The sequence below is a fragment of the Lysinibacillus sp. GW821-FHT14F06 genome (genome assembly GCF_058803665.1).
Genome location: NZ_JBXAPF010000044.1, coordinates 1 through 42,510 on the forward strand (window position 1 = coordinate 1; position 42,510 = coordinate 42,510).

Annotated in this window: 31 protein-coding genes, 1 pseudogene and 2 riboswitches; of the genes and pseudogenes, 23 read left to right on the plus strand and 9 right to left on the minus strand. The window is 36.7% G+C overall.

The features are described from left to right. The first annotated feature begins 246 nt into the window (after positions 1-246). The 3 genes from desA to AC1RNS_RS24115 all read left to right on the plus strand — a co-directional run bounded on the left by desA (position 247) and on the right by AC1RNS_RS24115 (position 3,202). Positions 247-1,278 carry a Delta(5) desaturase DesA gene (desA, locus tag AC1RNS_RS24105; RefSeq protein ID WP_492996361.1) on the plus strand — a complete coding sequence of 344 codons (1,032 nt, stop codon included), beginning with the start codon at positions 247-249 and terminating at the stop codon, positions 1,276-1,278. 147 nt (positions 1,279-1,425) lie between these two features. After that, a complete protein-coding gene (locus AC1RNS_RS24110) occupies positions 1,426-2,574 on the plus strand; it encodes a sensor histidine kinase (RefSeq protein ID WP_492996363.1) in 1,149 nt (382 codons plus the stop codon). A 16-nt stretch (positions 2,575-2,590) separates the two neighbouring features. Then, positions 2,591-3,202, plus strand: coding sequence for a response regulator (locus AC1RNS_RS24115; RefSeq protein ID WP_492996364.1), 612 nt, complete (start codon positions 2,591-2,593; stop codon positions 3,200-3,202). A gap of 50 nt (positions 3,203-3,252) precedes the next feature. Here the strand turns inward: AC1RNS_RS24115 and AC1RNS_RS24120 are convergent, their stop codons facing one another. The 3 genes from AC1RNS_RS24120 to AC1RNS_RS24130 all read right to left on the minus strand — a co-directional run bounded on the left by AC1RNS_RS24120 (position 3,253) and on the right by AC1RNS_RS24130 (position 5,781). After that, entirely contained in the window at positions 3,253-4,227 is a 975-nt protein-coding gene (locus AC1RNS_RS24120; protein ID WP_492996365.1) for a proline dehydrogenase family protein, read from the minus strand. 73 nt (positions 4,228-4,300) lie between these two features. After that, the gene (locus AC1RNS_RS24125; RefSeq protein ID WP_492996366.1) at positions 4,301-5,053 is read right to left on the minus strand and encodes an ABC transporter permease; all 753 of its coding nucleotides are present in this window, start codon (positions 5,051-5,053) and stop codon (positions 4,301-4,303) included. Further along, the gene (locus tag AC1RNS_RS24130; RefSeq protein ID WP_492996367.1) at positions 5,050-5,781 is read right to left on the minus strand and encodes an ABC transporter ATP-binding protein; all 732 of its coding nucleotides are present in this window, start codon (positions 5,779-5,781) and stop codon (positions 5,050-5,052) included. The genes AC1RNS_RS24125 and AC1RNS_RS24130 overlap by 4 nt, the downstream gene beginning before the upstream one ends. A 123-nt stretch (positions 5,782-5,904) precedes the next feature. Here AC1RNS_RS24130 and AC1RNS_RS24135 point away from each other — a divergent pair, with 123 nt between their 5' ends. Then, entirely contained in the window at positions 5,905-6,426 is a 522-nt protein-coding gene (locus tag AC1RNS_RS24135; RefSeq protein ID WP_492996369.1) for a methylated-DNA--[protein]-cysteine S-methyltransferase, read from the plus strand. Between the two features lie 192 nt (positions 6,427-6,618). Here the strand turns inward: AC1RNS_RS24135 and AC1RNS_RS24140 are convergent, their stop codons facing one another. Both AC1RNS_RS24140 and AC1RNS_RS24145 read right to left on the minus strand, forming a co-directional pair. After that, positions 6,619-7,914: an ammonium transporter gene (locus AC1RNS_RS24140; protein WP_492996370.1), complete on the minus strand. Its 1,296-nt coding sequence runs from the start codon at positions 7,912-7,914 to the stop codon at positions 6,619-6,621. A 13-nt stretch (positions 7,915-7,927) separates the two neighbouring features. Beyond that, positions 7,928-8,269 (minus strand): P-II family nitrogen regulator, encoded by a 342-nt coding sequence (locus tag AC1RNS_RS24145; RefSeq protein WP_492996371.1) that lies wholly within the window; start codon positions 8,267-8,269, stop codon positions 7,928-7,930. Between the two features lie 312 nt (positions 8,270-8,581). Here AC1RNS_RS24145 and AC1RNS_RS24150 point away from each other — a divergent pair, with 312 nt between their 5' ends. The 12 genes from AC1RNS_RS24150 to guaA all read left to right on the plus strand — a co-directional run bounded on the left by AC1RNS_RS24150 (position 8,582) and on the right by guaA (position 21,823). Further along, positions 8,582-10,042 carry a nicotinate phosphoribosyltransferase gene (locus AC1RNS_RS24150; RefSeq protein WP_492996372.1) on the plus strand — a complete coding sequence of 487 codons (1,461 nt, stop codon included), beginning with the start codon at positions 8,582-8,584 and terminating at the stop codon, positions 10,040-10,042. Positions 10,043-10,060: 18 nt separating this feature from the next. Beyond that, entirely contained in the window at positions 10,061-10,885 is an 825-nt protein-coding gene (gene nadE / locus AC1RNS_RS24155; protein ID WP_492996373.1) for an NAD(+) synthase, read from the plus strand. 150 nt (positions 10,886-11,035) lie between these two features. Continuing rightward, complete coding sequence (locus tag AC1RNS_RS24160) at positions 11,036-11,356, plus strand: NAD synthetase (protein ID WP_492996374.1); 321 nt, start codon at positions 11,036-11,038, stop codon at positions 11,354-11,356. 218 nt (positions 11,357-11,574) lie between these two features. Further along, complete coding sequence (locus AC1RNS_RS24165) at positions 11,575-12,219, plus strand: nitrous oxide reductase accessory protein NosL (protein WP_492996375.1); 645 nt, start codon at positions 11,575-11,577, stop codon at positions 12,217-12,219. Between the two features lie 61 nt (positions 12,220-12,280). Then, complete coding sequence (locus tag AC1RNS_RS24170; protein WP_492996376.1) at positions 12,281-13,552, plus strand: right-handed parallel beta-helix repeat-containing protein; 1,272 nt, start codon at positions 12,281-12,283, stop codon at positions 13,550-13,552. After that, positions 13,549-14,001, plus strand: a complete 453-nt coding sequence (locus AC1RNS_RS24175; protein ID WP_492996378.1) for a nitrous oxide reductase accessory protein NosL — start codon at positions 13,549-13,551, stop codon at positions 13,999-14,001. Before AC1RNS_RS24170 ends, AC1RNS_RS24175 begins: the two co-directional genes overlap by 4 nt. After that, positions 14,001-14,810, plus strand: a complete 810-nt coding sequence (locus AC1RNS_RS24180; protein WP_492996402.1) for an ABC transporter permease — start codon at positions 14,001-14,003, stop codon at positions 14,808-14,810. The genes AC1RNS_RS24175 and AC1RNS_RS24180 overlap by 1 nt, the downstream gene beginning before the upstream one ends. Beyond that, on the plus strand, positions 14,807-15,487 hold the full coding sequence (locus tag AC1RNS_RS24185) for an ABC transporter ATP-binding protein (RefSeq protein ID WP_492996380.1): 681 nt from the start codon (positions 14,807-14,809) through the stop codon (positions 15,485-15,487). Before AC1RNS_RS24180 ends, AC1RNS_RS24185 begins: the two co-directional genes overlap by 4 nt. A 193-nt stretch (positions 15,488-15,680) precedes the next feature. After that, positions 15,681-16,625: an AAA family ATPase gene (locus AC1RNS_RS24190; RefSeq protein WP_492996381.1), complete on the plus strand. Its 945-nt coding sequence runs from the start codon at positions 15,681-15,683 to the stop codon at positions 16,623-16,625. Next, on the plus strand, positions 16,622-17,803 hold the full coding sequence (locus AC1RNS_RS24195; RefSeq protein ID WP_492996383.1) for a DUF58 domain-containing protein: 1,182 nt from the start codon (positions 16,622-16,624) through the stop codon (positions 17,801-17,803). The genes AC1RNS_RS24190 and AC1RNS_RS24195 overlap by 4 nt, the downstream gene beginning before the upstream one ends. Next, the gene (locus AC1RNS_RS24200) at positions 17,800-19,980 is read left to right on the plus strand and encodes a transglutaminase TgpA family protein (protein WP_492996384.1); all 2,181 of its coding nucleotides are present in this window, start codon (positions 17,800-17,802) and stop codon (positions 19,978-19,980) included. Before AC1RNS_RS24195 ends, AC1RNS_RS24200 begins: the two co-directional genes overlap by 4 nt. Positions 19,981-20,015: 35 nt before the next feature. Continuing rightward, positions 20,016-20,117: riboswitch (purine riboswitch) on the plus strand. A gap of 152 nt (positions 20,118-20,269) precedes the next feature. After that, positions 20,270-21,823, plus strand: coding sequence for a glutamine-hydrolyzing GMP synthase (gene guaA / locus AC1RNS_RS24205; RefSeq protein ID WP_492996385.1), 1,554 nt, complete (start codon positions 20,270-20,272; stop codon positions 21,821-21,823). Between the two features lie 97 nt (positions 21,824-21,920). Here the strand turns inward: guaA and AC1RNS_RS24210 are convergent. Beyond that, positions 21,921-22,188, minus strand: a pseudogene (locus AC1RNS_RS24210) (site-specific integrase); the annotation flags it as partial. Positions 22,189-22,401: 213 nt separating this feature from the next. Between AC1RNS_RS24210 and AC1RNS_RS24215 the strand changes: the two are divergent. Then, a complete protein-coding gene (locus tag AC1RNS_RS24215; protein ID WP_492996387.1) occupies positions 22,402-22,770 on the plus strand; it encodes a BlaI/MecI/CopY family transcriptional regulator in 369 nt (122 codons plus the stop codon). A gap of 1 nt (position 22,771) precedes the next feature. Then, on the plus strand, positions 22,772-24,310 hold the full coding sequence (locus AC1RNS_RS24220) for a M56 family metallopeptidase (RefSeq protein ID WP_492996389.1): 1,539 nt from the start codon (positions 22,772-22,774) through the stop codon (positions 24,308-24,310). A 567-nt stretch (positions 24,311-24,877) separates the two neighbouring features. Here AC1RNS_RS24220 and AC1RNS_RS24225 read toward each other — a convergent pair. From AC1RNS_RS24225 to AC1RNS_RS24235, 3 genes are read right to left on the minus strand one after another with little or no spacing between them, the layout of a single operon-like run. Next, positions 24,878-25,420: a DUF7010 family protein gene (locus tag AC1RNS_RS24225; protein WP_492996390.1), complete on the minus strand. Its 543-nt coding sequence runs from the start codon at positions 25,418-25,420 to the stop codon at positions 24,878-24,880. Between the two features lie 16 nt (positions 25,421-25,436). Beyond that, positions 25,437-25,853, minus strand: a complete 417-nt coding sequence (locus tag AC1RNS_RS24230; RefSeq protein WP_492996391.1) for a hypothetical protein — start codon at positions 25,851-25,853, stop codon at positions 25,437-25,439. Then, positions 25,850-26,290, minus strand: coding sequence for a LytTR family DNA-binding domain-containing protein (locus tag AC1RNS_RS24235; RefSeq protein WP_492996393.1), 441 nt, complete (start codon positions 26,288-26,290; stop codon positions 25,850-25,852). Before AC1RNS_RS24235 ends, AC1RNS_RS24230 begins: the two co-directional genes overlap by 4 nt. A gap of 292 nt (positions 26,291-26,582) precedes the next feature. On the opposite strand from AC1RNS_RS24235, the gene AC1RNS_RS24240 reads away from it, so the two are divergent. From AC1RNS_RS24240 to AC1RNS_RS24260, 5 genes are all read left to right on the plus strand, one after another. Next, entirely contained in the window at positions 26,583-27,668 is a 1,086-nt protein-coding gene (locus AC1RNS_RS24240) for an SH3 domain-containing protein (protein ID WP_492996394.1), read from the plus strand. Positions 27,669-28,601: 933 nt separating this feature from the next. Next, entirely contained in the window at positions 28,602-35,465 is a 6,864-nt protein-coding gene (locus tag AC1RNS_RS24245) for a DUF7601 domain-containing protein (RefSeq protein WP_492996395.1), read from the plus strand. Between the two features lie 22 nt (positions 35,466-35,487). Further along, complete coding sequence (gene srtB, locus AC1RNS_RS24250; RefSeq protein ID WP_492996397.1) at positions 35,488-36,255, plus strand: class B sortase; 768 nt, start codon at positions 35,488-35,490, stop codon at positions 36,253-36,255. Between the two features lie 252 nt (positions 36,256-36,507). Next, a riboswitch (purine riboswitch) is annotated at positions 36,508-36,609 on the plus strand. Between the two features lie 129 nt (positions 36,610-36,738). After that, positions 36,739-38,064, plus strand: coding sequence for an NCS2 family permease (locus tag AC1RNS_RS24255; protein ID WP_492996398.1), 1,326 nt, complete (start codon positions 36,739-36,741; stop codon positions 38,062-38,064). Between the two features lie 301 nt (positions 38,065-38,365). Beyond that, positions 38,366-41,974, plus strand: coding sequence for an S-layer homology domain-containing protein (locus AC1RNS_RS24260; RefSeq protein WP_492996400.1), 3,609 nt, complete (start codon positions 38,366-38,368; stop codon positions 41,972-41,974). Positions 41,975-42,510 lie beyond the last annotated feature (536 nt).

Below are 42,510 nucleotides of genomic sequence, written 5' to 3' on the forward strand. Positions count from 1 at the left end.
GTGAAGCGGCTCATCGGACGCCCCCAGGAAAGCACTCAGTCGGAACGGAGATCAACCCCTCGTTTTGAAAAAGGGCTATACTTTTTAAATTGTCACCTTGATTTCATTGACATAATAGTATTTCAACAACATGTAAAAGGATATGACAAATGTCATATCCTTTTTATGATGTTTGCGTCTGTTGCTAGTTTATGTTCATGTTTTATGATGAGGTCATAAGAAAAAAGGAAAAGAGGGAGTAAAACAATGGCAACAGATAAAGAAAAAACAAAAAAACTGCGCCAAGATGTAGCGCCATTTGCGAAATCAGATACAGCTAAAAGTATTTTTCAAATTATCAATACGATTGTACCGTTAATCGCACTATGGATTGCCGGATATATGGTAGTAGATATTTCACCGTGGTTAACAGCTGGATTAAGTGTTATCTCTGCTGGGTTTGTCGTAAGGGCATTTATAATTTTCCACGACTGTACACACGGTTCATTTTTCAAAAGTAAAAAGGCAAACGACGGTGTTGGTTTTTTAACTGGAGTGTTAACATCATTCCCATATGAAAAATGGAAACGTGAGCATACAATTCACCACGCAACTAGTTCGAACTTAGACAAGCGTGGGATCGGCGATATTGATATGATGACAGTGGAGGAATATTTACAGGCTTCTAAAGGTCAACGATTGTGGTACCGTTTTTATCGTAATCCATTTGTTATGTTTGGATTAGGTCCATTATATATGGTATTAGTATTAAACCGTTTTAATCGTAAGGATGCAAAACAGAAGGAACGTCTAAATACTCATGTAACAAATGTTGTGATTGCAGGACTTTGTGCAACTTTAATCTACACGATGGGTTGGCAAGCATTTTTACTAGTACAGGGTGTAACATTATTCATTGCTGGATCTCTAGGAATTTGGTTATTCTATATTCAACATACGTATGAAGATTCTTATTTTGAACATGATTCGGAATGGGATTACGTAAAGGCTGCTGTTGAAGGAAGCTCGTATTACAAATTGCCAAAGCTATTACAATGGGTTACAGGGAATATTGGTTTCCACCATGTCCACCATTTAGCTCCGCGTGTACCGAACTATAATCTTGAAAAAGCGCATAATGAAACACCACCATTGCATACTGCAACAACGATTACATTGCGTACAAGCTTAGAATCATTGCGCTATAAATTATATGATGAAGATCAAGGAAAGTTTATATCGTTTAAAGACGTTAATGAAATCATTAAGCGAAAAGCAAAAGGCAGTATCGCTGCTTAGTAGAAATTTTAGCCATCTCTTCTGAAGGGATGGCTGTTTTACTTAAATAGTGCTATCAATATCATGACAAGCTTAGGAAAGCCATGTACAGGCATAAAATTAATTTTCTTGTTATAATAAGGGAAAAGTAGGAAAGAGCGTGAGATTATGTTGAGGAAATGGCATAGTATTATTCCGAATAGTCCAATGCTCAGTATATATTTATGGATTATTTTTTGTTTCCTACCGTTTTTCTTTATTTTTAGAAAATCTTCTTATTTAGAAATATCAATAGGGATTACTTTTTTAATGCTATATTTTATTTTCTATCGATTTTCTATGAATTCGAAAAATGGCCTTGTTTATATGTGGATTAGCTTTGAAATGGTCATTAATATCGTGATGACAATACTGTATGGCTATGTGTATTTATCAATATTCACAGCTTTCTTCATTGGTAATCTTCGTAGACCAGTTGGCTTCTATATTATGTATGGGTTACATATTGGCTTTACAGTTATTTCTACAGGTGCTGGTTTCTTTGTGGAGCTGCACTTATTTTTATCACAACTGCCGTTTGTTGTGTTAACGATTTTAGCGGTTGTACTTCTTCCGCTAACGATTTATTCAAAAAATAAACGTGAAAATTTAGAAGGTCAGCTAGAAACGGCCAATGAGCGAATTGCTGAGTTAATTGTTTTTGAGGAACGACAACGTATTGCCCGGGATTTACATGATACACTGGGTCAAAAATTATCCATGATTGGCTTGAAAAGTGACCTGGCTTCAAGACTAATTGAACGAGATCCGCAACAGGCTTTAATAGAGATTAAAGACATTCGTCAAACAGCTAGTATTGCATTGAAAGAGGTCCGTGAATTAGTTTCTGATATGAGAACAACAAAATTTGAGGATGAGCTTATGCGCATTTCTCAAATTTTGAGGGCTGCCGAAATGGAATTTATTTTTGATGGAGATAAAGAGACATTACAAGTGCCGCCACTTGTAGAAAATGTTTTATCCATGTGTTTAAAAGAGGCAGTAAATAATGTTATCAAGCACAGCGGCGCTACCAAATGTGAAATTGCATTTCATCAAAACTTTAAAGAGGTGTATTTGGTAGTTCGTGATAATGGACAAGGAATTACGAAAAAGCAAGCATGGAAGACAGGTAATGGATTAAACGGAATGCGTGAACGTTTAGAATTTATAAACGGCTCCTTTAAGATTGAAAGTGAGGAGGGCACCACATTAACGGTGTCGATTCCAGTGGCAATTACGCATCAGAAGGTCAAGGAAAACCTGAAGAACATATAGAAAAGAGGCTTGTGACATGATCCGAATTGTAATTGCTGAAGATCAGGGTATGCTATTAGGCGCACTTCGCTCTTTACTTAGTATGGAGGATGATATGGAGGTCGTCGGCTTAGCCAAAAATGGGGAGGAAGCATTGGCACTTGTAGCTGAACATCAACCTGATATTTGTATTATGGATATTGAGATGCCAGTGAAAACTGGACTTGACGCTGCAGAAGAAATGCATAGCTCTGGATTTGATTGTAAAGTAATTATATTAACAACATTTGCAAGACCAGGTTATTTTGAGCGTGCTAGAAAGGCTAGTGTCCGAGGGTATCTGCTAAAGGATAGCCCTATAGAGGAATTGGTCAATACCATCCGTATCATTATGGATGGTAAAAGAATTTACGCACCTGAACTAGTCGATTTTGTCTATGAGGACGATAGTGAAAATCCTTTAACTGAGCGTGAAAGTCAGGTATTGACACTTGTTGCAGAGGGCAAGACTACCAAAGAGATTGCTGCCGAATTATTTTTATCAGCAGGAACTGTCCGCAATTATATATCAACTATTTTAGAAAAATTAAATGTTGGCAATCGAATTGAAGCGATCGCACGCTTTAAGGAAAAAGGTTGGAATAAATAACTCCAGTAAAAAACCTTATCGTCTCTTAAAACGATAAGGTTTTTCTATGCTTATTTTTTACGTTTTGTTAAACGTCCAAGAACGAATGCACCTGCTGCTACCGCAAGAACTGTATTCGTTTTTTTCGTAAATACTTGTTTTGTCACAAGATTGAGGTTTTGAGGACGCTCAGCTAAACGGCGCATAAAGTAGCCGTACCAATCTTCGCCAAATGGTACATATACACAGAAGTTATAGCCTTCTTTAGCAAGTTCTTTTTGCATGTCTGTACGGAAACCATAAAGCATCTGGAATTCAAATTTATCTAGTGGAATATTATGGTCAGCTACAAAGCGTTTTACATGTGCAATTACATTATGGTCATGTGTTGCAATGGATGTAAATTTACCATGAAGTAAATGATATTCGATTAACTCAATGAAATTTAAATCAATATCTAATTTATCTTGGAAGGCAACCTCAACAGGCTCCTTATAAGCACCTTTTACGATACGTAAACGATAGTCCTTGAATTTCTCAATATCGTCTTTTGCACGGTAGAAGTATGATTGAATAACAGTACCCACATTATTAAATGTTTTAGAAAGCTCCTCAACCATATCAAATGATGTCTGTAAACGATCATAGTTTTCCATGTCAAAGTTAACGAATATATCATAAGCTGCTGCTTTTTCTACAATTTCGTATAAATTATCGTAGCAAAAATCAACATCGATATCTAATCCTAATTGTGATGGTTTTAACGAAATGTGGGCATCAACACTATTTTCATGAATAGCTTCAATAACAGCGAGGATTTGTTCCTTTGCCTTCGTTGCTTCTTCTTCAGTTGAAACAAATTCTCCTAAATTATCCACTGTGCAAGAGATATTATGTGCGTTCAGCTCTTTGATGCTTGCAATTGTTTCCTCAATATTTGTACCAGCTACTACACTTTGTGCTCCTAATTTAAGGCCATATTTTTTTGCAGCACTATTTAATAGTTGGTTTTCAGATAAATGGATGAAAAAATCGCGTAATACCATGGTCATTCTCCTCACTGCTTTTCTTTTTAGTATAACATAATTTATAAAAGTTATATCAATTTCAACATAATCGTTATTTCATTTCAAGTATTTGCATGCGTTCGTTAAAAAGAGCAGGATAGCATAAAAAGCCTATCATTATGCTTGATAGTGTTGCTGTTGTGAGGAGGGCAAAAATGATTAAGAGTTGAAATTGTACTGCTTGTATAGGATCTGCACCACCGATAATTTGACCACTCATCATACCTGGCAGTTGAACAAGTCCGATGGTTTTTTGACTCTCGATTGTAGGAATCATACTTGCCTTAACAGCATTCATTAGCTGACGATGAATAGCCTGTTTAGGTGTGCCACCAAGTGATAAAATTAATTCTATTTCATCATGATGACTGGTGATCTCAGCAGTAAAACGATTTAAAAAGAGGATGGACAACACCATTGAATTACCAATTAGCATGCCGCTAATGGGAATAATAAATTGTGCAGTTGCTGGAACAATATGAAAGCCAAGTAAAACGCCTTGTGTGACAGTTTCGATGACAATTAAAGTCAGAGCAATTTTCCACGTAATACCTTGAATCCCTTTTCCTTTTTTGCGGGCATTTAATGTTGCCGCTACAATCATTAATGCAACCATAAGGAAAATATAAAGATAGCTTTGGGCATCAAAGACAAATTTTAAAATAAAGCCTACTGCAAGTAGCTGAACAATAGAGCGTATCGTAGCAATGATTGTATCTTTTTCAAGTCCAAGCTTTAATGTTTTTGATAGCAACAGAGGGATTAAAACAAAAATTAATGTCAGAGATAGTGTTGTAAACGTCATACATTCGCCCCCTGTACAAACTCTGCTACACGTGGATTTACAGGGGCTTTCAGTAGGGAGCTTTTTCCTGTTTCAATAAGCTCACCATCCATCATAACCCATGTGAAGTGCCCAATTGTTAGTGCCTGCTGTAAATTATGTGTAATCCAAATCATTGTGACATTGTATTTTTTGTTAATGGTGGCAATGAGTGACTCAATGTCCTGGACAGATTGACGGTCCAATGCAGAGGTGATTTCGTCTAATAATAAAATGGAGGACTGATTAATAAGCGTTCTCGCAATAGAGACTTTTTGTCGTTGTCCACCTGATAACCCATTTGTAGAGCGCTGTAGAAAGCTTTGATCCAGTCCGACATCTTGTAAATATTGAATGGCTTCTTCTTTTTTAAGCTTTTTTCCTTGTAATGAACGAGGAAGTGCGAGATTTTCAAACACAGTCCCGTTAATCATAGGTGCTGCCTGAAGGGCAATGCCGACATGTTTTCTTAAAGCAGTTGGCTCGTATGTAGAAATAGGTTGATTATCAATTAATATTTGACCATCTGTAGGTGATAATAAGCCATTACATAATTTTAGTAGAGTTGTTTTGCCAGCACCGGATGGACCGACCAAAGTGGTGATTTTTCCTTTAGGGAATGACCCAGTAATCGATTTTAAGATAGTCTTGTCATTTGCAGAAAAGCTGATCTGTTGAAGGTGAATAGAAGGCTCGTATAACATATCCATACAGTTGAAACTCCTTTATACTAATAGGTACAATAACTGTATCATGAAATGAATGTAGGCTACAGCTATTTAACATTGTATAGTCTGTAGGTAATAATTATGAAATGTAAGGGGAATAGGGGAATGGACGTATTATATGTAGATACATTAACATATGCACAAGGCAATATGTATATCGTTGCCTCGGATGAAGGGCTTGTATATATTGGAACACCAAATGCACCATTTGAGGAGGTTGAAGTATGGGCCAAAAAGCCATTTAAAGGCTACCGTTTTGAAGAGAATAAAGCAAAATTACAGCCGTATGTTAAGCAATTCACGGATTATTTTAATAAAGAGCTTACAGAATTTGATTTGCCGATACATGTCAAAGGAACCCCGTTTCAGCTAGCTGTATGGGATGCGCTAATGGAGCTACCATACGGTGCAACGGCTTCATACTCAGATATCGCACACCGCATCGGTAATCCAAAGGCGGTAAGAGCAGTAGGCGGTGCAATAGGAGCTAATCCAATATTAGCAATTATTCCATGTCATCGTGTGATTGGAAAAAATGGTAAGCTAACAGGTTTTCGTAGTGGATTGGCAATGAAGGAGTTTTTACTTGAAATAGAGAGAGGCTTGAAGAACAAACAAGTGCTTTGATAATACAGGATTTACTCCAACAAAGTCTTATGATTAAGTGCATGAATAAACGCCCTGACCATAGAAATGAGCGAAATATCCAAAGGAATAATCAGTAAGTCTCCATAGGATTGTTAATTCTAGGGAAAAATCTGCATGCCACTTATAGGATGTCATGCAGATTTTTGTAATATCAACAAAGCTTTATCGACACTAGACATGTTCTTCTTGAACATTAGTTTGTGCTTTACCGAAATGTGTTAAACGATGTGCGAATGTTTCACCTTTAACGGCAGAGCCTTTGAAAATATCCTGGTATTCATAGGCTGGTGTACCATGTTCAATGACATCCAGACCAGCGATTTCTTCCTCAGCAGTAACACGTAATGGTACAAATGCTTTAATAATAAATAAACCAATTGTTACGGAAACACTAACCCAGGCAATGGTAGCGATAATCCCAATTGCTTGCACACCTAGAAGGCTGATACCACCACCATAAAATAATCCTTGACCATTAATATCAAACAGGCCAACTGCAAGAGTACCCCAAATACCACAGATACCATGTACAGCAATGGCACCAACAGGGTCATCAACTTTTAATCTCCATTCGATGAAACGTACACCTTCCACTAGTAATGGAGCTGCAATTATGCCAATAATGATAGAACCAATAATACTAACATTCGCTGCACCAGCAGTAATGCCTACAAGACCTGCTAAGGCGCCATTTAATGTCAGAGAGCCGTCGATATGACCATATCGAAACTTCGTATAGAAAGCAGTTGCGACAACTCCAGCAGCGGCTGAAAAAAATGTATTAGCAATAACGCTAGGCACTAGTTCAGGATCAGCTGCTAATGTAGAAGCACCATTAAAGCCAAACCAACCGAACCAAAGTAAGAATACACCTAGAGAGCCTAAAGGAATACTATGTCCTGTAATGACATTAACACGACCATTCTCGTATTTACCAAGTCGTGGTCCGATCATCGCCGCTGCTACAAATGCTGCTACAGCCCCTGTTAAGTGAACTACTGTAGAGCCTGCGAAATCAATAAATCCAAGATCAGTTAACCAGCCCTGACCACTCCATACCCAATGACCAACAATTGGGTAAACTACTAATGTCATGAGTATAATAATGCCGATATAAGCAAAAATATTTGTACGCTCAGCCACTGCACCAGATAAAATTGTAGCGCCTGTTGCTGCGAACATTGTTTGGAAGATAAAGAAGGAAAGATCATCTACACCTTTTAAAGCAAAGCCACTTGTACCGAATAAACCTCCAGCAGTATCACCAAACATAATGGCGTATCCACATAAAAAATAAATAATACCGCCAAGTGAAATCGTAAGAAAATTTTTCATAATAATATTGACCGCATTTTTAGAACGTGTAAAGCCAGCCTCAACCATTGCAAATCCAGCATGCATAAAGAATACTAAAATTGTACCTAGCATCACCCAAACTAAATTTACCGATAATAGAACCGCATCCATATATAATTCCCCCTTATTCTACGGCAATTGAGCCGACTTCTTTAGTACGGATCCGAATTGCCTGTTCTACTGGATAAATGAAAATTTTACCGTCACCAACTTTACCAGTTGCAGCATCTCGTAACAGTACTTCCACAATAGAATCAACTTTTTCGTCATCAACAATCATTTCTAATTTCAGCTTTGGTAAAAATTCAATTTCATACGTGTTGCCACGGAATAAACCAGTGCGACCTAGCTGACGTCCACAGCCTGCAATTTCGGAAACACTTAGCCCTGCAATTCCTTCCTGTGCAAGTCCGTCCCTAACGGTGCCGAAAACTTCAGGACGAATAATTGCTTCGATTTTTTTCATTGAAACCAGCTCCTTGCGTTAATTTAATTTACATGTTAAAACGACCTTAAAAACTACGCAATTGTTTTTTTGATAATCATGTTATGTTTTATAACATGATGTATTTCGTTTATCGTAATATATTTAGCAAAATGTTTTTATAAGGGGAATGTAAGCGGTACTAAAATATATGTCTAAAATGTGTCGAGTTCTAAATTTTCTGATTATTAATGTGAGGAAATGTAACATATAAACAGAAGAATGCAAAACGCAAGAATTTGGGTATATAGTGTATACTAGGACTAATTATCAAAGCGGAAGAAGGGGTTTCTTGTGAGATCAAACTATACAGATGATAGCTTAGCGCTACACACAGATTTATACCAAATCAATATGGCAGAATCGTATTGGGCGGATGGTATACATAATAGAAAAGCGGTTTTTGAATTATATTTCAGAAATTTACCATTTGGCAATGGGTATGCCATTTTTGCTGGATTAGAAAGAATGCTTGATTATTTACGCAATTTTCGTTTCAGCGATTCAGATATTACCTATTTACGAGAAGAGGTAGGCTATAAAGACGACTTTATTGATTATCTGAAAAATATTCGATTCACAGGAAATATGTACTCGATGGTGGAGGGTGAGCTTGTTTTCGCAAATGAACCAATCGTCCGCATTGAAGCACCGTTAGTAGAAGCACAGCTAATTGAGACAGCCCTTCTTAATATTGTGAATTACCAAACATTAATTGCGACAAAGGCTAGTCGTATTAAGCAAATCATCAAAAATGAAGCAGCGATGGAGTTTGGCACAAGACGTGCTCAGGAGATGGATGCGGCTATTTGGGGAACGAGGGCTGCATTTATTGGTGGCTTTGCCTCCACAAGTAATGTTCGGGCAGGGAAACTCTTTCATATACCAGTGTCAGGTACTCATGCCCATGCACTTGTTCAAGCCTATAAAAATGATTACGATGCATTCCATGCGTATGCGAAACGCCATCGAGATTGTGTATTCCTTGTGGATACTTACAATACGTTAAAATCAGGTGTACCAACTGCAATTAAAGTAGCTAAAGAGCTTGGGGATAAAATTAATTTCATTGGAATTCGTTTAGATAGCGGCGATATAGCATTTTTGTCAAAAGAAGCGCGTCGAATGCTAGATGAAGCAGGTTTCCACAAAGCCAAAATTATTGTATCCAATGATTTAGATGAATACACCATTTTAAACTTAAAGGCACAAGGTGCACAAGTGGATGTGTGGGGGATTGGTACAAAGCTTATTACAGCTTACGATCAACCTGCTTTAGGGGCTGTCTATAAAATGGTTGCTATAGAAAATGACGAGGGTCAATTAGAAGATACAATTAAAATTTCTGCGAATGCTGAAAAAGTGTCGACGCCAGGTCTTAAAAATGTTTATCGAATTATTGATCGAAAGAATGGAAAGGCAGAGGGAGATTATATTACGATGCAGGATGAAAATCCTCAAGCAGAAGAACGAATAAAAATGTTCCATCCTGTTCATACATTTGTTTCAAAATTTGTTACAAACTTTGAAGCAAAAAACTTACATCAACATGTGATTAAAAATGGTGCCATTCATTATCAAAATCCAACATTGGAAGAAATGCGTGATTATGCTATGGATAATTTAGAACTGTTATGGGATGAATATAAGCGTGCCATGAACCCTGAGGAATATCCTGTCGATTTAAGTCAAAAATGTTGGGACAATAAAATGCGCAATATTGAAGAAGTGCGTGAAATGGTCAATCGATTATAAGAAAGGAGTGAAAAATAAATGACTTTACAGCAGCAAATCATTCAGGAATTACGAGTGAAGCCTACTATAGATGTACAGGAGGAGATTCGCAAATCCATCGATTTTTTAAAGAACTACGCACGTCGATATAGTTTTGTAAAAGGGTTTGTTCTCGGAATATCTGGTGGCCAGGATTCTACATTAACAGGAAAGTTAGCGCAGCTTGCGGTGGATGAGTTAAATGCAGAGTCAAAAGAAACGATATATTCTTTTTATGCTATTCGCTTACCATATGGCGTTCAGGCTGATGAAAAGGATTGTCAGGATGCCATCGATTATATTAAACCAACAAAAACCTTAACAGTGAATATTAAAGGCGCTGTCGATGCAAGTGTTCAAGCATTATCGGATGCAGGAATTAAGGTAAGTGATTTTGTGAAGGGAAATGAAAAGGCACGTGAGCGAATGAAGGCGCAATATGCTATAGCTGCTATGAATAATGCTGTCGTATTAGGAACAGACCATGCCGCTGAAGCCATTACAGGTTTTTATACAAAATTTGGAGATGGGGGTGCGGATCTAATGCCCATCTTCCGACTTAACAAACGTCAAGGTAAACAATTACTAGCTGCACTTGATTGCCCGGAGCACTTATATTTAAAAACACCAACTGCCGATTTAGAAGAAAATCGCCCATCCTTGCCAGATGAACTAGCACTTGGTGTAACATATAATCAGATTGATGATTATTTAGAGGGAAAGACTATTCCTGAAGAAGAACGTATTACATTAGAAGGATATTATTTACGTTCTCAGCATAAACGCCATATGCCGATTACAGTATTTGATGATTTTTGGAAGTAATTTTAATAAAGAGAGCTTTATTTAAAGTAGGTTCAACTTTGAATAGAGCTCTTTTTTTATTTAATTTGATTCTGCGTTATTAAGCTTTCGCATAAAATGTCGATATATATACCTATAAAGTTGATAAAAAGTAAGGGAGGGTAATTATTTATGAGGACTTCTAGAGTAAGTGCAACGACTAATAGTACATTTCGTAATGAACAACAGTATCTACATGCAGGGGATATAAGTCATAATTTTGGACAAAATCCAAAGCAACAGTTTAAAAATAGTATGCAAAAAAATAATGATAAGAAGCAAATGAATCGTACGAAACAAGATCATCAGCCGCGATCAAATAAAATAGAGGCTAATTCTTTAGATCATGCATATGATTTACAAATACGTAATGAATTAAATGAAACGGCCGATAAATTAAATCGTCTTAGCAAGCAAAAGAAGCTTCTAAATAGTTACCGTTCTTCTATATAGACACGTATTCAAACTCTCTTCATCTTTCTATAGATGGAGAGAGTTTTTGTATTACAAACGGAAAATGAATATCTTTTATTCAAAATATTTGAAGTCAAAACGTTCAATGAATATTCAAGATGATTTTTCCAATTCTTCACAATTTTTTTTTACTTATTTCACAATTGAACTGTAAAGTAATTGGTAGTAACAGAATAAAGAAATTGGGGGAAGCGGTTGTGAAAAAATTATGGTTACCTGTATTAGCAGTATTACTTTTACTTACGGCTTGCGGTACAGAAAAGACAGAGGTTAAGGAAGAAGCATCTAAGCAAGAGGTAGCAGGAAATGAATCGGAAGCAAAGGATAATTCGGTTCAAGTTGCTTCTTTAGTGGATCCACGTTTACAAGAGCCTAAGGAAGATACATTGTGTGAAATGTGTAATATGAAGGTTTATATGAAGGACGAAAAAATGGGAGAGTTCTCTACTCAGGCAATAAAAGAGGATGGAACAATCGCCTTTTATGATGATATAGGCTGTTTATTAAATGCTGAGGTTGCCAACGAGGAAAAAAATGAAAAATTTGTGCGTGACTATATCACAAAGGACTGGGCGAAAGTAGAAGATGTAACTATCGTCAAAACAGACCTGAAATCACCGATGAACTGGGGCTATATTTATTTCATTAACAAGGCTGATGCAGACAAATTTATTGCAGATAATCCAAGTGCACATGTCGAGGAATTACAAAAGATTAAGGATGATGCATTGGAGCGTCGTAAGAAAATGATGGAAGAAAAAGCGAAAAAAGAAGCAAATGGTGAATCAGATTCCATGCATATGGAAGAGATGAATCATGATGATCAAGGACATAATCATTAATATTAAAGGACTAGGGGGGATTCCTCTAGTCTTTTCATGCTGAAATGCGAGGAGAGGAACAGTGAAGAAAATAGGTTTTGCATTTTTGTTTTTTTTATTTATGAGCCACACAGTGTACGCTGAATTCGATATACAGAAAGCCATTGATGCAGCATCGCCCGGTGAGGTTATTCATATTCCTACTGGCAGGTATCAAGGTAATTTTATTGTTACAAAGCCACTAACATTACTTGGTGAGGATGGAACGGAATTTATTTCGAAAAATAATGAGCCGACACTACGAATTGAAAATACCGCAACTATTAGTATCAGCAATATAAAATTTTCAGGAAAAAGTAAAGCAATTGTTGCTAGTAATGTTGATGGGCTTGAGCTTAATAATATCCACATTAAAGACACTCATACGGGTGTGCATATTCAACGCTCCACTAACGTCCATATACACGACATTCATGTAACTGGCAGTGAGGGGCACTATGCAAAGAAAGGAAATGGTATTGCCATTTATAAAAGTGAAGACATCCTTATAGAAAACAATCATATTGAGCAGATGCAGGATGGGATTTATGTAGAGGAAGTCAAAAGTATTGTTGTTCAACATAACAATGTGACACGGAGTCGTTATGCTACACATTTTATGTATACAAGTGATGCAAAGGCATTTTTTAATAACTATCTTTCTAATGTTACTGGCTTTATGGTCATGATGACCACAGATATCTTTTTAGAAAACAACACCATTGAGAACCATTCTAATTATAACGGCTACGGTATGTTGTTGTATGACGTGCAGCGGGCTTCAATTGCAAAAAATATCATCAAAAATAATCGAACAGGTCTCGCATTACAAAAAAGTTCGATGATTCAAATTGATACAAATGATTTTCAAATGAATCAAACTGCAGTTGAGGGAACAAAGGTAAGTGACAACACAAAGGCAAGTCATAATAGCTTTACTGGTAATATACTAACAGCCCGCTCTGATCAGTTGGGTCTTCAGCTAAATGGTAATTATTATGATGATTATACAGGCATTGATATAGAAGGAAATGGGTATGGTGATGTTCCGTATGTGGCAATGTCAAGCTTTGGCCAGTGGATGGTGCGGCAGCCTGTCTACCAATATTTTGTGGCCTCTCCAAGTGTTGTTTTACTAACATCGCTAGATCAGCAAATTAATAAAACGGAATCAAGGGTATTAGTAGACCATACACCGAGATTAGCGATAAATCATGAAATAGAACATAACAAACTAGATGCTGTACAAACATTTTTAGGTTTACTTTTGCTAGTAGGTAGTTTATGGCTATGGAAAAGAGGGATAACAGAATGAAAAAATGGGTAATGATGATCTTGTTGTACTGCGGTGTACTAGCGAGCTGTAGTGAAAAAACATATGAGCCTCGTGAAATTGTTAGTGAAACGGATGTTTGTAAAATTTGTAATATGAGCATTGTTCATAATGCTTATGCTGGTCAAATTGCCTTGAAAAATGGTGATTATGAAATTTTTGATGATATTGGCTGCTTGATGGAATATATAGCTTCAAATGGTGATGAAGAAATTGGAGCAGCCTATATTAAAGATGCCACAAAAAATGAATGGATTGATGTTTTTAAGGCTGTGTATGTGTACAACAAGGAGTATTGGACACCAATGAATTACGGTGTAGTAGCCTTTGACACAAAACAGGCGGCACAGGAGTGGATGACACAAGAGGGAGAGGGAAAAGTGCTTCAATATAAGGATTTACACAATTTTAATTGGGGGATCCATGAGTGATGTATAGTATGCTAATTAAATTAGAATTGAAACAAATGCTTAGAAGTCGATGGATGCAACTTGTGTGTTTGTTATTTACATTCGTTTTTACAGCTATTGTCGTCGTTCAGCAAATGGCACTTCCCGATGTTGAAGGCTTTACACGTCAAACCGCCTCATTTTTAAACGTATTACTATTTTTATTGCCGTTATTTATTCTAACGATTGGCAGTATGAGTGTAGCTGGTGATGTGGAAACTGGTTGGTACTCGTTGTTAAAGACATACCCAATGACCCGCATGCAATACATTACAGGGAAATATATAGCTACTGTACTAGCCTTTTTATTGGTCGTGCTGTTAGCGTTTGGGGTTATCGTGACATTAGGTGGGATTTTAGGCGGTGTGCATTTGCCTGTTATTTTCATCACACTAACGTTGCTATGTATATTTATTTTTGTGTCATTAGCCGTTTTGATTGGTGCGTTTGCTAAAACTAGATTGTATGCACTGTCGTTATCACTTGTTTTTTGGTCCATTTTTTTATTGCTTATTTCTTACGCTTTGATGGCTATAGGAACAGTTGTAGCAGGTCATGTGATGCAAAAGCTTACCATTATTGCGATACATATTAATCCTGTAGAGTGGCTACGTTTCGGCTATTTTATTTTTTCACATCAAGCTAGTGTACTTGGTCCAGCATTTTATAGTGTGACAAAGTTTTACTCATCATCATTAGGCTACACGGTTTATGGAGCTGTAACGTTGCTGTGGATTATTTGTCCATTAGCTTGTAGTAGTAGGCTGTTAAAGAAAGGCGGAAGAAAATGATGCTATTAGAAGCAAACAAATTATCACATGTATATGACAATAAGAGAGGGCTTCAGGAAGCTTCTTTTTCCCTACAGACAGGGCGTGTTCTAGCTCTTGTGGGTGGTAATGGTGCTGGTAAGAGTACATTAATTCGCCTGTTAACAGGACAAGAAAAGCAAAAATCAGGTGAAATCATCTGGCATAAACCGCAAACCATCCGATATATGCCAGATGATGTGGACTTTCCATCTATGTTATCAGCAATAGAAATTTTACAGCTACTTGCCTCTTTCAAGAATGTTGAGAAGGAGGAGCAAGAAAATGTGCTAAGACGTGTTGCGCTATGGGATGTAAGAAAGCAGAGGGTAAAGCAATTCTCGAAAGGGATGCGTCAAAGGTTGAACCTTGCTCAAAGCTTACTTGGCAATGGCTCTTTGCTTATTTTAGATGAGCCAACTAATGGGCTTGATCCTTTTTGGATAGCTGAGCTTAAAAAAATAATGCTTGAGGAAAAAAGCAAAGGTTGTACAGTTATATTTTCCACACATTTACTTGCATTTGCTGAAGAAGTGGCAGACGATGTGTTAGTTCTACATGAGGGTAAAATACTTATCTCAGGAAGTTTAAAGGAAATTCTTTTACAAGAAAATTCATCTTCATTAGAGAATTTATGGTTAAAAAAATTAAATCTGTAACATTTTGATAGGTAATGACGTTCTATGTTAGTGGGTAGACTTGTTTGAAGGAATTCAGACAAGTCTTCTTTACGTGCTAAAGTAATGGATAGATTTTCATATAATTGTTTTACTAGCAATATTTCGTTATGCTTAAGATAAGTTATCGTGCAATTCAAATAATTGTAGGGTGAAATGGGAGGTTTTTTAATTTATGAATTCGCAAATACAAGATGTTTTAGAAAATATAGAGAAAGTAATGATTGGTAAAAGAGATGTTGCTGAGCTTAGTATAGTTGCTTTGCTGGCGAGAGGGCATATTTTACTAGAGGATGTACCGGGTGTTGGTAAAACAATGATGGTGCGAGCGCTAGCAAAGTCGTTTGATGCACAATTTAAAAGAATTCAATTTACACCGGATTTATTGCCATCTGATGTAGTTGGAGTGTCTATTTATAATCCAAAGACAATGGAATTTGAGTTTCGTCCTGGCCCGATTATGGGAGATGTCGTACTTGCCGATGAAATTAATCGTACATCACCAAAAACACAATCTGCATTGCTTGAAGGAATGGAGGAAGCATCTGTCACAATTGATGGGAACACCCTAGCAATCCATCAGCCGTTTTTCGTTATGGCAACGCAAAACCCGATTGAACATGAAGGGACATACCCATTACCAGAGGCACAGCTGGATCGTTTTTTACTAAAGATAAAGATGGGTTATCCTTCTAGAAGAGAAGAGGTAGAGATACTACGTCGAGCAGAAAATGGTAAACCGATTGAAAAAATTAAAGCAGTACTAACAGTTGAGCAATTAAAAGAATTACAGGAACTTGTACAAGGTGTGTATGTTGAAGATTCTGTCAAAAATTACATGGTCGAGTTAGCATCACAAACAAGGGAAAATAGCTATGTACATTTAGGGGTAAGCCCTCGTGCAACGATTGCCCTAATGAAAGCCTCACAAGCCTATGCTTTTATGAAAGGGCGCAGTTATGTTACGCCAGATGATGTCCAATATCTTGTACCATTTGTCTTTAGTCATCGATTAGTATTAAAGCCTGATGCTCGATATGATAACGTAACAGCAGAGGAAATTATTGAGCGTATTATTGCAAAAACACCTGTACCTACAAAGAGGTTCGCGGAGCAATGAAGAAATGGAAAGTATTGATAGAGAAAAGTAAACATTTCTTATTAGTATCTTTGTTAATCATTTTTACATTTTGCTATGCTATGTTTCAGGGGGGCTTTGTTAGCTGGTTTGTATTTTTTGCAGTTAGCCCATTTTTGTTATATGCCTTTATTTCCTTATTAGTAAGAGAAGAAATTTTACTTGTAGAACGTGAAATTGAGCCTTCTCATATTGAAAGTGGGCAATCTGCGAAGGTTACAATTACTGTAGAGAGAAAGACACGCTTCCCATTTGCTTATATGATGATGGAGGAGCTTGTAAATAGTGAATCCCTTGTGCAATCAAAGGTACAAGGAGCAAATGCCGTTATGTTTGTAGGCTTTAGGAAAAGTTTTAGCTGGAGTTATACGCTAGAAAATATGCCTCGTGGTGAGCATCGTTACCTAGGTGTAACTATTGTTTTCAGTGATTTCTTTGGCTGGGCAAAAAAAAGTGTTTCAGCAGAAAAGGAACAAGTGATTTTAATTTATCCAAGGGTCCGTGAAATGAAATATGCCACACTTCAAACAAAATTTGATGCCGGATCAATGATGTCACCATATTCCATCGTTAAAGATACTTCAATGGCTGTGGGGCTACGTGAGTACGTTCCTGGTGATCGTTTTTCGTGGATTCATTGGAAATCATTCGCAAAAACGCAAACACTACAATCAAAAGAATTTGAGGATCGTCAATCACAGGAGCTGATGTTAGTGTTCCATGCCAAAAAGTCACCGTTATTTGAAGAAAAGATTGAGCTAGTAGCATCAATGTTACAAACGATAGTAGATGAACGAGGAGATATTTCATTTGTTTCAGCAGGTGCAAAAACGAAGGTGTTTCCACCTATACAAGGGAATAAGCAGTTAGATCAAGTCATGCATCATTTAGCTGCTATAAAGCCAACAGAAAATGTGAAATTCCAATTAAGAGATCAACGAGCCTTTAAGCATGTTGCAACAATGCTATATGTCACGAGCGAAGTATCTGATGAACTATTACATACTCTCGCCACTATGGTGAAAAGCTGTATTTGTTTTGTAGTGGCAGAACAGCCACCTATACAAGCAGAATTAACTATGCGTTATAAACATATACAAGTTGTTTATGTTAATCCACTCGATTATTATCATTTGTTCACGGAGGTGAAGAGGCCGTGAAAAAAACATTAGGAGATTTTATAGAATTAACTATTGCGTATGTAATTGTTTTTTTTATTTTACGTGAATGGCTTATTCCGGTAATGGAGCTAACCAATACTGGTTTACTTCACTTATTTTTAGTGTTTATTGGGCTATCTCTAGCGCTTAGCTTATTCCGAGTACAGCCGCTATTATCCGGTTTAGTTAAACTTGGATATATTACGTGGTTTGTAGTATTTGTATTTAGTAAAAAGCCTTTTTTATCTGGTAACACATTGCCGTTTTTAATACATGAATGGAAATGGAATATGACAGCCATTTTTTCTGGAGAATTTGGACAAGTATCAGATTCGTTTAGAACAGTGCTTTTCCTTGCTCTTATTTGGATGTTAATATACTTAATTCACCACTGGATAACGGTGCGGAATAATATATTCTATTTCTTTGCATTAACAGTATTCTTTATTGCTACTTTAGATACATTTAGTGACTACAATGGCAAAGTAGCAATTGTAAAAGTTATTATATTGGGCTTAATCATGACAGGCTTCCTATTTGTCAAGCGGCTATGGCTTCAAGTCGATGCAGCAAATAATGCAATAAGAAAGTGGAAGCTTGTTATACCTATGATTGTTTCCGTGCTACTTGTCAGTGGAGTTGCGTTCTTTTTACCGAAGACAGGACCAACCTGGGCTGATCCAGTACCCTTTATCAAAGGGGTTGCAGGACAAGGTGATTCGGGCTCGGGTAAAAAATCAGTTGGTTATAGTGATGATGATAGTCGATTAGGCGGACCATTTCAGGGAGATAATACATTAGTTTTTACAGCGACTTCCCGTGATCGCCACTATTGGCGTATAGACACGAAGGATACCTATACATCAAAAGGATGGATTCTTTCGCAAGGAAACTTTGGGAAAAATTATTATCAAGCTAATACACCTATTTTAACTTCTTTACAGGTGGGATCTCTAGAAAAAACGCGTGAAATTCAGATGGACATCGCTGTTCCGATGCCGTTTTTAATACAAACGTATGGGATGCTGTCAGTTTCAGCACAGGATTCAACCATGTTTATACAGGATGAGCAAACTGAAAAAATAGGAATAGAGCAACAAAATGATGAGGACAAATTATTATCAAGCTATACGCTATCATATAGTGAGCCTGTCTATAGTATGGAGCAGCTTCAACTGTCAAAACCATCCATGCTGGAAACCTTGGACCCATCCTTTAATCGCTTTTTGCAATTACCAAATACACTTCCGCAGCGTGTAAGAGAATTGGCGTTAGACATGACTCAGGATAAAACATCGGTGTATGATCAAATCAAAGCAATAGAAAGATATTTTTCTACCAATGGTTTTAGATATGATAAAACTGCAGCAGCTATTCCTGCTGAGGATCAGGATTATGTTGATCAATTTTTATTTGATACAAAAATTGGCTACTGTGATAATTTTTCAACATCAATGGTTGTACTTCTACGATCGGTGGGTATTCCAGCACGCTGGGTAAAAGGCTTTGCGCCAGGTGATGCTGGTTCAGTGTCAGATGGTTTACGTGAGTATCGCATTACAAATGATAATGCACACTCATGGGTGGAGGCATATGTACCTGGAACAGGCTGGATGGAGTTTGAGCCAACGATTGGCTTTACAGGAAATGTGAATATTGATTATGATATTGAACGAGAAACGCCTCAGCAAGAACAAATCACTCAGCCAGAAGAAAAAAAGGAGCAGCCGAAAAAAGAGCAAGAGCCAAAACACAAGGCTAATAGTTCAACATTTAGCTTAGATGTAGTATGGACATGGTTGAAAAAACTCAAATATGTATGGCTGGCTTTACTTGTTTTGCTCATTGCTACTAGTATTTCATTGTATACGAAACGTAGAACGTGGATACCTAAAATGCAAATAAGAGCATATCGTAAAAAGGAAGCGGATTGGACAAATTTTGATGCTTCTTATCAGGATTTAATGAAGCAATTATCACGCATCGGTTTACGACGAAAAGATGGTGAAACATTACGGGCATTTGCTGAACGGGTGGATGCATCACTAGAGACAGATGAAATGCAAAAATTAACTGCAGTTTATGAACAGCATATTTATGGCAAGGAAGCACAAAGTGTTGATTTTAAGAAACTGAAAGAAAGTTGGGAATATTTAATCAATCGCACTATCAGTTGATTTTAGTGGGTACAAAGAGTAAAATGAAAAAAATTATATATGATAAGGATTGCTTTCATATAAGTTCGATAATAAGGTTCGGATGTTTCTACGAGATCACCGTAAATGATTTCTCTATGAAGGTGGATGTTTTGGTTAGGTGAGTAGTACGTAAAATCACTTTTCTTTAATACGCATTCGCCTTTATATTTCAAGAGCTTATGAACGCGTAGGAAGTTTTTACTTTCATACGCGTTTTTCTTTGAACACATGAAGGTGTCCTTTAAAAATAGTAGAAGAGGTGGAAATTTTGTCAGCTAGCCCTTTATTAAAAGAGCAAGAAAAAATCGTTGTACTAGACTTCGGTAGCCAATTTAACCAATTAATTACGCGTCGTATCCGTGAATTTGGTGTTTTCAGTGAGCTACACCCACACACAGTAACAGCAGAAGAAATTAAAGACATGAATGCGACAGGTATTATCTTTTCAGGTGGCCCAAACTCTGTTTATGATGAAAAAGCATTTCATGTAGACCCAGCTATTTTTGAATTAGGCTTACCAATCTTAGGTATTTGCTATGGTATGCAATTAATGGCACATACACAAGGTGGTAAAGTTGAAGGTGCTGAAGCTCGTGAATACGGGAAAGCAGAAATCCAAGTAACAACTTCCAATAAACTATTTGGAGAGTTGCCATCTGAGCAAATCGTTTGGATGAGCCATGGTGACCATGTGACAGAAGTTCCTGCTGGCTTTGAAGTAATCGCAACAAGTGCTTCTTGTCCAATTGCTGCAATGGCAAATGTAGAACGTAAATTTTATGCAGTACAATTCCACCCAGAGGTACGTCACTCTGTATATGGTAATGACCTATTACGTCAGTTTGTGTTCGATATTTGTGAAGCAAAAGGCGACTGGTCAATGGCAAACTTCATTGAGCTTGAAATCGCGAAAATCCGCGAAATAGTAGGTGACAAAAAAGTATTATGTGCACTTTCTGGCGGTGTAGATTCATCTGTTGTTGCGGTTTTAATTCATAAAGCAATCGGCGACCAATTAACATGTATGTTTGTGGACCACAACTTAAACCGTAAAGGTGAAGTTGAGCAAGTAATGAAAACATTTACTGAAGACTTCGACATGAATCTTATTAAAATTGATGCACGTCAACGTTTCATGGATAAACTTGCGGGCGTATCTGACCCTGAGAAAAAACGTAAAATTATCGGTAATGAATTTATTTATGTCTTCGATGAAGAAGCATCAAAGCTTGAAGGTATGGACTTCCTAGCACAAGGAACACTTTATACTGACATTATCGAATCAGGTACATCTACGGCACAAACAATTAAGTCACACCACAATGTTGGCGGTCTACCGGAAGATATGCAATTCCAATTAATTGAGCCACTTAAAACTTTGTTTAAAGATGAAGTGCGTGCATTAGGCTTAGAGCTTGGCCTTGATGAAAAAATCGTTTGGCGCCAACCATTCCCAGGTCCAGGTCTTGGTATCCGTGTACTTGGTGAAGTAACTGAAGAAAAGCTTGAAATTGTACGCGAATCTGATTTCATCCTACGTGAAGAAATCGCAAAAGCTGGCCTTGAGCGCGACATATGGCAATACTTCACGGTATTACCTGATATCCGTTCAGTCGGCGTAATGGGCGATGCACGTACGTATGACTACGCAATCGGTATCCGTGCCGTAACATCTATCGACGGTATGACTTCTGACTGGGCACGCATTCCTTGGGATGTATTAGAAAAAATCTCTGTCCGCCTAGTAAACGAAGTAAAACACGTGAACCGCGTGCTGTATGACATTACATCTAAGCCACCTGCGACGATTGAGTGGGAATAATAGTAGGAGAGTTATAAACCCTTGGTGAATAAGGGTTTATAACTCTTTTTTTGATTTCTAATATACTTTTTATTTGCATAGATAACTGTAAACTGATTTTTTTTGCTTCTTTAAAAGAGATGATTCTGTTTAATTTGTTAGTAACTTAACTTTAAAGTTACTATTTGTATATAGATGTTCATATGTGCCTAAAGTTGTTTCAATAGCTTCATGTCCTGGTCTTTAATAATTTCCCCATACTAATGAGTAGAGAGGCGTGAAAATGAAGTTGGGTATATAGTTCAATTTTGTGGATCCCTACTAATTTGGCATAATGCTCAATGGCATGTGCAAGGATATTCTTTTTGTGTAGGTACACCAGCAAATATTAGCTCTATTTTAATGGGAGTGTTTAAATCTCAAGGTTATCAAAAATGAATTAACCACTATAAGAAAAAAGATTTGTGGATAAAAAGAATAAGCTTCTTTTGCAAAAACTAAAGTCGCCCATCTTATTCCAACTTCATATTGCCAACCATTTAAGACAGATGTATTATATTATTTAAGGCGGTTGTCTTAAATGGAGGAGGTGAGTATATATGAAAAGATTACCTGAAACAGAATTTAAAATTATGAAAGTAGCTTGGGAAAGTAATCCTCCCATTACGACAGGCTTAATAATGGAGAGCATAGGCAATGAGAACAATTGGAAAATTCAAACCGTAGTATCTCTTATGAATAGATTAACTGAACGTGGATTCCTTCGCAGTGAGAAAAAAGGCAAGGAGCGTTTTTATTATCCGATAGTGGAAAAAGACGATTATCTACATTTTGAAACAGCTCATTTTATGAAGCTCTATCATAAAAATTCTTTTATGAATTTAGTAGGCACACTCTATAAATCCGATACTATTTCTAATGAAGATTTAGCTTCTTTACTTAAATGGGTGGAAGAAAAGAGGGATTAAAATGCAAAGTATCATGATAGGTTTATTCTTTAAATCTGTAGTAATGACCTTTATTGGACTACTCTTTATAGCTGTAACACCTTTCCTTTTAAAACGCTACAGTGCTAAATGGCTCTATTATGGCTGGCTCGTTATGCTTGTAGGGTTTATTTTCCCATTTACGTTCAATATGTCGTCCACAGTTGTCAATTTATCAGAACCAGCGCCATTGCCATCTAAAGAATTTGTTCCAGTTAATAGTAGTCAAATAACACTTGTGTCAACATCTGTAGATACCATATCAGCCTTTTCTGTATGGCAAATAGGGATGATCATATGGATTTTAGGAATCATTGTATTTTTGACAGTTCATCTCGTAAGACATTATCGTTTTATGAACATGGTGAAAAGATGGGGGCAAACGATAACTGAAACGAAAACCCTTCATTTGCTTGAAAAAGTTAAACGTGAAATGAATATCACTAAGGAAATCGCATTGAAAGAATGTAGTTGTATCCATTCCCCCATGTTAGTGGGATTTACTAATAATACTATCTGGCTTCCTAATAATGCTTATCGAGAAGAAGAACTAAACATGATATTGAAGCATGAGTTAGTTCATTTGAAGCGAAAGGATTTATGGTATAAAGCGTTTGTGTTGTTGGTTAGTAGTATTCATTGGTTCAATCCATTGTTCTATCTGTTCGCTAAAGAATTAGACAATCTTTGTGAACACGCTTGTGATGAGGAAGTAGTAAAAAATAGTGATATTCAACTTAGAAAAACGTATAGTCAGACGATTCTACATGCTGAGAAATTAAAAAGAGGAGAAGGTGTTTTTTCCACAAATTTTCTAGGGAGTACACAAATTCTAAAAAAAAGGGTACTCTCCATTATGGATATGAATAAGAAGAAATCAGGAATGGTTGTAATGGCACTATTAATTTTACTTACTACAGGTGGAGTGGCTGTCAGCTCGGCATTTGCTATTTCCAGTAAGCCGTTGAACTATTTAGACGAAACATTTATGAAAGAATCCATTTTAAATGGTGCATCCAGAGGTGACTTTGCAACAGACAAATTTATTATTTACCCACAGAATATGAAGGATAGAAAAGTTGTGCCACCTGAGCCTACTATAAACAAAGAGCTCTATCGTGATGTGTTTTCAGCGGGTGTCATTGGAACTGAAGCAAGATACCGATACCTGATTGAAATTGTGCATAAACAGCATGGACAGAAATATACAACAGTAATTCATATTGACTATGACTATGAGCTACTAGAACCTGTCGAATATGATGAGCTCAATACCCTTATCGAAGACTATTTATTACCTTTTAATGAGTTAAAGTCGATACCCTATGCAGATTTCATCAAACCGAATTACCTAGAAAGTAGATTGAAAGCCTATATACAAGATATTGATACGCAGAATACAGACGCTCGTGTGGAATTCACATTTAATTTTAATGGCTGGGTAACGAACAATAATAGTCTACCTTTTCCAAGTCAGAATCCTATAGGTACTACACCACGTTATATGAAATCTACACCATAGAAATCGTGATGTATAGCTGAGAGGAGACATCAATCTGACAAGCATCATTCAAAATAGGGGCTAAATTAAATTGGAATATTTGTACAACCTGTGGTATGACTTATGATGAGGATAGGACATGATTTAAGTAAGCTCCCTTTCACTATTAATGGTCAATCCTTTGTCTATTCACAAGGAACATTACAAGTGATGGAATAATGATACGTAAGTTTTTCGCCAAACAAAGGGTAGACATCTGGAATGAAATCTTAGGTATATCTCCATGGGTAATTATAAAACTATTGACCTTGATGTTAGTGGTGGACACATGGTAACACTTGTTGATTATGAAATCTTCTATGATATATAAACGTTTTCTTAGTATCGACGATTTATCTTGCATGATAATTGGGCTTTTAACACTGAGTTTAGTTGAAATGGTCAAGTGAACCTGTTACAGATATTTGGGAAATATCGAATTAAAATAGATTTTAGATGTATAAATTCACAACAAAAAGCCCTAGAAACATTGATTTCTAAGGCGTTTTTGATATTTAGTTAAAGAGTTCAACTTCATCCCCGTATAGACTAGCTTTTAATTTCCTTTTTCAGCATTAAAAATAAGAAAAGCACACCAATTTCTACGATTATCGGGACAAAGATAATATTTAAATGGAAGAAAATTATACTTATCAAAATAGCTCCGCAAATAAATATTGAACTATATCGATAATTTTTGGATTGATAAAAGAATGAATATGGTAACAAATGTGCACCGTAAATAATTGCATATACAGGTAAGACCCACATAGGTGCTTTAATCAATAGAAGAATACAAATAAGTAAATATAAAATTTGATTGTTTGTTGCAATCAACAGTCCATTAATCAATGGATTTTCTTTATAAAATAAATCAACCTTTAATATTTTGGCACAAAGAATTGAAACAGGAAACAGCAATGCACCACAAGATAGAATACCAATATTTTTTATCATTAAATCTAAAGGCAGCAATGTGATTGTTGTGATAACTCCCCAAATAAATATGGAGGCCATGATAAAAGGAAGCCCCTTCTTTTGTTTCTGAGCAATATCATTTAATAGTACTTGTAAGCTAGTATTGATGTTCATTTTCGTCTCCGTCTCCTTAATTTTCAAGCGATCTATTCAAACTATCCGCTATTTTTTTATTTTCATATTTTGAGAAAAAATAAAATCCGATGATATGACCAATTAACGTTAATACTAAAATTAGTAATAAATAAGGTTGGATAAATTCAAATACTTTCAGTGAAAAAAGATATACACTTCCAATGCCACAGAAAAAATTTAAAAAAGTACTAATAGTAATTTTAGTTGTTACTTTTAATGTAGAGTAGTTCCACAAGTAAGGATAAGCTATACCAAAAACAATTCCCATTAGAATGCTAATACCAATTAAATTCCAAATATAAAGAAAGCTGACTTTTTCTTCGTGAAGATTAAAAATAGTAATTAAAAAAGTAATCCAAATCAACACCATAAATGAAACGTTCAAAAAGCTATTCTTTAAGTCATTTATCATATCAATTTCTCCTTAATAGATTTTGCATAATGCCTACTTACAATATATGTATTTTGTTGTTTTGTAGTAACTTCCAATCTAGCATGACTTCCTGAAGCAAACGAGTGTATTTGATTCAAATTCAAAATCATTGAATTGTTGATTCTAACCAATCCGAATGATTCCAAGTAAGATAACTCTTTTAAAATCTTATTCAGCATTAGCTCTGTACCATCTATTAAAAAGATTTTGGTAAAATGACCAGATGCCTCAATTGCTTCGATGTTATTGAGTTCAATCATAACCTGGCGATTTGTTTTGAAATCTGTTGCGCTTAATGTTATAGATTGGAAAAATTGTTGTTCAAATGTCGAAAGCAATTCTTTATTTGAAGGATTACTAATAATCTCAATTTCAGAAGATGATTTATTGTTTTTCCAAATAAAGTTGAATTTCATGTTGTTCTCCTTTCTGTTTTTATCGTAGCAATACTTCTCAGAACTTACGATGATTTTTAGTTTTGTTGCAAAAAAAATAGACTTTGTTACAACATTGATTCAGTAAATTTAAAATTATACCAAATTTTCGCTCTACCTTTTTAGAAGAAAGCCAAGCGTCAGCGGCAAATGTTTTCTGTAGCGAAAGAAAAGTAACAGCTATAATTATATTATTGAACTTGTTAATTTGGAAATATATACAGTCAATATGATAAATGGTAGAATAGTGAAAATATAAAAGGGGGTAAATTGGTTGAATATATTCAAGAAATGGTTTGCTGCAGTATTTGTACTCGCGATGCTATTTAGTATTCAGCACCAAGTAGCAGATGCTGCGGATTATCGAACAGTGAAGGTTGTAAGTGGCTCGAGCTTGCTTGTGAGAGAGTCGCCGAATGATGCAGCCAATTCCATTGGTAATCTAGCGAAGGATGAATTTGTGATAGAGTTTTCGTCTTCGAATGGTTGGTCTCATATTCAAGCGGGTGATGTAAAGGGATATGTTTCTTCCTCTTTTTTAAGCGTTCCACCTTCAACGATTAAAATCGCAAATTCTAAAAGTGGTCTCGTTGTGAAATCTAAGCCATCTCCTTCAGCATCAACATTAGCTACATTAAAATATAATATGATTGTTGAAGACTATGGATCAGTAGGAAATGGTTGGTCTTATGTACAATATGGCAATGTGGTAGGCTATGTTAAATCAGATTTTATGGGGCAGACTAAAACAACAACAAAGTACGTTAATACAGCTAGTGGGGTTATCGTTCGAAATATTGCCAGTCAATCGGGAGCTTCAGTAGGTTCATTAAGCAATGGTACACAAGTGACTGTACATGCTACATTAGTAGGCTGGTCCTATGTGACCGCTGGTAATATCAAAGGATATGTAGTAGATAAATTTTTAGCTACAAAGAAGCCTGTTGTGCCTTTTAATAATATTAACTTTAACTTAACTATTCGAGATGTAGAGAAAAATGAGAAATCAAAATTTATAGACAAACTTCAAGACGGTAGAGAAACTTTTTTAATCTATGAAACGACAAAATATGGCTATTCAGCAGAGTTGACATACATTTTTATAGGTGGGCAATTAGAGTATATTAGCTATGACTTTCTTCCTGAACAAAATAGTTATGACACATGGGATCAAATGACTACTATGCATGCCAGACTACATGTAGGAGGGATAGCAGAACTTGGAGATGATTATGAATTTACCTATGAAAAATATAGAAATTTGTTTACAAGCTGGGAAAGGAATAGTTATACGGCTTTAATCGTTGTGCATGATGATTATCTTTATACTTCAGCAAAATTAACATTTTATCGCAAATAAAATTTTGCTTTATAATGAACACTTTAGATCCTGGAACAGGTTCCCTATGCTATTTGTATTTTTTGTTCAAGCGGTGTGCTATGGGGAGGTGTTGCATAGACAAATTTTGCAATACTCCCGTCGATATGTATAGCAAAGCTAATGCTGTGTTATGCAAATTTCAAAAAATAGATATACAATCTGCACCAGAACCCAGTAACGTTTAATCATTTGTATACGTATTGTGCACCAGTGAAACAGATAAGTCCTTCAATTATTAAAAGGAAGGAAAACACATGAACCAGTGTGCTGTATGATATTATATCTAAGTCACCAGAGAATAATAGATATAAACTAATTAGAATGTGGATACCTATTTATCGGAGTCTGCTAAGATAATAAGACAGCAAAAGCTGCTTTATAATAAATTGTTTCCTACCCAAAAACCTCCAATATTTGAAGAGACCCCCAAAAGTTAGACGCGGTTATTTCATTAGGCTTAATTAAAATGAGTTCGGTATGCACTGGACTCGTTTTTAATTTTGCCATTTTATTCTCAATGATTTTCGAAAATCTGAACCTAGAATCCATAGTTTTTTGAGAAATATTTGCGACTCAACATAGCTCAGGTTTCTACTCCTTTTTCTTAAATAAGCTTGAAACGCTCACTCATCAATTTCTTGATTACTATACAAAAAATACGACTTGTTTTTTTGCCGAGACTGTTCAGTTTTTGTTCAACACTTAATGATAGAGTTAACTAGATACACTGTATCCGCTTGGCATGGACTGATATTTTAAAGTAAGGGCTAGGCGAAACGACGACGTATGGTTTCCAGCTTGTTCTTCTGTGAAGCTTGATCATTTGAAGCTCCATAGCGTTTCAAAGAGGCCACAGGCAGATTTACCGTACAGTTGACATGAACTTATAAGGAAAAGGAGGAGGTTTTGGGAATGAAACGAAAACGCAGTATAAGCAAATCAGTGATGTCATTTTTGCTAGTAGTGATGCTTATTTTGCAAACGTTGGCATTCGCTGTTCCTGCATCTGCGGAGAGTTCGATAAGTCCTGATAACTATGTGGAAGACGAAACAGTCAATGCAGGCAGCGGAGGCGAACCAGTCGATACTGATAAGGCAACAGGCAGCGAAGGCGAACCAGTTGATACTGATAAGACAGCAGGCAGTGAAGGCGAACCGGTTGATACTGGTAAGACAACAGGCAACGAAGGCGAACCGGTTGATACTGGTAAGACAACAGGCAGTGAAGGCGAACCGGTTGATACTGGTAAGGAAACAGATAACGAAGGCGAACCGGTCGATACTGATAAGGCGACAAATAATGAAGTTGAAACAGACCCATCTGCAAAAGATGCAGTATCTGACACACAGAAGAGTGTCATACCGATGTCTTTGGGAGTGCCTTCTGATAAAACAGCGGTGTTTATGGGAGTTAATTCGTCCTTTCCACTGGAAGTGAGGCAGGGGAATCCCCAGACTGTTATTGCGCCAGATGGTATTATTCAAGGAAGACAGCAATTTACACTCAAATCGGAAGGCCTCGCGGCGCCAGTGAATGGTGATGACCCAAATCCGACTAATGCAAATCCTGATAATTACATCCAGAAGGGTGATTGGATTGAGCTGAAAAGAGAAGACTACTTTAAAGAAGTGGTGTTACCGACAGCTACTAAAGTTCTGAATGCACAGACAGAATCAGGTATGAAACAGCTCGGTACTGCCTATTTCACTCCGAACAGCATTAAGATTGTATTTAATGGTGACGATAACTTTTTCAATGGTGTTGGACGAGGAATTGTCTTCAGCTTTGAAACTACTGCCGATGCAGATTTAACGGGAATGGTGTATGGTGACACAAAGCCTATCAACATCTTTGGGACAGCTTATCAGTTGAAAAACCCAGACGTGACAGCGGCGTATAGCATAACATTGAGTTCGCCCGGTATGGTCAAATGGGATCAGTATAGTTATCGCGGACTTCCAGCTGCACAATTTGTTGAGGGAGCGGTTACTTGGCAGTCAACTGTATCTGCTTTCGATCAGTTTGATAATAAAATCAAACTACCATTAGACGGAAAGATATTTTATACGAACCCCTCATCTTATAATACCTCTGGGAATGTCCCCGGTATCTACATGCCAGGTTCATTCAAAGTAAATGGTATTGAGGCAACCCCAAGCATTGGTGGGGACGGATCGCTGACCTATACTTTTCCACCAGGAACAGGTGTAGATCCAAAAGTCGAATATAAAACATGGATTCCAAAAGAAAGCTACTATTATGAGCATAAGAATCCACCAGGCAATCTTGGCCGTAGCTATCGGGTCATGCGTGGTTCAGTGCAATTGAAACAAGATGATGATAAGTTGGTGGAGGCGAGCCAGGAGATTTCCTTTGCTCCAGATTGGATTCAGGTCAGTGCCTCGTATGATCATAGTAGTGAAACAATCATATGGAAAGTCACTGTTAACCAATATAACAAAAAAGGGTTAAAGGACTTTACTATCACAAATATCCTACCTGCTGGATTGGAATTTACATCAGCAACATGGCAAACCTGGGTGGATGGTGCTGCATCTGAAGAAGAAGCAATTACACCAGATGCGAACAGTGTTTATTCCTTTGGGGATATTAACGGTAAAGTAGAGCTAGTGATTAAGTCTAAGGTGATAAATGGTTCAAATTTCAGAATCGATCCTCGTGCTAACTGGAATTTAGACACATTAAATGGTATTCAGAATAATGATGTGGTGACTGGTCTAAGACCTGCCGCAGTAACTGACGAAGCAATAGTTACTATCGGTGCACATACTTTTACAAAAAATGGCTCTCTTACGATGGAGGATTTCAGCCTCGGCGGTGTTACATGGACTGTTAGCCTAGCTCCACAGTATGCCCTGCCAGATGCGGTGGTATACGATGTACTAGTGCACGGTGGAGATTTGAACGTCTTGAATAACGCTGTAGATGCAACTGGAGAGGTGAATGCAGAAACCATTGCGAAAATCAAAACGAATATTAATGATGCACAGCTCTGGAAGCAATATCACGAAGGAACCCTCAAGAGCCCTAACGGCTTGACTTTGAAAGCTATCCCTTTGACAGTGAATGGTGAAGTGGTGGCGGATTTAATCAAAGTGACTGGATATACTACTGATCAAGCTGCTTCTTTCAGCTTCCGTTCACTTGAAACTGATCCAAATTTCCTGTTTAAGCAAGATATTAATGTAGGGAAAGCAAGATGGAATAGAGCTTTGCTGTTTGATGGTGAAGTCGTGAAATCTGCACAAAATTCGGTGAATCTTCATGTGCGCATGCTGAATAAAGATATGCTTTTTGCGTCTAAGCCATTGAAGGTAGATGGTACACCTGAAAACGTTAACCCAAATAACGTAAGTAGCTACATTAGAAATGATAGCAATGAAGCATGGACACTTTCTGCATATGACCGAACGACAAAAACAGTTACTTTCCGTCTTGGTGTGAATATGCCAGGATATAATACAGAAGAAATGGCTAAGGATGGCGGTAATCGAGTAATTAGTAATATTAAGCTGGTAGACACATTACCAGAAGGCTGGGAATTCGTGCCGTTTTCTGAGGGTAAGGATTTTGAGCTTTGGAAAGGCTATTCGGACAATGGTAGTGGTACTGAATATGGCGTTAGAAACGATGCCAAAACGATTATTGAACCAGGTACTAACGCTCATGTAGTAAGCTTCTCTAAGAATGGAAACGTAGGAACTTTCACCTTCTCTAAATTGGAAAGTCCATATGTCATTTTAGTAAAGGCAAGACCATCCAATGCGGCTTTAGAAAAATATTTAGAGGAATACACTACAAACGGCACCGCCAAGCAGGTACTGTATAATAAAGCTGATCTTCATATGACTTGGGGTGGAGAGGAAAAGGTTATCACTGAACAACGTAAGGTTATTGTACCAATTCAAACTCTAGGGAAGTCGGTAACTAAGCCAACTCCAGGAGTATTGGAATGGACAGTAAACTATACTCCGCCATTCAACATGGAGCAGGGTGTTTATTTGCAGGACACTATCGGTGCGGGCATGAATTTGCGCTACGATGCAAACGGAAAGCTTGTACTGACAACGCCAAGTATGGCAGTGTATCGTGCCAAACTGACTGCCAGCGGTGCTTTGGAACGGGAGGGTGCAGCACTGGACCTAAGCGACCCGAATGCTGAAGTTCAAGTGGAAGCTGCACCAGGTGCGGGTGGCACTACAGTTTTAACATTCAAAATGAAAGACCCTAATAAATTATATCAGTTTGTATATCAAACAGAGGTTGATCCATCTAAAGCGAAAGCTGGAGACAAGATGGGCAATGAGGTAAAGCTAGCGGGAGACGATAAGCTGGAATCTATCAGTGCAAAAAGCGAAAGCATGTTGGATAATTCGGACGTAGCCGGTAGTTCAAGTTCCAATGCTTTGTTAGCACTGAAAAAGGTAGATCCTGACGGTAAACCGCTTCAAGGTGTACAGTTTACGCTGTATAAGAAGGGCGATGGAACAGAAGTTGCAAAGGGAACAACTGATAGCGGAGGGAACCTTAATCTGCTATTCCCAGATCCAGGGTATTATGAGCTGAAGGAAACCTATATTGATACCAATACTTGGCTACCAACTACAAGAATTTATCAAGTGTATGTAGGGAATACGCAAGGGAAGCCTATTTGGGTGGACGGAGTAAAAGTTACTTCTGCTGATCCGCTTATTGTACCAACTCCTGCTGTAGGTGGATTAAAAATCGACAATACGGTAACAGGTAATGGCAGAGATTCAAACAAAGAGTTTAAATATACAATTATCTTTGATGGGAAAGACAAGGATGCGGAATATGAATATGTGAAGGATGGAGTAAAAACTACGATAAAAAGTGGAGATTCTATCATTCTGAAGCATGGTGAGGCAATCACATTCCCTAAATTACTTGAAGGTCTTTCTTATACAGTTACTCAAGAAAGCTATCAGGATGGCGGATATACGACAGACCCAGAAAGCCGAGTGTACAGTGGTGCGATTGAAAAAAACAAAGTAACCGAGTTGAAGTATGTCAACAACCGAACAATACACGGACAGTTGTTGATTGACAATACGGTAACAGGCAGCGGTAGCAATAAAAATAAAGACTTTGAATATACGGTTACTTTCACTGGCGAAGGATCGGACAAATCGTATTCGTATACGAAGTCTGATGACACGACAGGAACAATCGAATCTGGTCAAAAAATCGTACTGAAACATGGTGAGGCAATCACTGTTCATAATCTACCTGTGGGGCTTACTTACACAATTCAACAGATAGATTACACAAATGAAGAGTATGCAACTACACCAGAAGATTTTATTATTACAGGTAGTATCGAAGAAGGAAAAACAGCCGAAGCACACTATATCAATAATAGAGAGATGCCCGGCAGTTTACTAATTAGCAATACAGTTACTGGTAATGGTAGTGATGAAGAGAAGGAATTTGAATACACAGTAATCTTTACTGGGGCGGGTGCAGACAAAACGTATGATTATACGAAATCTGACGGCACGAAAGGACAGATTAAGTCTGGGGACAAATTCCACTTGAAACATGAACAAACATTGCTAATTGAAGAAATCTTAAAAGATACAACATATGTCGTAACAGAAAAGGATTATACGGCAGAAGGTTACACAACAACACCAACAAGCCGAGAGTACACAGGTACAATCAAGGATAACGAAACTGCTAAAGCTCCATTTGAGAATGTTCGTTATCTTCCAGGTACACTTGCCCTAGAACCAAAAATTCAAAAGGTACGTGGAGACGGTAAAACACCTGTTGACTTAACAGCTACTTTAACAGGGCAAGATGGCAAGCCAGTAGTAGGCGAGGAAGTTATCTTTATCGTTGATGGTGTGGAAGTGGGCAAAGCTACTACTGATGAAAATGGTAAAGCGACGATTTCATATACGCCACCGAAATTGACTGACATCACACCGAAAGAGCATAAGGTGATTGCGAAAACGGATGCTACTAGCCCATCAGGTGTACCATACAATGAAGATAATGCAGTTGTCATCACAATGCCAGCAGCACTTACAGGTGTTCTACGTGACAATGAAACTAGAAAGGTCCTTCCTTTTAAAGAGATTGTAGTGAAAAATGTTGCAACTGGTGAGGAAGAAACGATCACTACTGATTCGGAAGGTCGTTACTACCATCTTGTTCAACAAGGTGAGGAGTATACGATTACTTACAAGCATCCAGTGAATATTGGTGGCATACAAACGCTTGTTCCATTCACGCAAAAAGCGATTATTGAAGGTACGGATAACCCAATAGAAGGTAACTTAGTTCCAGCAGAAATTACTGCTGTAGGTATCGTACTTTTCAAGCAACCTAATGGTACTAACTCATTGCTAACTAAGGATTTTGCTGGTAACTTAATTGTTTATTTGAAGGATGCAGCGGGAAATTATGTTTTAGAGAATGGTGCTCCAAAGGCATTTCCTTTAGAGGAGAATGGTACTTTCACAGCAGAAGGTTTAACAACAGGTAACTATACGCTGGAAGTACGTTATGAATTTGAGCCAGGCAAAGAATTAATACTTGTCAAGGATAAAGTACTTAACTTGGCAAATATTGATGAACTTAATATTTCAGCAGAATTAGTAGACCCATACGGCACGGTTTATGATAAAACGACAGGTGACGAAAACACTGGTAAGAAAATTGAAGGCGCTACAGTAACGCTATATTATGCAGACACGCCAAGAAACCGTGCGAAAGGTATTACACCAGGCACGAAAGTAGTATTGCCTGCGATTCCAGGCTTTGCACCGAACGATAACGCTAGCCCAGAGCAATATAGCGATATATTTGGCTTCTACGCATACATGGTATTCCCAGAAGCAGATTACTATTTGGTTGTAACAAAAAATGGATATGAAACATATACGAGCCCAACGATTTCTGTTGAATTCGACATTGTACAACACAATGTACCAATGAAACCAGTTAGCCCTGGTGGATCTGGAGAAGGTAACCCAGGAACTGGAGGTAATCCAGGAGGTTCTGAAAACAACCCAGGAACTGGAGGTAATCCAGGAGGTTCAGGAAACAACCCAGGAACTGGAGGTAATCCAGGAGGTTCAGGAAACAACCCAGGAACTGGAGGTAATCCAGGAGATTCAGGAAACAACCCAGGAACTGGAGGTAATCCAGGAGGTTCAGGAAACAACCCAGGAACTGGAGGTAATCCGGGAGATTCAGGAAACAACCTAGGAACTGGAGGTAATCCAGGAGATTCAGGAAACAACCCAGGAACTGGAGGTAATCCGGGAGATTCAGGAAACAACCCAGGAACTGGAGGTAATCCAGGAGATTCAGGAAACAATCCAGGAACTGGAGGTAATCCAGGAGACTCTGGAAATAACCCAGGAACTGGAGGTAATCCAGGAGATTCAGGAAACAACCCAGGAGCTGAAGGTAATCCGGGAGATTCAGGAAACGACCTAGGCTCTGTAGGAAATCAAGGAGATTCAGGAAACAATCCTGGTTCTGGAAGTAATTCCAAAGTTTCTGGAAACAAGCTTAATTCTGTAGATAAAACTGAATCTAGTAGAAACAGTAAATCCGATGACAATAATAGTGGAGTAAACAAAGAAAACAAATTAGATAATGTTCCAAAAACAGGTGATAATAGTATGCCACCAATCTTCTATATGGCTTTGGCGCTTATGTCCTTAATAATGCTAGGATTCCTATTGTTTGGTAACAAGAAGAAAAAGCACATTTAGTAATGGGAAAGGTGGTAAGGAAATGAGCAAAATTAAAAAAATTCTTATCGCCTTTTTCACAATCCTACTTGTATATTCCCTAGTTTCTCTTGGGAGAAGTTATTTACAGGATTATACTGAAAATAAGCAAATAAAAGAGTTAGCAGAAATACGATATAAAGAAAATAATAAAGATGAGGATGTTAAAGCAACCTCATCTTTTATCACAAATGTCATGCTCCCTGAATTCCAAGAACTGTACAAACAAAACCCGGATATCATCGGGTGGCTGAAAATAGACGGCACCCGGATTGATTACCCGATTATGCAGAATAAACAGGATACGCAGTACTATCTGAATCATGGTTTCAATAAGGAAAAAAATAAAAATGGACTCCCTTTTTTGGATGAGCATAGTCACATAAATGATTCAGACATATTACTCATCCATGGACATCATATGAAAAGTGGAGCGATGTTTGCAGATTTAGAGAAGTACAAGAAGGAAAGCTACTATAAGGAGCATACAATGTTACAATTTAGTACGCTTTACGAGCAGGAAGAATACGAAATCGTTGCTGTTATTCTCTCGGAGGTATACAGCAAAACGGATGACGTTTTTAAATACTATCAGATTGATCAGATAGAAACACCTGTTGAGTTTGACTCGTATATTCAAAATATTGAACAGCTCGCGCTTTACGACACAGGAGTGACTGCACAGTATGGAGACAAGCTTCTTGTTCTATCTACATGTGAGTACTCAGCCGAGAATAGTCGGTTAGCAGTGATTGCTCGAAAGCGAATTTGACGATGTGTCAGTAACTTTAAATCAACTATATTGTATTAGTTTCATAATGAGTGGGAAATTATTAATAATGAAACCTTAGAATCTTAAAGCTGATTCTAGGGTTTTTATTAGTTAAGGCACAATGAAATCTAAGAAGTGTTAATTAAAAAAACATGAACATTAAATAAGTATTTTACACGAACTTTCGTATTTTTTTTATATAAAATGTTCGGAAATAGGGTTGAAATCTAAAAAATGAAATGATATATTACGATTGTAAATTAAATAAGTCGTCGTATAATGTCGGGAATAAGGCCCGTGAGTTTCTACCAAGTTACCGTAAATAACTTGACTACGATTTTAGTTATATATACGAATGTATAGACACTAATAAATTTCACACAATACAGGTGATGAAATATCGTAGACATGCGACTAGTAGAATAGTCAGTGTGTCTTTTTTGTTTTCGATATTGAAGACGACCAACGGAGGATTTCTTTCAAATGAAAAAGTATTTCATGTTCGATGAATTAGGAACGAATTATCGTCGGGAATTTCTTGGTGGCTTCACAACGTTCTTAGCAATGGCTTACATTTTAGTAGTAAATCCATTAACATTGACATTAGCAGATGTAAAGGATTTACCAGATGCTTTACGTATGGATTATGGGGCTGTATTTGTTGCAACTGCTGTGTCAGCAGCTATTGGTTGTTTTATTATGGGACTCTTAGCGAAGTATCCTTTGGCCTTAGCGCCTGGTTTAGGGCTTAATGCATTTTTTGCTTATACAGTAGTACTGGTTAATGGTAGCCCATGGCAGCATGCTTTAGCAGCAGTATTTATTTCAGGTGTTTTCTTCTTATTATTAACATTAACAGGCCTACGAGAAAAATTAATTAACGCTATCCCTATGGAATTAAAATTAGCGGTAGGTGCTGGTATTGGTTTATTCATTGCATTTATTGGCATGCAAAATGCAAAAATTATTGTTAATAATGATGCGACTTTAGTTGGTATTGGGAATTTACGTGACCCACAGGTATTACTAGCGATTTTTGGCATTATTGTTACGGTTATTTTGATGGTGCGTGGAATTAAAGGCGGCGTATTCTATGGTATGGTAATTACTTCAATTGTGGGTATGATTACTGGACAAGTTGGGTTACCAGAAAAAGTTTTTTCAGCACCACCTAGTATTTCGCCAACATTCGGTGCATTATCCAGTGCCTTTTTTGATCCAAGCTTCTATACATTATCCATGCTGTCCGTAATTTTAACTTTCTTATTTGTCGACTTCTTTGATAATGCAGGAACTTTAATGGCAGTAGCAAACCAAGCAGGATTAGTGAAAGATAATCGTTTACCACGTGCTGGTAAAGCTTTAATTTCTGATTCAATTGCTACGATTGTAGGTTCCATTTTTGGTACATCTACAATCACATCTTATGTAGAATCCTCTTCAGGTGTAGCAGCTGGTGCACGTTCAGGTTTCGCTTCAATTGTAACAGGATGTTTATTCTTATTAGCACTTTTCATATCTCCATTGTTAGGAGTTATTACTTCAGCTGTTACAGCTCCTGCATTAATTATAGTTGGAGTTCTAATGGTCGCTTCTTTAGGTCAAATTGCTTGGAATCGTTTTGAAATTGCTGTACCGTCATTTTTAACAATGATTATGATGCCATTAACGTACTCGATTGCAACAGGTATTGCAGTGGGCTTCATTTTCTATCCATTAACAATGATTATTAAAGGAAAAGCAAAAGAAGTAAATCCGATTATGTATGTTTTCGCGATAATCTTCTTATTATATTTAGCAACTTTATAAACAAATGGCTGTTCGCAAATTTTGGTTTTAACCATATTTGTGGGCAGTTTTTTTATTGCTCTTCAGATACTATGAGAGTTTTTGGAGAGTAGTTTGTTTTACTATATTGCATAGATATTGAGTTAGTTATTTTAGGAGGGGGATGATACATGTTAGTTAAATTATTTAGATTCACTCAAGGAATTTATGAATTTTCAGGAAGGCGCCATTCGAAAGCTGGAAAAAATTATGTTTGATCATGAAAATATCGATTTAAAAATGCTTATTTAATAGTAACTAGGAAAGCTGAGGTGCACCAAAGTTGAAGAGTTTAATGCGAAAAAGATTTGGATTCTATTTGTTAGCCATTCTTTTGGTTTTATCAAATGTTATTTCATTTGTTCCTAATGTAAAAGCAAGTACAACTGGAGTTCTTGTAAGCGATGTTGGAAGTGTAGGAAATACGATAACTCAAGGTAATACCTCGCGTAAGCTGGCTGTTGCAGCAAATGGAATAATTTTTGCTACTTATCATGGAACTAATGGTATACGTGTAGCTCGTAGTTTAGATAATGGGAAAACGTTTCAGCCGAGTGTTCAAATTATCCCACAAAACTATGAAGCAGAGATTGCTGTCTCTGCCACTGGTATAGTATATGTAGGATGGGTAGAAAATGGCTCGGCTAGGTTAGTAAAGAGTGCTGATGACGGGAAAACATTTTCTGCACCTAAGGATATTGGTTCATTAGATGGTGGAGCAACCCTTCATATGGCAACAGATGGTGATTATCTCTATATAATTGGTAAGGGAAGAACGCTTCTTCATAGTAATGATGGTGGAGATACTTTTAATAAAAGTACCATATCAGCTATGAACTATAGCTTTGCAGATGTTCATGTTGATCCTAAAAATAAAAATGTGATAGTTGTAGTAGATAATCCATCTGTTTATTACTTTATCAGTAATGACCATGGTCAAACGTTTAGTCCTATTGTAAATACAAACAGTTCGGTAATGTATTCAGTAGGTACTCTCGTAGCGGATTCTAATAATGATACTTTACTGTATGTAAGTGGGTCCCAAACAAATACGTTGAAAGCTAATATTACTAAAGGAACATCTCAAACTATTCAATTCCCAAATAACTCTTCTAGTTCAGGGCGCTCGATAAGTGGAGATATGTTTGGTAATATCATTACTGGATTTGCAAGTGGTAGTAAGGTGTTTTATGCAGTTAGTACAAATGCAGGAAATACATTTGGACAGTCAAAAGAAGTTGCTGAAACAAATATTGCTAATATTGCAATAAATTCTACTAATGGCGATGTTTTATTCCTTTATCAACAAAATGGGGCAATTTATCTTTCTACTTTTTCTGGAGAGTTAATTGGTTACGATCTTGGCTTATCTACAAGTGGACTTTCTTTTAATATACTAGGGCAGAAAAAAACAGTTACTGTTAGAAATAATTCAATAAACCCTATACAAATCACTGATATTATTACTTCAGGGGAGTTTACTAGTACATCTAATTATAGTGGAGTATTAAATCCTGGTGATTCTTTTGATATTGAAGTAACTTTCAACCCAACCTCAACAGATGTCAAGAATGGTACAATCGAAATTACAACAGATGTTAGTAGTAATAAACGTAGTATCCAATTGACAGGAGTAATTACACCACAGCTCTCGGATGAATCTAGATTAAAGAACCTATCTATTGATAAGGGTACATTGTCACCAGCTTTTAATCCCGAGATCAAAGCATATTCAGCGATCGTATCTAATGAAGTTGATAGTGTAAATATAGTTGCTGAGTTAATGGATTCAGATGCTACCATGAAAATTAATGCAGCTGATGTCACAAATAACACAATTCATCAAGTTCCATTGAATTTAGGTGATAATCAAATTGCTATTGTTGTAACAGCACCAAATGGATCTTTGAAAACTTATACAATTACAATAACAAGAGAAGAACCTCTTCCTATATATAGAATTGTTTATAATGGAAATGGTCATGTTGATGGAGATGTTCCGATTGACCAACAAAATTATTCAACAGGAGACACAGCTACGATCAAAGGAAATGAAGGGAATTTAAGCAAAACAGGCTATGTATTTGATGGTTGGAATACAAAAGCTGATGGAAGTGGACAAGCATACTCAGAGAATAGTACGTTTGTGATAGGAAATGAAAGTGCAACACTATTTGCAATGTGGAAATCAGTTATAAAACCGACTTATACAATTAATTATGATGGAAATGGACATACTAATGGAAACGTTCCAAATGATCATCAAGTTTATACAACTGGTGACACCGTTACGATAAAAGGGAATGAAGGGAATCTAAGCAAAACAGGTTATATATTTGATGGTTGGAATACAAAGGCAAATGGAAGTGGTCAAACATATGTAGCAAATAGTATTCTTACCATAGAAAATGAAAGTGTAACTTTATTTGCTAATTGGAAAGTAGATAATAATTTTACACCGATCACATATTATCCACCTGTAGCATCATTGCCATCAATAATTACAGAAAGAATTAATGTAGATCTAGTTGATGATGCAAATATAGATAAATTACTTCTACAAATACCGATAGAGCGGCAATTTGATCAAAATGGAAAAGTAAAAGATCAAGTTATTTTTACTAAGGAGAAGGCGCAGGAGTTCATTGAAAAACTACAACATAATGGTATTAAAACTGCTCGACTTATTATTCCGGATACAAAAGATCAAGTGCAGGAAACAAATATCTATATTTTAAAGGATGCTATAAATAATTTGAGTCAAGAGAAAATTAATTTATCAATTAATACGATAAATGGAAATATTTTTATTCCAAGTACTTCTTTAGATACTTTTACGGATGATTTGTATTTCAAGATTGTTCCATTGAAAAAGGATACGGAGAAACAGGTCATTAAAGCACGTATGAAGCAAGAAATAAAAGTTATGACTAAAGTAGAAAATGCTAATATTGATATTATAGGTCGCCCTATGACAATTGAGACTAATATGAATTCAATACCTGTGACTTTGACTTTACCAATTCATACTAATTTATCGCAAGAAGAAATTGATAATTTATTAGTTTTTATTGAGCATAGTAATGGGACTAAAGAAGTTGTAAAAGGCCGCATAGTGAAGACAGAAAATGGTGTAAAAGGAATTGAGTTTGATGTAGATCATTTCTCAACTTTCACAATCCTTTATGTTGAAGGATCTAATGAATACTTCAATCCTGTTAATGAGACAGTAGATGTTGAAAAAACATTATTAAAGCATGTCCCATATATCCAGGGTTATAAAGATGGAACGTTTCGTCCAAATGCTTATATTACACGTGAACAAATGGCAGCAATGATTGCACGTCAATTTACAAATAATAGTACTCCTATATCAAGTACCTACACATATAAAGATACAAATAAATCTTGGGCTAAAGATGATATAGAGTATATTCGTTCAATCGGTATAATGAGTGGTGTAACAAGAAATACTTTTGTCCCAAATGCTAATCTTACACGTGCACAAATGGCTGTCATTGCAATTCGATGGATAGATAGAGATTGTAAAGAGGGTTGGAAGGATACAAAATATTGTGATACAGAAAATGAAGTAAAGACTTTTAATGATGTATCATCAGAATTTTGGGCTATAAATGAAATTGCGCGTATTAGTGATTTGGGTATAATGGTTGGTTACAGTGATGGGACATTCCGACCGAATGAAAAGTTAACACGTGCACAAGCAGTAAAAATTTTGAATCGTTTATTCAATCGTGGTCCAATTAATGAGTCTATTGAAGATAAATTCACAGATGTTTCATCTCAATATTGGGCATATTATGAAATCCAAGAAGCGGCTGTTGAGCATAGTTATGACTTTATTGATAGTATGGAAAAATTGATAAAATAACAGATTTCTAGTAGTTGCTTTTTATTATCCTAATTTAAGTAGTAATTAAAATACTTTAAATGGCTTAAGTCGATTTTTTAATGGACTTAAGCCATCCTTTCTTTTAAATAGTAAGTTGCTTCAATGAGAGTACAAGATTTCATTGGTTGGAATAAACGCATTAAGTAATGGGTTTCAATGAAAGATTGAAAGATATCATGAAAAACATTTTTAACAGAATAATTTTTCTTTTTAAATACAGTTGCATTCCTAGTAGATTAATGTTATATTTTTAAACGTTGTTAAGAAAACAAACAACAACCTTAAAAAATACTAACACAAAGAGTTGACATAGAGTTAACACTATGTTAAAGTATAGAAAGTCACTTGGAAGTGACAGCTTAATGAACCTTGAAAACTGAACAAGCAAAACGTAATCAATAAAGTTTTTAGTAGCTAGCTTTTGCTAATGAACAAAACAAAAATTTTGGACATCAAAATTGATGCCAGCAAAACAATTTGAGCTAATCAAATTTCTTTTATGGAGAGTTTGATCC

Excerpts from the sequence above, each read along its gene's own strand:
- desA (WP_492996361.1), top strand. The coding sequence starts at position 247 with ATGGCAACAGATAAAGAAAAAACAAAAAAACTGCGCCAAGATGTAGCG.
- AC1RNS_RS24110 (WP_492996363.1), top strand. The coding sequence starts at position 1,426 with ATGTTGAGGAAATGGCATAGTATTATTCCGAATAGTCCAATGCTCAGT.
- AC1RNS_RS24115 (WP_492996364.1), top strand. The coding sequence starts at position 2,591 with ATGATCCGAATTGTAATTGCTGAAGATCAGGGTATGCTATTAGGCGCA.
- AC1RNS_RS24120 (WP_492996365.1), bottom strand. The coding sequence starts at position 4,227 with ATGGTATTACGCGATTTTTTCATCCATTTATCTGAAAACCAACTATTA.
- AC1RNS_RS24125 (WP_492996366.1), bottom strand. The coding sequence starts at position 5,053 with ATGACGTTTACAACACTATCTCTGACATTAATTTTTGTTTTAATCCCT.
- AC1RNS_RS24130 (WP_492996367.1), bottom strand. The coding sequence starts at position 5,781 with ATGGATATGTTATACGAGCCTTCTATTCACCTTCAACAGATCAGCTTT.
- AC1RNS_RS24135 (WP_492996369.1), top strand. The coding sequence starts at position 5,905 with ATGGACGTATTATATGTAGATACATTAACATATGCACAAGGCAATATG.
- AC1RNS_RS24140 (WP_492996370.1), bottom strand. The coding sequence starts at position 7,914 with ATGGATGCGGTTCTATTATCGGTAAATTTAGTTTGGGTGATGCTAGGT.
- AC1RNS_RS24145 (WP_492996371.1), bottom strand. The coding sequence starts at position 8,269 with ATGAAAAAAATCGAAGCAATTATTCGTCCTGAAGTTTTCGGCACCGTT.
- nadE (WP_492996373.1), top strand. The coding sequence starts at position 10,061 with ATGACTTTACAGCAGCAAATCATTCAGGAATTACGAGTGAAGCCTACT.
- AC1RNS_RS24160 (WP_492996374.1), top strand. The coding sequence starts at position 11,036 with ATGAGGACTTCTAGAGTAAGTGCAACGACTAATAGTACATTTCGTAAT.
- AC1RNS_RS24175 (WP_492996378.1), top strand. The coding sequence starts at position 13,549 with ATGAAAAAATGGGTAATGATGATCTTGTTGTACTGCGGTGTACTAGCG.
- AC1RNS_RS24180 (WP_492996402.1), top strand. The coding sequence starts at position 14,001 with ATGTATAGTATGCTAATTAAATTAGAATTGAAACAAATGCTTAGAAGT.
- AC1RNS_RS24185 (WP_492996380.1), top strand. The coding sequence starts at position 14,807 with ATGATGCTATTAGAAGCAAACAAATTATCACATGTATATGACAATAAG.
- AC1RNS_RS24190 (WP_492996381.1), top strand. The coding sequence starts at position 15,681 with ATGAATTCGCAAATACAAGATGTTTTAGAAAATATAGAGAAAGTAATG.
- AC1RNS_RS24195 (WP_492996383.1), top strand. The coding sequence starts at position 16,622 with ATGAAGAAATGGAAAGTATTGATAGAGAAAAGTAAACATTTCTTATTA.
- AC1RNS_RS24215 (WP_492996387.1), top strand. The coding sequence starts at position 22,402 with ATGAAAAGATTACCTGAAACAGAATTTAAAATTATGAAAGTAGCTTGG.
- AC1RNS_RS24220 (WP_492996389.1), top strand. The coding sequence starts at position 22,772 with ATGCAAAGTATCATGATAGGTTTATTCTTTAAATCTGTAGTAATGACC.
- AC1RNS_RS24225 (WP_492996390.1), bottom strand. The coding sequence starts at position 25,420 with ATGAACATCAATACTAGCTTACAAGTACTATTAAATGATATTGCTCAG.
- AC1RNS_RS24230 (WP_492996391.1), bottom strand. The coding sequence starts at position 25,853 with ATGATAAATGACTTAAAGAATAGCTTTTTGAACGTTTCATTTATGGTG.
- AC1RNS_RS24235 (WP_492996393.1), bottom strand. The coding sequence starts at position 26,290 with ATGAAATTCAACTTTATTTGGAAAAACAATAAATCATCTTCTGAAATT.
- AC1RNS_RS24245 (WP_492996395.1), top strand. The coding sequence starts at position 28,602 with ATGAAACGAAAACGCAGTATAAGCAAATCAGTGATGTCATTTTTGCTA.
- srtB (WP_492996397.1), top strand. The coding sequence starts at position 35,488 with ATGAGCAAAATTAAAAAAATTCTTATCGCCTTTTTCACAATCCTACTT.
- AC1RNS_RS24255 (WP_492996398.1), top strand. The coding sequence starts at position 36,739 with ATGAAAAAGTATTTCATGTTCGATGAATTAGGAACGAATTATCGTCGG.